This window comes from Acinetobacter sp. ANC_7588 (genome assembly GCF_056783995.1).
This window is the reverse complement of the sequence record NZ_JBWYIU010000002.1, coordinates 228942-286612: the sequence shown is the minus strand read 5'-3', so window position 1 is coordinate 286612 and position 57671 is coordinate 228942. Positions and strand designations below refer to the sequence as shown.

Below are 57671 nucleotides of genomic sequence, written 5' to 3'. Positions count from 1 at the left end.
TCCAGTGCCACCAACCACTAGAATTAAACCTCGCTTTTCCATTACCACATCTTTCAATGTTTCTGGTAATTTCAACTTTTCAAAGTTTGGAATTTCAGAGGTAATGGTACGAATGACCATCCCTACATTAAGTTGCTGTTGAAAAACATTCACGCGAAAGCGCGATACATCTGGGACATTAATGGCAAAATTACATTCTAATTCACTCTCAAATTCTGCTCTTTGTTTTTCATTCATTAAGCTATAAGCGAATAGTTTTGTTTTTTCTGCAGTCAAAGCTTGAGAACTTAAAGGCTTCATTGAACCTTGATGTTTCATACTTGGAGGAAAATCAGCTGAAATAAATAAATCTGATCCCTCATGTTCAAAAACGCTTTTAAGCAATCTGAACATGAATTGCCGAGCTTCGCTAAGTAATTCATTACTGAACATTAATTTCCCCAAGTTATAAATATTAAATACTTAAAATACTAATAGAAATATAAGGTTATTTCAGCTGTTTCATCAAATATTTAATGCTTTAAACAAACATTCAAATCTTAAAGGCAAAAAAAAGAACCCATATTTCATGGGTTCTTTTTTATAAATTATATTAGGAGAGTTGTTGAGCAACATCCAAAATCAATTGCTCTGTACTTAACCAACCCAAGCATCCATCAGTCACTGATTGACCATAAGTCATGTGATCAGAAATTTTCTGATTGCCATCGACTAAAAAGCTTTCTAGCATGACGCCACGGACTTGTGTTTGAGGTCGTTCATTCACAATTTGCTTTAATACAGCAGGTTGATTCAATGGATTTTTAGCACTATTCCCATGGCTACAATCAATAATCAAAGCTGGTAATACATGGTTATTGTTTTCTTGAATCTTTTTAATTTCAGCGAATTGGTAATTTGTACCCTGATTCGATCCACGTAAGATCAAATGTGCGTGCGGATTACCCTTTGAAGATAAAATGCTTGGACCACCATCTTGACTTAAACCAAGAAATTGATGCGGTTGTGAAGCGGACTGAATGGCATCCAATGCAATTTGGATTGATCCATCTGTACCATTTTTGAACCCAATGCTATAAGGCATATGGCTAGATATTTCACGGTGAATTTGCGACTCGCTTGTTCTCGCCCCAATCGCGCCCCATGAAATCAAATCATCAAAATATCCTGTTGCCATTGGGCTTAAGATTTCTGTGGCCAACGGCAAACCCATTTCAGCAATTTGAATGAAGAGTGATCTAGACTGTTCAAGTCCTTTTTGCATATCTGCTGAACCATTTAAATCTGGATCATACAAGAAGCCTTTCCATCCTACAGTGGTGCGAGGTTTTTCAATATAAGTACGCATCACGATGAAAATCTGATCTTTGACTTGTTCTTGCAGTTGTTTTAATTTTTGTGCGTATTCGAGGGTTGCTTTAGGATCATGAATCGAACATGGACCAGTAATGACCAATAAACGTGGATCATGACCCGCTAAAATGTCTTGTATTGTTTGGCGATGTTGACGAATTTGAAGTGAAACTATCGGACTAACTGGTAAAGCTGATTTTAGTTCTAATGGTAAGCTTAATTTTTTTTCTAAAGTATGTTGAGCTGTGGTTATAAGCTGAGAATTAATTGCATTCATCTTGAATTCCTTTGGGCAGCAATTGCCCTATCTTTTATTTGAGCGTGAGGTGTCTATTGGCTGGGTTTTGTTCTTGACTAAAATAGAACCAATAACCGTTGCTAAAATAAAAAGTATTCAATGTTTTCATGAGATGCTCCTATATTTGTTGAGATGAAAAAAAACCTGATTGGTGTTGCCAATCAGGTATAAACTTGATGGGCAACATTTTTGTTGCCCGAACGCGTCTAGGCAACTAGATGTTAAATTGCCAAAAATAATAATAAGCGTTAGTAATCAAGTGTGTCGTTTTCATCAAATTATCTAAAATATAACCCTTAAAAGTAAAATACGCATAAATAGACTGATTGACAAGCAATTTATATAAAAAATATTGTTATATCAATCATAACTCAAATATATCAATGGTTTATTGCTTATCTGTAGGAAGCCAATCTTTTATAGCACATACTTGTTTGAGCATCAGTTGCTCAGCCTCAGACTTACAAATCGCTTGGCTAAATAAAAAGCCTTGACCATATGCACAGCCAACATCCTGAAGACTTAAGAGCTGTTGGCATGTTTCGACACCTTCTGCGATCACATCCAATGACAGAATAGGTCCGAGCTTAGCAATGCCCTCTACAATTGAATTGATTGACTTCTCCTCATTCATTCGATTCACAAAAGCATAATCAATCTTGAGACAGTCGACAGGATAATCTCTTAAATGCGTCATTGAAGAATGACCGGTTCCGAAATCATCCAATGAGATTCGAAGACCATAATTTTTGAGCTTTTGTAGTGCTCGAATCACAAATTCTATTCCACGCTCAGCCAGAATATGTTCTGTAATCTCAACCTCGATTAAATGAGCAGGAATTTGATGTCGTTCTAAACGTTGAATTAACAATTCTGCATAATTGTCACGCATGAATTCAACTGGAGAGGCATTAATTGAGATCGGTACAAGTTGAACGCCCTTAGACATCCAATCTGCCATGTCACTGAAAATCTTTTGATGCATGATTTCACTGATTTTACTGGCCAGCTCATAATCGTTAAACGCTTCTGAGATTGAAGCTGGATAATGAAGTTGCTGCTGTGTATCATGCCAACGCATCAAAGCCTCAAATCCGATTAGCTGACAGTTATCTAAGCGAACCTTAGGTTGATAATACGGTTCGATTAAATTGTCCTGTATGATATAGCGAGCAGTATCAAGTTGTTGCATCTTCTTTTCAGCAAGTGCAAACATTTCGTCATCATACATACGATACCCACCACGACCTTTTTCTTTAAGATCATTTAGAGCGGTATCCGCACATTTCATCAATCCGAATACATCTTGAGCATCTTTAGGATAAATGGCACATCCAATACTCATCCCACTATTAATCACTTTTCCTGCATAAGTAATGGGGGCAATATTTTGTTTAAGCACTTTCTGTGTAGTTTGATGTAATTCTTCTTCTGAGGTCATCCCTGAGACAATAATTGCAAATTCATCTCCACCTAAACGTGAAACAATACACTTGCGATCCAAACTCTTTTGCAGACGTTTAGATAAGACTTTAAGTAGATGATCTCCAGCAGGATGACCTAAAGTATCGTTAATGTTTTTAAAATGATCGAGATCAATAAACATCATACCAATAAGTGTTTTTTCACGATTTGCTTGTGAAATCGCCGCTTTTAATTTATTTTTGAAGGCACGACGATTCATCAGACCCGTCAGATCATCATATTCACTGCTGATTTTTAGTTTAGCTTCGGCAACACGTTGACGGGTAATATCACGTGATACACAGAGAATACTGGTCGTATTTCCTTGTTCATCATGCACAGGTGTTAAAATATTATCCCAATACATCACAGTATCGCCGTGTGTGCTCATCCCCGCAAAACGGGCATTCTTCCCTCGAGCTGCTGTTTTAATCGCTTTTGCCCCCTGTTCACGTACTTCAGGTGGTAACAGCGTTAACCAATCCATTCCAAATTTCTTAACACGCTCTTGACCCAGTAATGCCATGCATCCAGATTTGTTCATGTGTTCAAGCTTGCCATCTGGTGTGATAATTTTTATACAGTCTACGCTGACATCGAGCATATCTGTATTCGCACGCAAGGCCTCAGCAGTTTCACGCATTTTGATTGTACGATCATGGATATTTGTGCAACTTATCATCCAATTTTGCTGGTTGGATTGAATCACCTTAGGTTCAGCAAGCATTAAGAACCAAAGATATTCACCTGATTTATTTTTTATACGACACTCTTTTTCAAATTTCTGACCGTTTTTTTGAGCATCATTCCAAATCTGATAAAGATGTTCAGCATCATCAGGATGAACAAATTTAAGCCAGTCTACGTCACGTAAGATTTGCGTATCCGCACCGATATATTGTTTAAGTGCGAGATTACAATACCCTGAGTTGGTGTGACTGACCCAAATCAAATTGGGCAGTAAATCGAGTGCAAATTTAAAGTCATCTGACAGTGTTAGATGCAAAGGCACAGCTTTGGACTGTAAATGATCAGCTCTATTCAGATCCAGAATGCTCATAGTTCACCTATTCGAAAATAACAACCCATCAAAATGACGAATACAAAAATCAGCGTAAAAATTTAGAATTTAATTAATCAGTATTTAAATTTAGTTAATAATGATTATTAATCATCATTAATTTTAAAATACGTGATAATAATAACACTTAAATGGACTAAATTAATACAAATACCATTTCTGCATGATACATAATTTTTATCACTTGTGAATATTAAATAGACAAAATGCATAAAAAATAATGAAATACGACACAATAATGAATTTATTTGATAATTCGACATCTTAGAATTAAATAATTCCGATTTTAATTAAAAAAATACCTACTTATATTAAGTAGGTGTTGAATAATATAAAAATAATCTAAACTTATTATTAATTTATTATAAAAAATCTTTAATGTTTTTGATCACCTCACTTGGTTTTTCTGCATGTAACCAATGTCCAGTGCCATCAATCGTCACAAATTTAGCTTTAGGATATTGGAACCGAATAAGATCGTTATCACGCTCGAGATTAATATAATCGGATAATTCTCCTTTTAAAAACAAAGTTTCATTCGATTGTGGATTAAGACGTTCCCATGACAAAATCTGAAAATATTGTTGTTTAAGTGCATCTAAGTTGAATAGCCAATGTCCATTGCGGAAAGATTTGAGCAGAAATTGAATAACGCCAATTTCATTAATATATTTCTGCATCAACTCGGTTGCCTCCTTTCTTGAAACAACTTGAGCTTTTTGAACTTCTTCTAAAGCTTTGAAAATTTGATCATGATGAGATTTTTGATAAGCGACGGGTGCCATATCAAGTACAATCAACTTAACTACTCGATGTGGTACAAGGTTTGCTAAGTGCATGGCAACTTTCCCCCCCATCGAATGACCAATGATGTGAAATTGTTGCACATTCATATCATCTAAAGTTTCTACAACATCTTGCGCCATGAGTTGATAACTCATTTGATTAGAATGAGGTGATAAACCGTGATTACGCAAATCAATTTGGATGACATCATGCGTTTCCTGAAATGCTCTCGCGAGCATGCCGAGGTTCGATAAACTACCAAAAAGACCATGAATCAGAACAAGAGCAGGTTGACGTTGATTCGCATTTGATTTGGTGATCTCAGCATTTAGTCGCATATATATACTCAAATAGCTTTAAAAATGTGATTCAAATTCTAACAGTAGAGTTTGTATTTTGGTGTTAGTTTAATTTTTATTTATATAATTCAGTAAATTAAAGACAATCAAAAAAATTCGGTTATAAGTAAAAGTATTGAGTTTTATAAAAATTAGTCCTGTAATTCGATCTTGTGATCGTGCGGAAATTATATATATTATCCGATTAAACTTTTTACTTTGAACATTTTAGGAAATTTAGACCATGTTTCATCATGTAGATGCTTATGCAGGTGACCCTATTCTTTCACTTATGGAAGAATATAGTAAAGATGAGCGTACTCAAAAAGTGAATTTGAGTATTGGTCTATATTATAACGAAGACAGTATTGTACCTCAGTTAAATGCGGTCAAAGCTGCATACAAAAATATTGAACCGAGCAACGATAAAGTTAAACTTTATTTACCAATGGATGGTTTGAAATCTTATAACGAAGCGACTCAAGCATTAGTTTTAGGTCCTGATAGTCAAGCACGTAAAGATGGTCGTGCTGTCACGATTCAGACACTTGGTGGCTCAGGAGCACTTAAAGTCGGTGCTGATTTTTTGAAAAAATATTTCCCTGAGTCAGATATCTGGGTAAGTCAGCCAACTTGGGATAACCATATCGCAATTTTTAATGGCGCTGGTATCCAATCTCATTTCTATCCTTATTTTGATGCTGAAACAAATGGCGTTAACGTTCCAGCAATGCTTGAGGAATTAAAAACACTAAAAGCAAAAAGTATTGTATTACTTCATCCTTGCTGCCATAACCCAACTGGTGCAGATTTAACGCCAGCAGAATGGGATCAAGTGATCGAAGTACTTAAGACGAATGATCTTATTCCATTCCTTGACATCGCTTACCAAGGTTTCGGTAAAGGTCTTGAAGAAGATGCATACCTTATTCGTGCTTTAGATAAATCAGGTATGAATTTCATTGTGAGTAATTCATTCTCAAAAATCTTCTCACTGTATGGTGAGCGTGTCGGCGGCTTAACATTTGTCTGTGATGATAAAGCTACTGCTCAAAAAGTGCTTGGACAATTAAAAGCAACTGTACGCCGTATTTATTCTAGTCCAGCAAGCACAGGTGCATTGTTGGTTGAAAACGTGTTAAACAACGCAGATCTAACTGCTCAATGGCAAGCTGAATTACAAGAAATGCGTGAACGTATTATTAAAATGCGTGAATTGTTAAATGCTAAATTGAGTGCGGCTCTGCCTGAACGTGACTTTAGCTATCTAGTAAAACAACAAGGTATGTTCAGTTATACAGGTTTGACTGGCGAACAAGTGGATATTTTGAAAGATAAATATGGTATTTATTTAGTCCGTAGTGGCCGTATGTGCGCAGCAGGATTAAACTTGAATAATATTGATTATGTGGCTGAATCAATTGCAGAAGTTTTGAAAGCTACCGCTTAAAAACAAAAAACGGGCATATCGCCCGTTTTTTATTGCCCAATTAAAAATGTACAACTGTACGGATTGATTTACCTTCGTGCATTAAGTCAAAGGCTTTATTAATGTCTTCTAGCCCCATAGTATGAGTAACAAAAGGTTCTAATTGAATGTCACCCTTCATCGCATCTTCAACCATTTTTGGTAATTGAGTACGACCTTTTACACCACCAAATGCTGTACCCATCCATTTACGTCCAGTCACTAATTGGAATGGACGAGTTGAGATTTCTTGACCTGCACCAGCCACACCGATAATGACAGATTGCCCCCAACCACGGTGTGCACATTCAAGCGCTGAGCGCATTACGTTTGTATTACCGATACACTCAAATGAATGATCAACACCCCAGCCAGTCATCTCTACAATGACTTGTTGAATAGGTTGATCATAGTCCTTAGGATTGAGGAAATCTGTAGCACCAAACTGCTCAGCCAATTTAAATTTTTCTGGATTAGTATCCACTACAATAATTCGGCCAGCTTTGGCTTGTTTAGCACCTTGAACAACTGCTAAACCAATACCACCTAAACCGAATACAGCAACAGTGTCACCTTCCTGTACTTTAGCAGTATTGTGAACCGCACCAATACCAGTCGTTACGCCACAACCCAATAAACAAACGTGTTCAGGGTTTGCTTCAGGATTAATTTTTGCTAACGATACTTCGGCAACAACTGTGTATTCACTGAATGTTGAACATCCCATATAATGATAAATAGGTTCGCCGTTATAAGAGAATCGAGTCGTTCCATCAGGCATAACACCTTTGCCTTGAGTGGCACGTACAGAGACACATAAGTTTGTTTTATTTGATTTACAGAACAAACATTCGCCACATTCTGCAGTATAAAGCGGAATGACATGATCACCTGGTTTTACACTGGTTACACCCTCACCAACTTCAACCACAATACCTGCACCTTCGTGACCCAGTACCGCAGGGAATACGCCCTCTGGGTCTTCACCAGAAAGTGTAAATGCATCAGTATGACAAACACCTGTATGCGTAATTTTCACCAATACTTCACCAGCTTGTGGTGGAGCAACATCTAATTCAACAATTTGTAATGGCTGACCTGGACCGAATGCCACCGCTGCACGAGATTTCATGATGAAAACTTCCTTTGTAAATTAAGATTTAACAGATAAGTTACAGTAACCGCTTTTGATAAAAACATTCAACTATTTGATTGATGATATTATAGCCATACAACTGAATAATAAGATTTAGGAACGACAGCTTTGATGCTTATGTTGCGATATATATTGTGTTTACTCACATTCTTTATTTTAACTGGATGTAATTTGGCGATGAATACAAGTATAAAACAAGCCCCAATCCAACCTCATACCACACATTGGCTCAGCAATACACCAGAAACAAGACGCAATATTGAACAAGGTTTAACCGCATTTTTACCACTTCATGATCCTTTTATGAGTATGGCCTCACGTGTTCACTTAATACGTGAAGCGCAACATACGATCGATTTACAGTACTATATCTGGGAAAATGATGTGATAGGTCAGCATTTATTGTCTGACCTACTCAAAGCAGCTGATCGTAATGTGAAGGTTCGACTGTTAATTGATGATCAAAATGGCACTCAATTAGACTCGACCTTAAGTGCATTGTCTAAACATCCTAATATTGAAATTAAACTATTCAATCCCTACAAATTTCGCAGCTTTAGAGTTTTGGATTATGTGTTTCGCTTTAATAAAATCAATCATAGAATGCATAACAAATTGATTATTGCTGATGGAGCGATTGCTGTTACTGGGGGGCGTAATATCAGTAATGAATATTTTGATGCCAGTGACAATTTTCAATTCGCGGATATGGATATTTTATTTGCAGGTCAATCAGTTTCAGCTGCAAACACGGTGTTTCACCAATTTTGGAATGATGAGCTGAGTTATAATATTCAGCAAATAATTCCTCAGTCTCAAAAAGAATTAGCGTATTTAAGATCGCATTATTCAACCAAGCAAAATTTTCAAGGTGCTGAAACTAAAAAACGTATTGATCAAGCAGAACGTTTTTTAGAAGAAAATTTAAAAAAACATCCTATTCGTTGGTCTAAAGCTCATTTTGTTGCAGACAGCCCCAATAAAATCAGAGCGAAAGCTCAATCTCATGAACTGCTGTTTAATCAGTTCAAATCCATTATGGGGAAACCTGCTCAAGAAATAAACTTGGTGTCTGCCTATTTTGTTCCTACTGTTCATGGTGAGTCTTTCCTCAAACAATTGAGTGAGCAGAATGTCAAAGTTCGAGTTTTAACAAACTCATATTTGGCAAATGATGTCCCGATTGTTCATGCATTTTATCAAAAATATCGAACCCCACTCTTAAGGTCAGATGTAAAACTTTACGAGTTTAAACCTTATATTGAACGGTCTGATCGGACTTGGTATGAAATTATGACGGGTAATGTTATTCCTGCGAAAGGAAAAAATGCGTCGCGTCTTCATGCTAAATTTTTTACTGTAGATGATAAAGTTTTTATTGGAACATTCAATTTTGATCCACGTTCAGCGTATTTGAATACTGAACTTGGACTGATCATTGAGTCAGCCGATTTTAAAACAGAGATATCTCAATCTTTAGATGAAAATCTTCCCAAAGTTGCCTATCAACTACATTTGGATGCACATCAAAACTTAAGATGGGAAGAACAACGAGGTGAAGAAAAGTTAATACATGATCATGACCCTGAAACGACTCGTTTTCAGAGATTTATGTTCAAGTCTTTGTCCTATCTCCCAATCGAATGGATGATGTAAATTCTTTGTTGTGACTGGTTTGTACAACCAGGATAAATTGCATTATTATTCACGTTTTATTTTTTGAACCCTTGGTTCTACTCTACTCCCATGCAATTTTTTGATCTTAGTCGACAGTATAATCTGAACGACATACTCACCCCTTTTTTATCACTTGAAGATTTATCTCAGCATGAATGGTATTTAGCTAAAATTAGTGTTGATTATGATTGCCTTACTGATGAAGACTTAGTTGAAGGTTCTATCACGTTAAAATCTAACCATAATGTTCAAATTGAATTGGCTTGGTTAATTTTAGACAATGGTCATGAGTTACAAGTTTTTTTCAAAGGCATTGAAACCTCTGTCTCAGAACAAACGCTCGTGATTGTGAAGGGTGCCCGCTTAGTTGATGAAGAAGGACAAGAATTATCTGCTCAAGCATTATCTTTATGGATTGATGGTACTCTACTCAATATGCTTCCACATATTCGTAAAGAAATTAAATCACGTTTAAACTTGTGGGATTATGTAGATTATGATGTGTAATAAGCATCTCGATTGACTTTAACAGGTTGTTAAATTAATCCAATTGACTGGAAAAGTTCACGATAGTATTCGGCTTTCTTTTCAAGAGCTAAAGGATAAGCTCTTGAAGAAGATGGCATACGATGAATTCGGATATCTTTGTTATCAAATTGCAGATCCACGACTGTACCCATTTTAACTTTAGTGTGTACAGACGCATTCATTGACTTTAATAAGGTCTCAGTTGCTTTATCACCTGTGGTCATAATATCTCGACAATATGGAATTTTTTTAAGCAATAGAAACATATCTGTCGGTGTAACGATTTCTAGAAATTGATCTGAGGCATTGTCTTTCAAACGCCGTACTTGATAGGCTGTATCAAATATTGCAATGCCCAACTCATTTAGAAAATCTTTCAGCATTTGCTCTTTGAATTGTTTATTTTCACGGTCTAGAAAATAATGAGAGTCTTGAAAAAAGATCAACCCATATATTTTCCACATATCATTTTGAAAATTCGGATAATAAAAATCCATTTTCCATCTTGCTTTCGGCGGAGGAAAACTGCCAAGCATGAGCAATTTGGCTTGTTGAGGTACAAATGGCTCAAGTGGATGTGTTTCGATATCACTCATATCAAATTTCGGTCTAACTTTTCGATCTACAGTGATTTTGAATAATCGAACTAATTTTTTTTGCCCAAAGCTGATAGATTTCTTTACTTGGATGAAATCCATCCTCAGCCATCTTCAAATTGAGTTGTTTATACTCATCCAAATCATATTTAACCAATTCAAATTTTGGTTGTGGTTCAATCCAATTTTCCAATTCAACATTCATTTGATGGGCATATTTTCCAAACAACCAAGCTAAAGGATTTGGTAATGCAGGAAACTCATTCATCGGTGGAACTCCAGTCGCGATAATGAGCTTGGGTGAAAATTTCTCAGCGATCAGTGAATATAATTGTTCTTGTAGGCAGATCCATTTTTGTGGTGAGATGAGCTGTGTTACATCATTGACCCCTATCGAAGTTACTACAATATCAAACTGATCGTTATTAATAGCCTGTATAGTTCGAATTACATCTGAAGTACGATTTCCAGTTTTTGCAATTAATGACCAGCGAATTTGAAAATGATCTCTTAGTTCTTGTAACAATGTTCCGCTTAGCGCATCTTCTTGAAATTGCACACCCACACCAGCAGCAGCTGAATCACCTAAAATTAAAATTGATATTTGAGGGCCATTACCAACCAAACCATTTCTTTCCCCCAAAGCTTCTGCTAAACGAGGTGTATTTTTCTTGACTTGGTAACCTTGCACAAGTAAAGCTGGAATGAGTGCGATTGTCGCTAATTTAAGAAACATGTATTTGATTTTAGGTTTTGATATTTCCTATTTTAAACGATTTTTTGATATTTTCATTGCTATTTATTATTGAAAATAATTATCATTTACATAATTAATTCAAAGCTAAAATCCATGAATCATCCTATCAAATTTTTTTGTATATTGATGTTAGTGAGTTCCGCAGTAAGTGCTGATCTCTCTGTAAATCATTCATTACAAGTCAGCACTCAATCCTATGCCCCTGTATGTGAGGATATGGATGCTAAGAGTAAGGTGCTTCAACAAATCCAAAAACAGATTCAGATGTATCCTGATCAAAAAAATCATCTCCTCGATCAATTTTGGTCGGAAATTCGTAAAAATCAAACCCCAATAATTGAAGATTTTAATGAAACACACCAACGTGTCATTTATTTATATCGTGGTGCAAAACACAATGTGCGATTAATCGGTGGTCCGAGTAATGATCATGAGTGGTTAACTCGACTTAAAGGTACTGATATTTGGTTTAAAGAAAGTATTGTCGATTCAAGATTTATCGGAAGTTATAGTTTTGCTGTGGATTCACCGAATATCGATGGATATTTATCAAATTACTGTCCACATTTAAACCCAAATTTAAAAGAATCACGAGATCAGCGTCGATCTATTTTAAAGGTACAACAACTCGACCCTTTCAATCCTCATAAGTGGTTTGATTCTAAAAACATTGCCTTAAAAACGAATACCACGCTGAGGAATGAAAATATCGCAAAACTCAGTCGAGCGCCCAATTTTATTGATCCAACTCAAATGGCTGAAAAAAGTGAAAAACAATTAACTTCTTCCGTGTTGAAAAGTAAAGTTTTGGGAAATGATCGTCTTATTCAGATTTATGCAACTCCACCTCAAGTCGGAAAATCATATATCACTCTGATTTTTTTTGATGGTGAACAATATGCGCATTTAGTTAAAGTTCCCCAGATATTAGATCAGTTGGTTGAACAACAGCAACTCCCACCTATACAGGCTGTTTTTGTTGGACACCCAAATGATCAATTACGTGCTAAAGAACTTAGCCCCAATCCAGAATACACACAGTTTTTTCAAGAAGAATTATTGCCTTGGATGAGTCAACATTTGCCCAACCAACGTGATCACAACAAAACAGTCTTATTGGGTTCAAGTTTAGGTGGTCTGAGTTCTGCTTATTTGGCGTTAAAAACATCCAATGATATTAGTCACGTCGTGTCACTTTCTGGTTCATTTTGGTGGAAATCTGATCCAAACGATACAATCAATGGTATGAGTAAACTGATCAGAGCTTCAACATTAGACAATACAAAGAAACTCAATTGGTATATTTCAGCCAATAGCTATGAAAATTCGAGACAAAATAATAGCTTAAGCATTCTAGAAACCTCTCCGATTGTCGCTCAGGATTTAATCGATCAGGGACACAATGTTCACTATCAAGAATATATAGGCGGACATTCATATGCCGTTTGGCAAATCGTCATACAAGATGCTTTGAAATATTTCTTTAAAAATAAATCCCACTAAATGTGGGATTTATAAGACGTTATTTTAACTCAGCTTATTGACGAGCTGAAGCGGTAAAACCTTCATTGCAAAACCCAATGGCAACCATGGCCACTTTGGTACATATGCTTTGACTGGTTGCTTTTCGATTGCTTCAGCTAATAGTCGTGATCCTGTGGCTTGATCGACCTCGAAAGGTAATTTTCCAGCACCTTCATTAATTTCAGTTCGAATGTAACCAGGATAAATCGTTGAAACTTTAATTGGTGTTCCAAGAAGTTCAGCCCGAATCCCTTCGGCTAAATGCGCAATTCCCGCTTTACTGGCAGCATAAGCTGTAAGATGTTTTGGCATACCACGCAAAGCACTCATCGACGAAATTACAACTAAATGTCCTGAATTTTGAGATCTAAAAATTTCGACCGCTGCTTCACATTGTGCCATCGCAGAAATAAAATTAGTTTCAACTGTTGCTTTATTAATCGCAAAATTACCTTTACCGATACGACGTCCTTCGCCCACACCAGCATTGACTATCACTCGATCGATAGTGCCTAGCTCATCTTTAAACTCTTTAAATACACGGAAGACTTGCTCATCATCCGTGACATCCAATACCTTCGCACTTACTTTTACCTGATAGCGTTGTTCTATTTCATCTTTTAAAGCATACAACCTTTCTAAACGACGTGCACAGATCGCTAGGTTATATCCTTTTTTTGCAAACTCTTGTGCCATCCCAGCACCGATACCTGAGCTTGCACCTGTAATTAATATAGTTTTGTTCATTCCATTTTCTCTCTATGGCATATAGCCTTGATCAAATCCATGTGAGCAAATCACGATCTTGTTCTTTTAAATAATGATGTTCATTTAAACTGAGTAATTGTGGTTCTGTACCAACCAATCTTAAGGTGGTAAAACTGGTATTGGTGATTGCCCAGTTCAATGCAAAAGTTTTGTCTGCACTTAAACCAAGTAAATGCCCTGCAACAACAGATATAACACCACCAGACGTATAAACTACGGCATAGCGAGGTTTTTCCTTTTCAAGTTGTACACATAGTTTGTTCAAGCCTTGAAGTACTCTTTGCTGAAATTGAAGCCAGCTTTCGTCATAATCATGATGATGATCACCATTGGTCCAACGTTGAATTGCACCTTCAAAAATTTTTCCTAAATAGGCACGTGGATCTACCGCTTGACTAACATCTTTTTTAAGTAATGCAGGATCTGCAAAACGTGGTTCATATTTTGCAAACACTTGTTGATGATTGAACTCGTTCCAATGTGGATCGATATCAATCTGACTGTCAGGAAAACACTCTTTCAAAGAGATTTCCGCCGTCTGCTGATGACGTTTCATCGAGCCAGCTAATACATAGGGCTGCTCTTGTATTAACTTTTGAAAATATTGTCCCAACACACGTGCTTGAACTTCACCTTTCTGAGAAAGCTGATCATAACTTTCAGCACCAAATGAAGCTTGACCATGTCTGACCAAATATATTGTCGTCATCTTGGCAGAATATCCTGTAATTTTGCGAGATAAGTTTTTGCAATTTCATTCGCTTCAAGCTTTTGTATACCTATGAGTTTTAAAGCACGAATATGTAATGCATGAATCACAATCCAAAAATCCTTAAATGCAGGATTATCCGTTTGTTTATGGTAATAACGATAATAAATTTGTTGTGCTATGACCGCTAATCTAAAGATCCCAAATACTTCATAAAACGTCCAGTTAGATGGCTTTAGTCCTGTTTTTTCAAGGTAATAATCCACAACTTCTTTACGTGTAAACATGCCTTTAAGATGTGTAGGTTGTCGACGTGTCGATTTAAAGATCATATTGTCGTTTTCTTCAACCCAATATGCTAAGGCTGATCCTAAATCCATAAGTGGATCACCAATTGTCGCCATTTCCCAATCCAACACCCCGATGACCTCAGTAGGCTGTTGAGGATTCAAAATGACATTATCAAAACGCCAATCGTTGTGAATAATACAGTTGGTTGAATCCTCAGGAATATTGTCTTTAAGCCAATTTCTTACAAACTTAAAGGTCGGTACATTGATGGTATGGGCTTTGTCGTAGCGACTGTCCCAACCCTCGATCTGACGACGGCAGTAACCCTCACCTTTTCCAATTTTTTCAAGTGCTGTTCCTTGATAAGGAACTTGATGCAATTCAATCAATTTGTCTAAAACATTTATACAAAGCTGATGCACATCAAATTCAGTGAGTTTTAGTTCTGGTGGAAGCTTTGCCCTTGGTATAATTCCCTCGATTCGCTGCATCACATAAAAATCGCATCCGAGTACAGATTCATCCTGACATAATGTCAGCATTTTGGGCACGACTGGATATAGATCTTTTAAAGCTTTCTGAACATTATGTTCTCGAACCATATCATGAGCAGATTTGGCCTTGGTTCCTGTGGGTGGTCTTCTTAATATCAGATCTGCATTGCTATATTTGAGCCGGTATGTCCAGTTTGAAGCTCCACCAGAATATTGTGTAACTTCTACAGGCTCAATCACTTCCACGCCATTTTGATTTAACCAGTTTGTGACTGAAACGATATCGAGCTCTTCACCACGTCTGACTTGCCCTGCTGTATCTATAACTGACATATTTCTTCCTTAAATCGAGTGCTCATCTTATTGAGAATGACGAGTTGAAAAACCACGTTTCGCAAGTTCCAATTTTGCAATCATGCCTTTATGCACCTCATCTGGCCCATCTGCCAAACGTAATGCACGCGCTTGTGCAAAAAAACCTGTCAATGGCGTATCTCTAGATAGACCTGCACCGCCGTGAATTTGCATTGCCATATCGACAACTTTTTCCAAAACACTAGGTGCAACGACTTTAATTGCAGAGATTTCAGTGAGTGCAGCCATATTGCCCAGTTTATCCATTTTATATGCCGCATATAAGGTCAAAAGACGTGCTTGATCGATGGCAACACGCGCTTCCGCGACTCTTTCCAAATTACCACCAAGTTTCAAAATTTCCTTACCGAATGCTTTTCTTTGCATTCCACGATCAATCATTAATTCCAATGATTTCTCAGCAGCACCGATACAACGCATGCAATGATGAATACGTCCTGGACCAAGTCGCCCCTGTGCAATCTCAAACCCTTGACCTGCTCCACCAATAAAATGAGTGACTGGAACACGAACATTATTAAAGGTTACTTCTCCATGACCGTGTGGCGCATCATAATCACCAAATACAGGTAACATTCTTTCAATTTTTACGCCCTCAGTTTCAACTGGAACTAAAACCATTGAATGTTGTTGATGTCGACCTTTATTTGCGTCTGGTGTATGTGCCATAAATATAATGATTTTTGCATTAGGATCGCCTAAACCCGAAGACCACCATTTGCGTCCATTTAAAACAATTTCGTCTCCCTCAATTACAGCAGTGGCTTGCATGTTCGTCGCATCTGAAGAAGCAACTTCTGGTTCAGTCATGCAAAATACGGATCGAATTTTTCCGTCTAAGAGAGGTTTTAACCATTGCTCTTTTTGTTGTTCTGAGCCATAGCGCCAAATTAACTCCATATTACCGCTATCTGGCGCATTACAATTGAAAACCGTAGGAGCCAATAAACTACGGCCAGTTAACTCAGCAATGTGTGCATATTCTTGAACTGTTAAACCTTGACCAAATTCTGGGTCTGGTAAAAAAAGATTCCACAAATTTTGCGATTTAGCTTTTTGTTTGAGTACTTCAAGTTCTGCTGGCCACATCCATGATGTCCAATCATCACTTGAATTTAATTGATGAGCTTTATGCCAAAATTCTTGTTCTATAGGCTCTATTTCGTCTTGAATAAAGCGTTGTGCTAAATCATAAAAGTGTTTAGCTTTTTCCGTTAATTGAAACATTAATCCCTCGAACTATATTCTCATCACGCTTTACATCAACATAGCTTGAAACCTACTATGAATGAAATGATTTATTTAAATATTACTTTATGAATAGAATTCATCAGGAATCTGTGGATCTGAGCGCTTTTTCACACATTGATATCAATCTATATCCATTATTTATTGCGATATACGAACATCAAAGTATCAGTAAAGCCGCAAATTTGATGTGTATTACACAATCTGCAGCCAGTCACGCTTTACAGCGATTAAGATTACAATTGAAAGATGATCTTTTTATCCGAAGTGGTATAAAGATGGTTGCGACACCCTTTTCACATCAAATTTATCCACGAATAAAAGAAACATTAATCGCAATTCAGCATATCTCTACTCATCATATATCTTTTGATCCACTGACGATTCAATCTATTCGTATATCAATTCATGATGAAATTGAGCCTTTAATTTTTCCGCAGTTAATCCGTCATTTTCGTGATTTAGGACTAGCGACACGGTTTCAAAGTATCAAATTAGATCGAACTAATTGGGCAAAAGATTTATTGTCACAGCAACTTGATTTAGTGGTCGATCTTCAACAGAAAGTTGATGAGAAAATTTATTTTAACCCTTTAGTGAATGATCGCTTTGTCATATGTGGTTTGACAACCATCGAAAATTTAGAACAATACAAACATGCCCAACATATTGGTGTTTCATCAAGGCATTCTGGTGTGCTTATTGAAGATTTACATTTTAAAAAGTTGAATATTCAACGTGATATTTTTTTACGCTGTCAACACTATTCAACAGCACTACAAATTTTGAAGGAGTATCCTGACACATTGCTAACCTTACCTTTTAGTATTTTAAAAAATTTGAAATTACCTCAAGATTTAAAAATTTCCGAACTCCCTATTGAACTGCCTCTAATGAAAATGGGAATTTATTGGAATTCACAATTAGCATCACACCAAAAGTTTGAGTATTTAATTTCAGAAATTAATAAAATTTTTGCTTAGGCTATTTAGTAGAAAATCTGTGTGAACACCATCTGTTCATTATTGAATCAAACACTCACTTGGAGTTGATTTATCATATTAAGGCTTGTTTTCTCTTGTGTTTTCTATGTTTGATCAACTCCCTGCATCATGGCTTATTGGGCTAGGTGCGATTTTATGCTTATTACTTCTTATCATTTTTAGACAAGTAAGAATTTATCTTCTTCAAGTATTTAAACCTTTTAAAAAAGGAAAAACTTATTGGTGCCGTGTTACAGCGGTGAGTGATGGTGACACCCTCTCCTGCCATCGTTTGAATTTAAGGCGTTCTAAAACTAAATTACGCTTTGCTTTTGTAGATGCGCCTGAATCTAATCAAAGTTACGGGCTTGAATCCCAATGCTTAGTTAAGAAAATGGTTCAAGGTAAAATTGTTCGTGTAAAAATCACGGATATAGATCGTTATGGACGTTGCGTGGGTGTGGTCTACCGCTATCGCAAGAATATGAATGAAGAATTAGTGAGGCGTGGTGGTGCGTGGGTTTACGAAGAATACATACGTGATCCAAAGCAATTAAAATATATGATCTCGCTACAAGATAGTGCAAAACGCAATAAACGAGGTCTCTGGCGCGGGACCCGTCCTATTCGACCAAGTACTTTTAGAAAACAAAAAAATTAATATTTTCAGTACCCTGATTATCAATAAGTGCATTACGCTTGATTCGTCTAATAATTGAGCGTAAATTCAAGCCAACAAACTAGTTAGCTTGGTTAACTATATGCAAAACTCTCCCAAATTCCGTGTCGTATTGCTGCGAAGTGCGCGACTCTTTAGTGACCGTTTAAATGATATCTTGGCTCAATACCAACTGAACTATTCAATGTGGCAGTTGATTTATCATATCTATGATCATGACTCCATCACTTCAATTGATTTGGCTCATGAACTCAATGTATCTAAACCATCAATTGCAAAACGCATTAATACTTTACATAAATTAGATGTTATTCAGTTTTTAGAATCATCTGATAAACGCCAAAAATTAATTCAATTAACCGAAAAAGGTAGAGATCTTTATCAAATTTGTACAATTCAGATTGATCAATTTGAACAACAGTTTTTGAATCAAGTAAATCCTGAAGACATTGCTCAAAGTGCTGAGACACTTCAACTGTTTTTGTCTATTTTAGAGCGTTATAAAAGCTTAAATATCGTGGAGGAGTTATGAGTACTTCCTCAAATCAAGTTAATCAGCCTCTTTGGACACGTAACTTTATTTTGGTCAGTTTAATTAACTTTCAATTGGTACTGACTTTTTATCTTCTCGTCATTGTCATTGTGGGATTTTCGATAGCAGAACTTGGAGCGACGACGGCGCAGGCTGGTTTAGTATCAGGACTTTTTATTGTGGGTACACTGATTGGTCGTTTATTGGTGGCTAAATTCCTCGTTAAATTCGGTTCTAAAGTCACCATGCTGGTCGGACTCACTGGATTTCTCATATTTTCAGGCTTTTATTTTCTCCATTTAGAGGTTGGAACTTTATTAATCGTTCGATTCTTGCATGGCTTTATGATGGGGGTTGCCTCCACCGTATTTGGCACAATTATCGCTCAAATTATTCCCGCAACCCGTCGTGGTGAAGGTATAGGTTACTACAGTATGAGTAGTACTTTAGGAACTGCAATTGGACCATTTTTGGCAATCTGGCTAATGCTTCATGTCAGTTACAACATTATTTTTGCCCTATCTTCAATCCTTGCAGTTTTATGTTTAATTACAGCTTTATTTATTCAAGTTCCTCAATTGCAACAGGTTTCGTCTATACCTGATCAGGCCCATACTCAAAATAGTTTTCTATCTCAATATATTGAAAAGAGCGCCTTACCCATTGCTCTGATCATGTTGGTAAGCTCCCTCTTTTACTCTGGTGTTCTATCGTTTATTAATTTTTATGCCAAAGAAATTGATCTGGTTGAAGCAGCATCATTTTTCTTTCTCATTTATGCGTTGACGATTCTGCTCTCTCGTCCTATTACGGGACCACTGATGGATAAAAAAGGCGAAAATATAATTATGTATCCTGCCTTTCTCATTATGGCACTTGCATTCTTCTTGTTGAGCCAAGCTAACAGTTCGGGTCTTTTGTTGATTTGCGCAGGATTATTAGGTTTAGGATACGGTAATATCCAATCAATTTGCCAAACAATAGCAGTAAAAAGTACTAGTTTGGAACGGATGGGATTTGCAACCTCAACTTACTTTATCTTTTTAGATGCAGGTTTAGGATTCGGTCCTTATTTCTTAGGTTTAGCTTTAGATTTGATCAGTTACCAACAACTCTATTTATATAGTGCTATTGGTACTATATTTTGCATTGTCTTATATTATGTATTACATGGGAAAAACGTTCGAAATACAAAAATTGCTTAGGCTATTTATAGGTTTAAAAAAAGCACTCCGATGAGTGCTTTTCCATATTTTATTTAAACACTTTAAAACGTGTAGCGTCGTCAATATAGCCTTTATCGAAAGCTTCAGCTTCCTTAGATCCAAATACCAATTGTGCGCGTAGTTTCCACGAAGCTGGTATAGCCCATTCAGTTTGGACTTGATCATCTACAATCGGATTATAATGTTGAAGGTTTGCACCTAAACCTTCTGTATGCAAAGCTGTCCAAACCGCAAACTGTGCCATTGCTGTTGAATGTTCCGCCCAAATTGGAAAGTTTTCCGCATACGAAGGATATTTCTCTTGTAAGTCAGTGATCGTATCCATTTCTTCGAAAAATAATACAGTGCCTATGCCTGCAGCAAAGCTATCCATTTTTGCAGAAGTTTTTGCAGCACTCGCCTCGTCCTTTGCATATGACTTTAGCTTCTCTTTCACAAAGCCCCAAAATTTTTCATGTTCAGCGTTAAATAAAATTACAGCGCGCGAAGATTGAGAGTTAAAAGATGATGGGCTTTGTTTAATCGCATGCTGAATAAGATCTGTTAAGTACTCAGGAGATTGTTCAACTGCTTTTCCTAAAGCATAGATCGTACGGCGTTTTTGAATTAAATCTAAAAATTGATTCGACATTTTTTGAAATCCTTTGGTATTTCCTCGGGGAAATACGATACCCTGACTTTCAATTCATTAGAAATACTTAACCAAAGATTAAATATTCAACAAATCAAATATGTTGTAGTGTTACATTAAGCATTTATCAGACCAACATCTATCCATTTTGAACCCTAATTCGAAGATTTGATTTTATTCGTATTTTTTTTACCCAACAGTAAAAAGCCCTCCATGATAGAGGGCTTTTCTTGGCATATGTAAGCTTAAAATTTAGCTTCAAGAACCTGAGCCGATACTTGGTTTTTCCATAGGGAGCGTAAGGTTGGCAAATAGAATTTTTCACCTAACTCCACTAATTCAGCATCAATCGCCGTATGAACTTCATGCATGAACAAATAGTCTAAATCTACCGTACTGAGCTTAGGTTGTTCTTTAGAAAACTTTGCTCTTTTTTGTTGAGCAGTTTTTACAAGCTGATCTGCAAATTCACGATTTTTGAATTGTGTAATGGCATTTAGACGCAGTTCAATCACACCCCAACCTGTCAGTAGCAGTTTGAAGGTTTCAAAATCTTTTGTTGTTGATTCCCATGTCATGTCTTCTAGATTTTCATCTTTAGGTAGAACAGGAAGTAGTAATTCCATAATACTTGGGAAGATTTTTTTAAAGTTAAGAATAAATTTAACAGGATGTTCACCTGGATAATCTTGAAATTGAACATTTTTTTGAACATCTGTTAAATATATATCGAGCATTGAAAATTTCCGTAGATTGGCTGTCTTAAGTCTAAGATAAGAACTTTGATACAACAGCAATTAAAAGCAATGCGTATTTTAACAATTGTGACGAGTTAATCAATCTCATAATAATTACATGACTATGTGATGAAGTTTTTACTTATTTTTTTAATGTTTTGCAGTTATCGCATAATAAATCTTCCTCTGTTGAATATTTCGTTAATTTCTCTATTAATCTCATGATAGCTATCATTATTAGCCACCCTGAGCCCGTTAAAATTGTTAATGTAATGTTCCGAAGATTATTAAATTTATGTTTCTTTCTATTCTGAACTTCATCATCAATACCTTGCTTACAATTGATACATTCTGGTTTTTTGTTCTCTTCCCACCTTTTATGCAAAATTTCGAGTTGATTGTAAATTTTAGGACTATCAATCTCTCTTAAATATTCAATTACAGGTTGGAAGAGATTGTAATTAGCTTTAAGTATTGATTTGAAACTACTTTTTATTAAGTCTTCATCTAAGTTGTTATGTCTGATTCCAATTGCTACAAATTCCAAAAAATTTAATAAATATGTTACAGCCGATTTTTCCTCATCTTCCAATGAATTAAATTTTTCTCTAGTCAATTGCACTTTATCTTTCGACTCTACGTTTTGATCCTTCCCCAAATTCCTTCTTATTTTGGTTGCAATATCAACCTTAGCAATATACGCAGTAGAATTCCTACTATTCATCAATACTTGTACTGAATGACTTCTTATAGTGTTTATAATTTGCACCCTTGAAGTAAAAATCCAACCAAAAACGGCAGCTATAGCTGCTAAAACCGTAACTAATGCTGTCGTTTTAAACTGCCCATCTGTATTTTCTATATCAAAATTTAGAAATTTATAATCTTCAAAAAAACTTTTCCAAATTAATATTTCTACAAACGTGATACCTAATAAAATTAAGATGAGAAGGAGTTGATTACTACTTCTAATCTTAATAAAGAAATTATCTCTACGATAAATATAAAAATAAGCAATTACAGTGACATATGGAATAATCAAAAGATAAGTATAAAAGTAATTCAATTTTATTTTACTCAAAAATAAAGCACCCTAATGGATGCTTTATTACACAAATTTAAATGAGTCTCAACCTAATCCATAGCCTTCTTCAAGGATTAGACGAGCTTTATAATTATTCATGATTGTCTCCTTTGTAAAAGCCTTAAGTGACGTATGAAAGGTCGTTATATAAATAGTATTCTGAAATGAATAATTGGTCAATATATTAAAGACAGTTGCTTGTCAATATATGTTATCAACATTCAAATCATAAAATTCACCAAATCAAAATCACTTCACATTAGGTGAAACCATATTCTCAGGTACAACGACTTCATCAAACTGCTCAGCTGTGACTAAATTCAGCTCTACAGCAACTTGTTTAAGTGTTTTACCTTCCTTATATGCTGTCTTAGCAACTTTTGCCGCGTTTTCATAACCAATCACAGGATTCAATGCAGTCACTAACATCAACGAGTTATGCAAGAAATAATCAATCTTATCTTGGTTCGGCTCAATCCCCACAGCACAATGCTCATTAAAGCTATTACATGCATCACCTAGCAGCTGAATTGATTGCAGTAAATTATAAGCAATAACCGGCATAAAAACGTTTAATTCAAAATTACCTGAAGCACCAGCGATATTAATCGTCGTGTCATTACCCAAAACCTGCGCAACAACCATCGTCATAGCTTCACTTTGAGTAGGATTCACCTTACCTGGCATAATACTCGAACCTGGTTCATTTTCAGGAATACGAATCTCCCCAAAACCACAACGAGGACCACTCGCTAACCAACGAATATCATTGGCAATCTTATTTAAACTCGCAGCAAGTGTTTTCAGTACGCCAGAAGCAAATACTGCAGCATCACGTCCAGCTAGTGCTTCAAATTTATTTGGTGCAGTCACGAAAGGTAAACCCGTAAGCTCAGCCAATTTCTTTGCTGCATTTATAGCATAATCAGGATGAGCATTTAGACCTGTCCCTACAGCTGTACCTCCTAATGGCAATTCATATAACCCTTCTAAAGCTTGCTCTAGACGCTTTAATCCATGATCGAGTTGGGATACATAACCACTGAATTCCTGGCCTAAAGTTAACGGCGTTGCATCTTGTAAATGTGTACGCCCAATCTTAACGATATTTGAAAATTCTTTAGACTTCTGATGTAAAGTTTCACGTAAAGCTTGAACTGCTGGAATCAGTAACTCATTGATCTGTAAACTAGCAGCGACATGAATCGCTGTTGGAAACGAATCATTTGTAGATTGAGCTCGATTAACATGATCATTTGGATGAACGGGTTTCTGTGCTCCAAGCGGATTACCCAGTTTTTGATTCGCAATATTTGCAATGACTTCATTACAGTTCATATTACTTTGAGTACCAGAACCTGTTTGCCATACCACTAATGGAAATTGACTGTCCCATTGCCCCGTGATTACTTCTTCTGCAGCATCCACAATATAATTCGCCAATTCAGCAGGAATCTGATTTAACTCAGCATTGGTAAGTGCAGCCGCTTTTTTGACCAGCCCCATACCACGGATCATCGCACGAGGAAGTCGCTCACCGCCAATTTTGAAATTTTGCAAACTGCGCTGGGTTTGAGCCCCCCACATCGCATCACTTGGTACTTCTACATCACCCATCGTGTCGTGTTCTATACGTGTTTGCATATCAGCCTCAAATATTTCGCTATTCATTGGAAGAATCATGTTTGATTCAGATTGATCCACCGTTGATTTGATGCTAATCAAAAAAACCATAAATGTAAATGATTATCATTTTAATTATTAAAGGTGCTTTGATAGTATCGCCATTGATCTTCAATCATTTGTTCTAGTGATCGATGTGCTTTCCATTGCAATAATTCAAATGCTTTTAAACTATTCGAACCAATTTGATCTAATTCTTGGAAAACATAATCAGTTTCCTCAGTTCTAATTTTTGTTTCAGTCACTTTTTCTACAGTATTAATCAAGTTTTGAATTGAACTTGGCTGACCTGCGATATCAAATGCTTCGCACGTTGATCTTTGATTAAATAACCACTTTAAAGTTGCAATGACTGCCTCGCACACATCAATGACATGCACAAAACTTCGTTCAACCGTTTGGTCTTTTGTCTTGGCATTCTTTTGTAATTGAATGGAATCGCGCTGCATGGCTGCGACTTGTAACACCAAAGGCAAAATATTTTTAGGTAAAGGGGCAACCACTTCACCCAAAACTCCATGTTCAAAAGCACCAGCTACATTTGCTAGTCTCAGGATCGCAATACTCCATTCTTCGTCCGTTTTAGAGGTATCACGGATGATCTCTTCAATCATTTGCTGGGATTTAATATAAGGGTTTGGATTGGCAAAATTGAGAGGATGCTCTTCATTTAAATTCAAACTCGAAGTGCCATAAACCGCCATACTTGAAAGATGCAATAATGTTCGTACACCTGTTCGTTGCATTGCACGCATCAGACTCATAATGCAACTGACATTATCATTATAATATTCAAGCGGTTTTAAGCGAGACTCCTCTAAAGACTTAAATCCTGCAGTATGTATAACAGCACGGATTGAGTACTGCTCAAAAACTTTATTCAGAGCAGGCGTATTTCTAACATCTAGCTTTACAAAAGGTACATACATTCCAGAAATATATTCAAGACGTTCAAGTGTTTGTAAATTCGCATTGGCAAGATTATCTACAATGACGACTTCTTGACCATGTGCCAATAAGCTTAAAACAACGTGTGAACCTATAAAGCCTAATCCACCTGTCACTAAAATCATTGTATACTACCTTTTTGTTTAAAAGCCTGAACAAGCTATTTTCAGTTTGGTCACCCTATGCGAAGTTTTAAATGAGTACGTTATTACTAATTACCTCGGCACCTAGCTCAATCCATGCTTGGCATGCATTAGGACTCGCACAATCATTGCAAGCGAAAGGCGAAATTTTTCGAGTTTTCTTTTATCAAGACGGCGTTCAAGTTGCAAACAACTTACAGTGGTCGCCAGATGATCAAAGAAGTCTCACACAAGAGTGGCAAAAATTAAATATCAAACTTCCTGTTTGCGTAAGTGCTGCCCTAGCACGTGGAATCACTGATGCTGAAAATGCTCAACGCCATCACATTGAGTCCCATAATCTGGCCGAAGGTTTTCAGCTGGTAGGACTCGGTGAATTGGCAGATGCTGTCTCATCTTCAGCACGTCTAGTTCAATTCTAAATTATTCATTTTTCATTGATTGTTGCAATTGAAAGGTAAATTGTGTGAAATCTGTACTGGTTATATTAACCCAATCAAATCTCAACTCGCTACAAGTTCATGAGAGCCTTTCTGCAACCATGGTTTTAGCAACTTTTGGCGCTGAAGTAAAAGTTTTATTGCAAGGCGCAGCCTTAAGTTTACTCCGTTCCGAATTAAGCTTCGAACCCATTAAACATGCGTTTAAACTGGCTTCCAACCTCGTCGATAGCTTTGAGTTTTACGATCTAAGCCCTATTTTGGTTGAATCCAATCAACAAGATAATCCCTTTGTTCAACATACTACGCATGAAATTAAATTTATTGAATTTAATAAAGAGTTAATTCAAAGCTTTGACCATGTGCTGTATTGGTAACTCATATGACCGATAAAACGCTTTATTTAATACAATCTCAATTTGCAAATACTGAACATTGTATTCAACAGGTTCAAAAAACACTGGATACTAATGATGCTTTAGTGCTTATGGGGGATGCGGTGTTGGCATTGTTTACACCATCTGTACTTACGATTCAAAACAAGGTCTACGTTTTAGATCGAGATGCTGAGTTATTACCTTCGCATCTATTGAACGGCGAGTATTTTCAAATTGAAGTGATTGATTACACCACTTTTGCAGATATCATTCTGGGCTTTACACGCTGTATTAGCCTTAAATAAAACAAATTTATTGACTTAGGTTTTACCATGACCACTGAATTATCCCTTGAACTCGATCAAGATGGTCATTTAGTTGACTATACCATTTGGAATGAAAATGTAGCGCAAGTACTCGCGAATACGCTCGAGCTTGAGCTAACAGCTTGGCATTTCGAAGTATTGCATGCGGTGCGTCAGTTCTACGCTCAATTTGGTCATTCTCCTGCAACTCGTCCCTTAATCAAATTTTTAATGAAACACGTCAGCGCTGACATTGATAATGCAGTATTGCAAGAAAAGTTTAAAACAGGCCTAGTTGCTCGCCATCTAAGTCGATTAGCCGGAATACCAAAGCCTGCCAATTGTCTGTAAACCAAAACTACTTTTTGATTTACATAGCATATCGAGTCAGTTCGTAGCTTTAAAAAATGAATTAATCAGTGAAATAGACATTAAAAAACCCGCTATGCAGCGGGTTTAGACATCACCTAGACTAATGATGGTTAAGATGTCGCGTGTCAATCAGGGAAATTGGAATACGTCAACTCAACGCAAAAAATTATAATAAAGTTCGAGTTATCAATTCAGTCCAAATTCATATCAATATCTGACAAATTTGCTAGTTTGCGCTACACCAATCATCAATTGTCATGCCCGATTGTTGAAAACTCGTAGATTGCTGATTTAAATAAAATTGCGCAATACGTTTCATTACATGTGCTTGTTCAACTTGAATAAACTCGTCTGCTAAACCAACAATGTTTAGATAGGCCTTTAACCTTCCACATAAAGCAAGTTGTTGCTCCATCGGTGTGGCTGTACTGTGTTCATCATCTAAAATCTGCTTGGTTTGTTCGATCAGCTGCATTTCATGATCCAGTTTTTGCTGATACACCATCTGTTGTGCATCAATCAAATCATTCGCTACAACCTGTTGTGATACAAAAAAACTTAAACCTACAAAAATCAACCTCACCCATAACATGCGCATTAGATTCCTAAATCAGGCTCAGCTTTCCAAACATCCTCATAATCATCTCGATCAATCATAAAACGGAAACCTGTTTCCAATGCAAGAAATGGAATGGCATCGGGTAAAATTTCTTCAAGCTCTTTCACCGTCATCGTCTCAAAAAAATCTTCGCCCTCGCCTAATTCACCACCATAAATAAACCATGCCACTTTCTCACCTGGTTCAGGCTTATTACGCAAACCGACGATTGGCTCTTGATCTAAAGTATGCTTAGCCACAGCAACAACATCATCTTCATTCACTTTGATGTAAGCAGAATCAAACTCCTCACAGACTAATTTTTGCTCTTCAATAAAATCTTGCAACATGGATGATTCCATTTTCATCATAAATTCAGACCTAATTTTAAGCATAGTGTCGTATAAGCACAATCAATCCGACGAAACAATCTGTTTTTACAATGTTTTTTTTGCTATCTTGATTTTGTTACATATTCAAGATTAAATGGGGGGAATTTCATATGAGCAGCAATTCAAATATTTCAGCAACAAATACCGCTTCTCTACATGGTGGTAAACGTGCCAATGCAGGTCGAAAATCACAGTTTTCAGAAAAAACAGTAGTAATGCGTGTTCCTGAATCAAAAGTGATTCAAATTAAAGAATGGTTAAAAATACGACCTGAAGATGATTTCAATCAACAAATTGAAATTTCACCAATCCAATTTAGAACACGTTTAAAAATCGCCTATCCTATTGAATCTGTGGCAGCAGGCTTCCCTTCCCCAGCACAAGATTATGTAGAAGGACATATTGATCTAAATGAATACTTGGTTCACAACGTAGCATCTACTTTTATACTACGCGTAAATTCTTTATCAATGAAAAATGCAGGGATTGAAGTTGGTGATCAAATCTTGATTGACCGGAGTTTGAATGCAGAACATGGTGATATCGTCTTGGCACTGATTAATAATGAATTTACAGTAAAAAGATTAATGTTAGAAAAACAAAATGATGGAACGATCCTTTTATGGTTAAAAGCCGAGAATCCAGACTACCCTGACATCTATCCTCGTAGCGAAGAACAAATCATGGTCTGGGGTGTAGTGACTTGTATTTTAAAAAAACTGAAATAAATTGATCTAAGCAGTTCACCCTACTCCTATGCAAAATATTTATCATCAAGAGATTTTTGCGCTCATTGATATTAATAACTGCTATGTCAGTTGTGAGCGTGTATTTAATCCAAGTTTAAATGGTCAACCGGTCGTTGTTTTAAGTAATAACGATGGTTGTGTCGTATCCCGTAGTGAGGAAGCGAAAGCTCTCAATATTGGCATGGCCGTGCCATGGTATGAAATTGAAAAAGATATGCTTAAAGCTGGTGTTAAAGTATTCTCAAGCAACTATGCCCTCTACGGCGATATGTCTAGTCGTTTTTTCACTATTTTAGAGCAACACTTTCATGCAGATTCAGATTTAGAGCCCTATTCAATTGATGAATGTTTTATTCGTCTAACACATTATCAAAATCTTTTTGATTTAGAAAAATTTTGTCGAGAATTAGTCGACCGTATTCAACAATGGATCGGTTTACCTTGTTGTATCGGGATTGGTTACAGTAAAACACAAGCTAAACTCGCCAATCACTTTGCCAAAAAACGTTCTGGTTTTAACCGAGTGTGTTCTTTATTGGATTTGGATCCATGCAGTTTTGATCAATTACTTATAGAAACCTCAGTATCGGAAATTTGGGGCGTAGGTCGAAAAATTAGTAAACAACTTGAAAGTTACGGTATTTATAATTGCTATGACTTAACTTTTGCCAATGAACACTATTTGATGAAGCAGTTTTCAGTGCTCATGGGGCGTACCATTCGTGAGCTAAAAGGTCAATCCTGTATTTCACTAGAAGATCCTGATTTACCGTCTAAACGAATCTTAGCATCACGAAGTTTTGCATCAGCATTAAAGGATAAAGCATTAATCAAGCAAGCCATGATTTTTCATTTAAGTCGGGCTCATGAGCGTTTAACCAAGCAAGAACAATTATGCGCCTGTGTCCATGTGTCTCTTTATGAAAAAATTCCAGTAAAACCATTCAAGAAATCACATTCTCATGTAATTGGTTTGGAATATCCGACGGATGATTTATTAATCCTGACCCATGCAGCACAACAGCAAATTGATGTTTTATTTAAAGAAAATATACGTTATGTAAAAGTTTCCGTCATGTTTTCTGCTTTGAGTGCTAAAAAAACACATACACATGACCTTTGGCAGCCTCATGATTTAATCCAGCAGCGAGATTCACTCATGACAACAATTGGCGCTATGAAAAACCGCTTTGGAAAGCATTGTATTCAAGTGGGCTATCATACCAATCAACAACAATGGAAAATGAAGCAATTGCACCACTCTCCACGCTATACCACCTCATGGTCAGAAATGCTGACTATTGATGACTCACATATGGCGGTTACACAAAACAAATGAATACTTTTGGTCAATTCGGTTTAAAATAGCAGACTCGAAGAATTAAAAGAAAAATGTAATTTTTTAACATTGCCAATTGACTGCAAAGTTCTCAAAATACAGCTCATTGACGACATTGTTTTTTTGCTATTTTTGAAACAAAATATAAATGAAAAGCTTAAAAACATGCCATAATATGCAAACTTTGCAGACATCTTGCAAGGTTATATTGCAACTTTCATATTGGAGCTGTCTTCATGAGTTCGACCATTTTGGTCATACATGGACCAAATTTAAATTTGCTAGGAAAGCGAGAACCTGAAGTTTACGGACATTTAACTTTAGACGATATCAATCATCAACTCATACAGCAAGCTCAAGAAAGTTCAATTCAACTTGAAACCTTCCAAAGCAATTGGGAAGGTGCCATTGTCGACCGAATTCATCAAGCCCAAATTGATGGTATAAAATTTATCATCATCAATCCTGCTGCACTGACCCACACCTCAGTAGCAGTACGTGATGCCCTATTAGGTGTTGCGATCCCATTTATTGAAGTTCACCTTTCAAATGTTCACGCACGTGAAGCATTTAGACACCACTCTTATCTCTCAGATAAAGCTGTCGGTGTCATTTGTGGACTAGGCGCACAGGGTTATTCATTTGCATTAACTCATGCCGTGCAAAAAATTCAAACTTCTACACATCTTTAACCTTAGGAATACGAATTCATGGATATTCGCAAAATTAAAAAGCTCATCGACTTAATGATTGAATCGGATCTTCAATCTATTGAAGTAAAAGAAGGTGATCAATCCATTGCTTTAGCGCGTCGTAATCCTATCGTAGCCGCTGGTGTTGCACCAATACAATCTGCTGCGCCAGAAGCTCCAGTTGTGAAACCAGCTTCTCGTGGTGCTGTTGAAACCTCACCAATGGTTGGCGTGTTCTATGCTGCACCAAGTCCAGGCGAAGCACCATTTGTAAATGTAGGACAAACTGTTTCAGCAGGCGAAACGCTTGGAATTATTGAAGCAATGAAAATCATGAACCCAATTGAGGCAACTCAAAGTGGTGTGATTGAAGAAATTTTAGTTAAAAATGGTGATGTAATCCAATTCGGTCAACCTTTATTCCGCTACCGCGCGTAATCGTTGGGGGTTGGTATGTTGCAAAAAGTTCTCATTGCCAACCGAGGTGAAATTGCACTGCGTATTACACGTGCTTGCAAAACACTCGGTATTAAAACAGTCGGTATCTACTCGGATGCCGATAAAGACCTCATGCATTTACGCTTTGTTGATGAAGCCGTTTGTATTGGTCCTGGTGCAAGTAGCGAAAGTTATCTAAATATTCCTGCAATTATTACAGCAGCGGAAGTGACTGGTGCAGATGCAATTCATCCAGGTTATGGCTTTTTATCAGAAAATGCTGAATTTGCTGAGATTGTAGAAAGTTCTGGTTTTATCTTTATTGGTCCACGTCCTGAACATATTCGCCTTATGGGGAATAAAGTGTCAGCGATTATGGCGATGCGTAAAGCTGGTGTACCAACCGTTCCAGGTTCAGCTCATGCTGTAACACCAAACAATGCCTTGGCCGAAGCAAAAGAGATTGGCTTCCCACTTATCGTTAAAGCTGCTGCTGGTGGTGGCGGTCGCGGTATGCGAATTGTTGAACGTGTTGATACACTGTTGGAGTCTGTACAAGCAGCTCAACGTGATGCTGAAATGTGGTTCGGTGATGATACGGTTTACATGGAACGTTTCCTTCAAAAGCCACGCCATGTTGAAGTACAGGTGATTGGCGATGGTAATGGTCACGCCGTACATTTATATGATCGTGACTGTTCATTACAACGTCGTCATCAAAAAGTTCTTGAGGAAGCTCCTGCTCCGAACCTTCCAGAAGAAGCTCGTGCTGAAATTTTAGCAGCTTGCGTAAAAGCATGCGAATTAATGCAGTATCGTGGCGCAGGCACGTTCGAATTCTTATTTGAAGATGGTGAGTTCTTCTTTATTGAGATGAATACACGTGTTCAAGTAGAACATCCTGTGACTGAAATGGTAACGGGTGTCGATATTATTGAACAACAGCTTCGTGTAGCCGCTGGTCTTGGTTTAAATCTAGAACAAGATCAAATCAAAGTACACGGTCATGCAATTGAATGCCGTATTAATGCAGAAGATCCAACCACCTTCCTTCCATCACCAGGTAAAATCGAGCAATTCTACACACCTGGTGGTGCAGGCATCCGTTTAGATTCTCATATCTATCCAGGTTATAGCATTCCACCTTACTATGATTCGATGATTGCTAAATTAATCGCACATGGTAAAGATCGCGAAACCGCTTTGGCTCGTATGAAACAAGCCTTAGATGAAATGATCTTAACTGGAATCAAAACCAATATTCCGCTACACAAAGATCTCATCCTTGAAGATAAGAACTTTGCAGAACAGGCTATGGATATTCACTACTTAGAGAAACATTTGTTGAAACAGGTACAAGGACATAGCGAAGCTGAGTAATTACAGCTTTACAAGATGAATAAAAAAGCCTCTTTTTCAAGAGGCTTTTTTATTATTGAAGAATAGACTGCAAAGATTTTAGCTTAAGGCAATATACGATTAAGTTTTGCAAAACATTGTCCACCCTTTTCAGATGCACAGAAATTGATTTGATTCGGATTGTCCCATTTTACAAAATATTGAGACAAATCTCCTGCCTGATCTACTTGATTACCAGAGCAGTCTTTTTCGTTGTTCTCATAATTGACTTGCATGACCAAGGTAGGCAACAAGCCCGAAGAGCTGTCTTGAGATGGTTGATACTCAAATAAACCGACAGACCACTCTTTAGCACTATTCACGACCACCTCATTGTTACCACGGAAATTATAATACTCAACACATTTTTTATTATTTGGAATTTCCATTCCCCATAAACCTAAAATTTCTGGGCGCATGTTGATTCGAATATTATTTTCAGGCTGTTGTAAATCAGCACCTTTAGCTTGCGCTTGGACATTTTGATCGGCAGAAGAAAAAGACGTCATTAATAAAAGTAAAGGTGCAAAAAAAACTGTTTTTTTCATACAACATCTATAGGTCAACGTTTAGAGCTAAATTAGCACATTTCAGCAAGAAAACTCATAGAATTAACGTGATAAGAACAATTTTATATAAGAAAATGAATTCCCTATTGATGAACTTTAAATCATCAGCAGTTTAATGCGATCTATTGATTTATTAGTCCAAAAATATATTCTTATCAGAATAATATTCATTCTATACCTCACAGAAAGCTTAAAAATATAAGATTTTATGCAAGGGAATATACGTTAAGTATGACCATATGGATACGAACAGAGCTGATTAAAAACAATGCACAATCTTTTTTGATTGTCATGCTCATCATTACACTTTGTGCTTTGGCTGGAATACTTGGTCGACCTCTCTCATTTCTTGCAATTTTCTGGCCTGCAAATGCCGTACTACTTGGTCTTTTTTTAAGATTTAGTTATCTCAATAATCTTGGTGGCTGGCTTGGGGCCTTTTCTGGGTATATGCTTGCAGACCTAGGTACTGGCAACACTTTACAACTTACTTGGTTGTTAACTCTTGCTAACTTGCTAAACCCATTAGTGACCTTATACCTACTGAACCGGTTAAAAATCAATTATCAAGAATTCAATAAAGGTCTTACATTTGTTTACTTATTTTTAATTAGTGCTTTTGGAGGGTGCCTAGCGAGCCCAACCTTTGCGATTTTAACCATCCCTTATGTTCCTAACAGCTTTATGGAGCTCAGCCGTATTTGGGTTGATTTTGGCATGTGGTGGAGTGGTGAAATTCTTAACTTTGTCGCTTTTTTACCTATTGTTCTCGCATTACCAAACAAAACTACAGTTCAACAATATTTTGTAAATCAAAAAAATCAACGTTTAAGTTTGCCCTTTGTCTTACCTTTCATATTTGTCGTTGTATCTGTAATTCTAACTCACTTTTTTATTGGCCCTGGCGCCATCATGTTCCCGATCGGAGCACTCATCTGGGCAGCATTAACCTACAATTTATTGTTGGTTGCAATCATCAACTGCTTTGTATGTATGTTCTTATACAACAGCTTAAGTGCATATTATCTAACAGAATCTCCAGAAGCATTTATTTCGACAACACTGTCTGTTCGCATCGGTCTTTTCATGCTGGCTTTAGGCCCACTAACATTATCAATTATTAGTTTGAATCGCCAAAAGCTATATCACCAAATATTATATTTAGCGAACCATGACAGTTTAACAACGACTATGAATCGCCGATATTTTTATGAAGAAAGCGAAAAGACGATAGACTCAACTCATAGGGAGGCGAAATCCAATATTCACAGCGTGTCTATTCTACTACTCGATATTGACCACTTTAAAAAAATTAATGATCAATATGGACATGAAATAGGTGATATTGTTCTCAAAGACTTTAGCAATATCGTCAGATCTCAAATTAGATCAAATGATTTATTCGGTAGAGTTGGCGGTGAAGAATTTGCCATCTTAATTAAAGATAGTAACCTACCGGCCTGCATTGAAATCGCACAGCGTATATGCGACCGCGTGGCAGAAACACCGATTATGATCAGGCAAAATCAACATCTCAATATTAGTGTAAGCATAGGTTTAAGTTATCAACAACTTCCGTCTGGCACCCCATTCCAACAATTGATTAATCGTGCAGATGTTGCCCTTTATCAAGCGAAATCTGAAGGACGAAATAGATTATGCGTGGATCCGCAATTACTATTTACTCAAACATCATAAGTCACTATCTTGCTTCAGTGGGCTTGAGATTTGGTAAAGCGGATAAAAATATGAAACCAATCAACGTTGAAGCTCCTGCAATGATAAAAATATAGCTGCCAGAAATCAGCTCCCAATATTGTCCTGCCAATACGCTTCCAGATGCCACACCCAAGCCCCACATCGTACTATACAAAGCTTGAGCTCTACCCTGCTGCCCAGCAGAAAAGTGCTCAAAAATAATGCGCATCGCCAATAAGTGAAATAAACCGAAACTGAATGCATGCATTGTCTGGGAGAGAAATTGGAGAACAAAACTTTCAGGAAATAAACCAACAATCAAAAACCTAAGCCCAGTCATCCATAAACAGATCGCAACCAACTGACGCCATGTAAAACGATTTAAAAAAAATGATGCATAGGCAAACATCATGATTTCAGCAATAACACCTGTTGACCAAAGAAATCCTGTTGCTGTGGTACTAAATCCAGATGACTGTAAGTAATTGCTATAAAAACTATAGAATGGTGCTTGAGCAAACAACATAATGAACTCAATTAAGAAAATTGCTTTCACAACTGGTTGTTTTAAAACTGGAATAATGGATTCAAGTGTTTTTTGGGCTTTTGGTGCGCCCTTCGGTTCTTTTACTGTAAATGACCATAAGAACGCTAGAAATGAAATACTCAGTAATAAAATCGGGAGATATTGAATATCAATAATTTCAAGAATTAGACCAATAAAGAAAACACCAACAATAAACCCAATCGATCCCCATTTTCTCACTTTGCCATAAAATTCATTTCGTTTTTCGCCTAACCAAAATAATGTAACGCCTTCAAATTGAGCAAGTATCGCATTTTGAAAAAAGCTGAAGATCAACATTAACAAGGCAATTGATTGAAAATTATTGGGTATAATAAAAATGAGGAACCATATACTCGCTTCCATCCATGTTGCGATTCGCACCAATAGCATTCTTTTACCCGTTTTATCCGCCACCCAACCCCAAATAAACGGCGCAAAAAAACGTGTCATGATTGCAATTGCACTAAGCCACCCAATCTCTAAAAAGCTAAATCCCTGATCTAACAGATATAGACTCCAATACGGCATGAAGGTACCGACAATCGCATAGTAGAAAAAGTAGAATCCACCTAGTGTTGTTTTAATTGGCAACGCTTGTATCATATTGCAATTACCTGTATTTTCAATGACTTAATACTATTTAATAGTTGCATACATTTGTTACCACTTAGGTGCAATTGCACTTCATCAGTCTACAAATCAGTCTACAAATTTATTTTTTTGTAGACTCTTCATTTTTTGTAGACTGAAGATATTTACGTCTTAGAAAATAATTCTGTGATCATTTTCATCAGAATTAATTGTTAGTAAGTTACTAAAGAAATTTTATACTTTACCTATAAGGTTTCCTACCCAATTTTGCTATTTCTCTTTTTTGAGAATTCAGCGGATAGTATAACTTGCAAAGTATTGAAAAAATTTCAATCTATAGATTGAGTCGCACTAGACTGGGGTAATAGAGTTTGATGAGGAGATTATTGCTAAATTGCTAATGTAAAAATTTATGACAATGCATGAGTAAGAGTTTTTATAAATTACAAATATATTAATTTAAATATTATATTAATAATCGATTAATATCAGGCACTCATAATAAATATTTCTAAAACTATAAATCTTGATACATATTCAGGGTATCTATTAATAAATATAAGGCACATGCTGAGTTTGTCGATAATACTATTGACAATTCAAGGACAATCATTATGTCAAATTTCACAAAGTCAAGTGACTCTAAAACCCAGCAACAGAACCAGCAACAATCAAATCCTGCAGGCGATAATACGCAAAAAGCTCAGCAAGAAAAAAATAAGGAACAGCAATTAAATGCTGAGAACAGACAAACTAAAGATGCTCCGAAAGAGCATACTGAGGTTGAAGTTAAAAAATAACTTATAACTCAGAATTCTTAAATCATTTAAAAGGTTTAACTCCTTTTAGGTGATTAGGATAAATAATGAATATTGTTAAAGTTAAAGTCCATAAAATGTATGAAAACTTTCACAGAAATCCAGCTATTCAATATGTTGGGTTTTTTGATGATAATAATGTATTAATCAGCTTATACGATAACAATAATATTAAACTCATTAATAAAATCGGGACGTTGCAATGGGTAAGCATTGCTACTAATCAAGCTTACTTTGTTGAAATACCAGATTATATTAGTGCCGAGAATTAAACTCATGATGATTAAATACCCTCAAGTAATCCTCGTTTTTCACAAAGAGTCAAACCACAGTGATCGTAGATGTGCTTGGGCAAACTATAATTATCAAGGGAAACTAAATAACATTACGGATTTTTATGGCCAGAATTTATCTCTTTACGATGGCAATAAAGTTGTCATCGATGGTGATATTTGGGTTCTGGAAAGTCATCTACACAAGGTATATAGAGATAGAGGTCGCAAATGAAAAAAATTCTAAGTGCATTCGATTTAAAACGTAATTTATATTTCAGAAAATTAATGCTCGATGGTGATTACAAACAAAATGTATATGATTTAAAGCATAGGAATAATTATGATTTATATGTATATAAATTAATAGATAGTGAATCAGGCAGAAAACTGTACTTTAAAAATTTTATTATATTTAAATAAATTAGTCCTCATTTAGAGGGCTGATGGATTTTAATAAATGCTTTAACTTTAGCTCTACAATCTGCGTATTGCTCAGAAGTATCAACAATCCAAATTAATGCCTCACCCATTTCGCCAGCCTCCAATTGCTTTAAATCTTGGCAATCAGTCAATAGGCTTGCTGGAATTTGCGGTAGCGATGGCGGTTTGGGCGATACGCAAGCCGTCATCAGTAAACTTGCAATCAGTGTAAATGCGGTCAGTAATGATTTTTTGAGTCTCATGTCGAATATCTCTAAATTCAATTTTGATGTTGTTGCGTTCGGCTTCGAGTTCATTTTCAACAATGAATACTTTTGCTTTCCAAGCCTCTAAAGCGCTTTGGTAGGCTTCATTAACTTTGTTTATTCGCTCGACACATTCGGCATCAGCGCCATTAAATTTATTTTGCCAGTGACTTACACGCCATGACTGAATTCCAAGCCCAATAAGTGTGAGTAATAAAAAAGCCGTCAGAGCAATAATGACGGCTTCATAAAATTTGGCGATGAAGGTTTTTATCATTAACCACCCCACTTCTTATAAGCATTTGCAAGTTTTGTGTCGTAACTATTTTTCGCATATGCTGGACCGTTATAGCCACGCGCAAAACCCTTCCAGTCTTTACGTTTAAGCTTATCAATCAATCCATTGACTTTAATATAACGACACATTGCTTCAAGCTGTGATTCTTCATCCTTATACATTGCATTAATGAATGCTTGTAGTGATGCATACCCTAAAGCTTTCCAATGATAGCCCATGACTTGCCCTAAACCCCAAGAACACGATTCTAGTGCTACTTCACGATTCAGTTTTGATGCTCGCTCAAGTTTGCTGTGTTGCTGTGAAAACTTGCCATAATTACCAGAAATAGGATTGCATAGGTCGGGATGTGTTTTAGACCATTCCACAGATTTTGATAGCCAGTTTATTGCGCGTAATCGTTGATAGAAAACATGACGCTCATAAAGGATGACTGGCGTGCCATCACTATTGAACCCAGAGCTTTTGCATTCAATCTCAATTACCGCACGCAAAGCAGCATATTCAACGCCAAGCAATGCAGCATGATTATGAATTTGTTGGGTTGTTATCTTTTTTGACATTTAAATCAACCTTATCAATTTTATCACTAACGTAGTGAGTACCTTTGAAACCAATTGCGGATGAAACACCCACCGCAACAATTTCAGGTATTCCAAACCAAGTCATTACCGACCAAGCGCCGATGGCAAATAAGCCACACATAAAAGCTTCAAGCCAGTCTGCCTTGCCGTGTTTTCTAGCCGTGCGAAAAATCGCCATTAAAAAAGCCATCACGAATGACGCAATGGCTGTATAAAATGGCTCAAGTGACGCAATGACTAATTTTAAGTCATCCATATATTCCCCTAAAATTGAATAGCCTCAACCTCTTCTTTCGATGAGGCTGAGAAAATAGCTTGTCGAGCAACTCGCCCACGTTCATGAGCAAATGCAATATGGGCCTGTAGGGCTTGGTAAAGATGCTTGAGTTGCGTAGCAGTCAATTCAACAACTGTATTGTTTGCCAGTGTCCATGTTTGATCCACCCCTGCAATCGAAGCTCCTAATATTCGGCTCTGTGATAAATGATCCGAGTCAAAATAATTTCCTTCAAACTCAAAACCACCCAGCTCAAAAGCATCCCTAGCCGATTTAATTTCAAACCATTTCTGATCTTTAATTTGCTCCAGTGTTCTAGGATCAACCCATTGCTTAGATTGATAATCAAAAGTGTGAAACGAGGATGGTGATTTGGGTAAATCAACCCACCACCCCTTGTAGTACATATTTGATCTAGGGGGATCAGGCACAGCTAAACACCCCAAAGGTTTATTTAACTCGATTGTTTCTTGATTGCCTTGAATAGAATAAAGAAGCTCCCCATGTTTTGAGATAATTGCTGTCATTTTTTTAGCTCTAAAAAAGATACCGATATACCACTCAAATCTATCCAGTATTGGTTGTAATTGCTGGTTGATGGGCTTACCACCACTCCAGATAATGAGCCTGCGTAAGATGCACCTATTTTCATGGAGTAGGTGTGGTTGCCTGTCAATACATCATCTTCAAGCGCAAGAAATGTCATATTACCGGTATAACCAACCATTGTTCCCGGGAAGGAGGTAGGTGCAAAATATGCTCTATGAACCTCAACCCCATTGCGATAAATAACAACTACTAGACGACAGAATCTCCGTTCAGCCTCTGTCATATTGCCTTGGTTTGGCCCATTGGAGTGAACTACAAAAAACATACCAGCATTAGCAGATGTGGTGCTTAGTTGCATGCTCACATCGATACGCAATCTCCCTCCTTGTCGAGGAATATTTACATTAAATATAAGAGGGCTATCTCTTAATAAATACTGCAGTCCCGCTTCAGCACCTGTTGGGTAGGGCGTGATAGGATTGGCTTCCTGTTTAAGTCTGTACTCGTGTGCGTCTAGTCGAAAGTTATCAATCCTCAACCCTGTTGGCACAGTAACAGCCTCATCCTGAATCTTAAGAGTTGAAACTGCTAAATCGCTGATTTTCCCCGATGTAACCGCCAAATCATCAATTTGAGCAGACTTAACCGCCAACTCTTTTATATGAGCAGTATCGATAGAGGCATAATCCATAAACGCAGATTTCATATAAGCACCAACAGGAAAAACAGTGCCTGTATTTGGATCTGTGTATGGTGTGTTGCGGAAGATGAATGGGTAATACCCAGTGCTATTCCCACTGCCAATTGCTAAGGAATCAACATTAAAAATAAAACTTCCTTCCACGCCATCATTCGCACCACCCCAACCTATTACTTTTCCATTCACATCAATTTTTGTGAACTTTTGAGCATAAATCCCATCTACACTTTCACTCACCTCCTGAATTGATGCAGTGTTATTGCCCACAGTAGTTTGGAGACTGCCAATCTGCTGAGCTTGCGCCCCTTGAGTGTTGGTGATGGTGGTAATTTGGTTTTGCACAGTCGCAATATTTTGTGTCGCTGTATTGGCTTTTCCAAGCGCCTCATTTGCTGTAGCTTGAGCTGCGGAAGCCGCTGCTGCTGCATCTGTTGCTGCCTTGTCTGTAACTGCGATCCATTGAGAGCCATTCCAACGTTTAGGTGTGTTATTACCTCCTGTTGTGTCGATCCAAAGGTTTTGACTTAATCGCTTATCTTGAGCAGGCGCGGAAGAGCCATAAATCACTTCGCCTTTATTTCCAGCCAAGTTCGCAGCCTGTTGAGCTGCTTGTTGAGCCGCATCCGCTGACTGTTGAGCTGCATTTGCAACTTGCTTAGCTGCTAATTCTGCTGCATCGGCTTTATTCTTAGCATCCAAGGCTGCTGCGGCAATTGCGGCTTGTTGTGCAGCATTTGCCTTTGCAGTCGCATCATTAGATGCCGCTGCAATAGCTGCTAATTTTTCAGCTTCGGCTTGTGCTTGCGCATATGCTTTTGCTGCTTGTTCTGCTGCATTCGCTTTGCTTTGCGCATCGGCAATCGCTTGTTCTGCCGTTTGTTGAGCAGTGGCAGTTGACGATTGGACAGTATCCACACGACCAGATAAAGCCGAGTCAGCATCAGCCAACACAAGCATTTCTTGCTGAATTGTTGCTAGATTTTGCTGTAAATCATTACCTACCTGAGCTTGAAGAGTATCGATTCTTTGCCCAAGTGCACTATCCGCATTTGCTCTTGCGGTTGCCTCGGATTGAATGAGAGCTGAATTCTCATTTATCTGAGCGACAGTTGAATCGATTCGTTGGCTGAGCGCCTGATCACCCTCAATTTGGGCTGTTAATTGTGACCATGCGCCTGCATAGCCTTCAGTTGATCCGATAAGCTCATCGTTTGAACCAATCATCGCTGGATTGACTTGAGCATAAACCCCATCAATCTTAGAAGTGTTCGCCGATACGCGCCCTTCAAGCTGCTGTACATTCGCATTAGTTTGTTCTAAAGCTCCAGCACTTGCCTTGTTGCCTAATTCAACTGTTATTGCTTGAATGTTTTGAGCATTAGCGCTTGATTGGTTTGCAGCACCATTTGCTGTAGATAAAGCTGTTGCTGAATTTTGCATAGCAAGATCGGCATTGTCAGATGCTTCATTTGCCACAGCTCTAATTTGATCAACTTGAGAAGCAGCAGAGCTTGCTTCATTAACTGCAATATTTGCTTGAGACAGCGCTGTAGCTGCATTGGTTTTTGCTGTTGAGGCATCATCTTCAGCGATTGTTACACGACCATCTAAAGCTTGGATTGCTTGAGCATTGGAGCTATTTTCAGCCACAGCAACATTAACAGCTTGTTGTACATTGCCAAGAGCCGCATCATTACTAACCTTATAGTTATTCAAAGCTAATAGGTTAGCCGCATCACCCTGCTGTCTGTGCTGAATCTCTTGAGTTAAACCATCTTCCAAATCTTCAGTTGCATCCAAGCGAGCTTGGGTTTCATTGTTAAGAGATTGATTAAGCTGGTTAACTTGGGTTTGAACCGCACTAATGTCGTCAATCAGATTGCCCACATCACCATCAAGTCCAGCAATCGTGTCGATTTGATTGATCTTTTGCTGTAAATTTTGATGGAGTTGGCTTTCAGTAATTTTACCTGACAATATATCCAAAACCGCAGAGGCGTCAGCAGAAGTTGTTGCACTCACCCAATTTGACCATGGACCAATATTTCCAATTCGATCAATCAGCCTCCCTCGGAAGTATCGAGTGAGATTGCCTTGCATTCCTTGAATTTCATGATTTGTGGTCGGATATGCGAACAAACCTAATTGTGCAGCATTAGCTCCGTTTGCAGTTGTTGCGATTTCTATTTCCGTGTATGCCGTATCTAATGCGCCAATTGCAGGGAAATTCCATTTAAGCTTATAGCCAAACAACACACCTGATGCTGTTAGATTTGCCAATGCAGGCGGCAATCCTGTTTTACCTGACAAACTGGTTAATACAGAATAGGTTGGCAATGATGCAACATCGAATGCTGAAATAGCTGTGACTCTTGCTTCGTAATTACCTGAATAAATCCCCTGCACTTCTACTGAATTAGCACCCGTGATTGGCAGCTTTATCCAAGCCCCATCATCTTTACGCCATTCAACCTGATATTTAGTCGCACCCTTTGCCTGATCCCATGAAATCAACATTGTTGCCACGGAAATACCTTGCTGTACCATGTTTTCAGATGTAAGCACCACGCTTGATACAGGCTCTTGTGTGGTTGGGTTAATAATTGAAATCGGTCGCTCATCAATAAAAGCACCATGATCAATTGCATCGTATTTAGATGACTCGTACTGAATTGCATTGATTGAAAACTGATGTTTTTCGTTTTGAGTAATACTCATGACACGAAACTTCATTGTCTTCAAATCTTGCGCATCCACAACCCAGACGTTTTGAGCTGCAGCAGAATCAAAAGCACTAGAAACAGTGATGTTTCGACCATTCACCGATGAAACTGTACGCGCTTGAGCTTTGCCATCTTCGCCATTTACGACGAGCCGATCACCCGCACGACACACCACATTGTCACGATCAACTGTAATTGTTCTAAGATTCGTTGAAACTGCTGAAATACGACCGCCATTAGCACGACCAGCAAACAACTCATCTGCAATTTCAATTACTTTACCGGGTAAAGGAATATGACCATCCAAGCCGACCTTGAAAGATACTGTGCGCGTTTCAAGTTGCTCTGATTTTAAAGCCCACAAACCTGCTCGTTGTGCTTGCCCCTCAGATGTACAACCCCATGCATCGATATCGACCACACGAACGCCAAGCTTGGCGATAGCAGCCTCATCACGCACATACACATATTCTGTCTTGTAGTGATTTTTTGGGTTGTCCCATGCCACTTTTGCAACCGTGTGACGATCACGCGCTCTCGATCCTGAATATTCAAATAACCCATCAATTACGTTGGCGCGAGTATAGGTAAAGAATGTGTCTTGCGGGATATCAGCATCACAGACAATTGAATTGCCATCCCAAAATGTAATGGCTCTAAAGACGCCTGCCAATTTATTTAAAATCGCATATGCATCTTCTGTAGTTTGCAAATAAACATTGCAAGTAAAACGCGGCTCTTGACCACCCTTGCCATCATCAACCATTTGATCGCAATATTGCGCCAAACGATACAGTGACCACTTGTCCACCATTGAAGAAGTTAATCGATCACCTAAAGCGTAACGTTTTGATGTGCAAATATCATAATAAATCCACGCTGGATTGTTGGTGTAAGCTCTCTTGAAAGTACCATCCCACAATCCTGTGTAAGCTCTTGTAATTGGATTGTAATTACTTGGAACTTTGACTTTTATACCTTTTAAGTCAACTGCTACTTTAGCAACATTTGAAAATCTTTCTGCATCATATCGAAGACCAAGTAACGCAGTATTTGGATATGAAAGTTTTAGGTCGATAACTTCCGTAATCGCCTCAACATACATTTTGTCACTTACGTACTCTGACGTTGAATTTGGTGTGATCCTGCGAACTCGCACTTGCCAACCATTGTCCGATTTTGGCAAGTCGATACGGTGTGAGCGCTCATAGTTTGTTGATGTTTTATCAGAAATACGAGCATCAATAACTGTATTCCAAGCCCCTCCACCTGTCTGCAAATCAATTGCGTAATCAATCGTTACGCCTGTAACATCACCATTGTTTTCATTGGTTGTTCTCAATGCACCCCATTTTAAACGAATTCTTAATGCATCGAGATCGGTGTTTGAAATTGCTCGAACCCAAGGCGTTCCTGATTGAAGCTCAACACCTACAGCGCTTTCAGATGAAATATCAGGAAACCCCTCGATATATTCCTGATCGTTCGTGCCGTTTCTAAAATCTGCGACAATATTATGAAAATTCGGAGTGCCATTACTATCGTGAAGTGGAGTTTCTTCAAGATACACACTTTGCAACCCATTCGCTAAACCCTCAACTTCTCCTTCACTCAAACCATATAGAATATTAATAAACGTTTTAGATTGAGCTGAATCTGGAGCAATGACCGCTTTTCTTGCTTGTCCAGATCCTTTTTTTGCGCCTTTAATTACTGCGTTCATACTTTCTCTCAAACAATAAAAAAGGCGCTTGTAGCGCCTGAATAAAATTCTTAGTTACATTAAGTCTTCGGGATATTGGCCTGCACTTGCAATAAATCCACCAACCTCTCTTTGACCATAGAGAATTGGAACCGGATTACCTTGTGCTACGGTTGTAACTGCGCCACCAAACCCTTTATTGGCTTTGTTGCCATCTTGATTTTGATCTTGGTTTTCGGTTTTTGGCATCAGCATCATTGCTATACCACCCATCATCATTCCTGCACCAGCACCAATCAATCCTGCTCCAAGCGCTGTGCCACCACCCAATGTACCAACCGTCACCAAAATACCAACCACAACCATGACCGCACCTAAAATAGTTTGTACTGCGCCACCAGCACCCTTAACTTTAGGCACAATCTTGATGGTTTTGGCATCAGTATTCATTTTAAGTTCTGATTCACCAATGTTTTGCTTATCTTGGAAAACAGCAAACTCTAGACCTTGTTCATGTGCATGCATCATAAATGTTTCAAAACCTGGCACTTGCACAGATAGGGCGCGAATTGCTTCTGCCGTATTATCAACAGCCAAATGAAATTCTTTACCGAACTTTTTAGCCAGAATTCCATAAAGTTTAATTTTTTTGAGCATAGCGAACCACCTTAACAACTCTTTCTTGCCATTGCTGCCCGAATATTTCACGTACAGATTTACGTCCATAGGGATGATGCAAAATAAGAGCTGCCCCGATGCAAGGCTGTGTATTTTCAGACTTAAGCACACCGTTATCACCAAGCCAAATTACAGCGTGATTCACATGCTCGGTACGTCCAACTCGACATAAAAGCACATCACCATATTGCGGCTCATCCACCTCAATAAAACCAGCTTCACCAAACCCATCTAAATATAAAGACTTGCTTTCTGGATTCTCCCACCATGCGTCTTCACGCTTAAAATCCATGAGCTTTATACCGAGTTCGCGTTCGTAAAAGTCACGTACGATTGAGTAGCAATCTTGCCAGCCGTGATGGTAGTTCCGACCAACGAGCGGTGTTTTATACCCACATGGCTCATAGACTTGAAACTCCACATCAGGATAAGCACAAATCACCCAAGGCTTTTCGTGCAGCTCAATTTGATGCAAATCATATTCTGATGCTTGTGCTGATGCATTTGGGTGTGAGTGCACATACGCTTGAATTTCACCCATATCTTCAGCTTTTGCTAAATCCTCATGATGAATCTCAAATTGATCATGATTGGGTGAAATATTGCGACAAGCGATATATTTGCCATTAACCACAACACCGCAACATTCGAGCGGATATTCTTGCTCAGCGTGGGCTAAAATTGCTTTTTTAAGTTTTGCGGATAATTTCATCACATTAAACTCGAAGCTGGAAAGCCACCAAAGCGACTTTCGTTATTGCGTATACGACAAGATGAAAGTCTGCCTGAGCATCGATCCAAGGCTGGATTGTCGGTAGGTTCATCTTTATCTGTAAACATTGCTGTACCAGTGTATTGACACTCTTCACCGCGATATGAATTAACAGCGCACCAATGGCAATAATTTGATATTTGGCGTACAGGAATTTTTAGACCCTCAAAATCCACAGGATTGGATAGCTCAAATGTCACCGCCTGTGCATTCTCGGACGTCTTTTGTTCGATATACCAAATTTGCTCTTTAGACTCATTTGAAGCAGTTGAATTGCCTGAATTAAAATTTTCAGCATCTAAATATTTAGCTAAAGTGGTTATTACTTTAAGCTTTGCACCTGCAAAGTCGCCGAACTGTAAACAATAAGCTGAAACAGCGCCTTGAATTTTGTTGATATTGTTCGCCATCGTGAGGATAGGCATTGACGCCTTTCCATCAGATCGCATTTCCATACCGGTTACATCAATTGCCATTGGCTCAAAAGTTTCACCCTGCCAAATGATGTTTCGATGCCAAACCTTATCTTGACCCTGTTCAAATACCTCACCGATGAGCTGAGTTTCGTCACCAATTAAACCATCAGACCCAATCAGACTGTAAATGCGCTCCCAGTCCTGATAGGCAATATGACCATGAAAACGAAGAATGCCCGCACCTAAAGTGCGAGCATCTAATTCATAAAGTGTCACAATGCCATCAACGTGAAGTTTTTGAAAATCACTGTTTAGTGTCATTAATTACCCCGTCACAATGTGAGTGCTTGATTCCATAGCATATTGACCTGCTCTGCACTAAGCCCCATTAAATCAGCCATAGCCAATAAACTTGGATTCAAGCGTTCAAACGTGGTTGCATCTTGCCATTCAATCAATGCGATTTGGCGTTGCATTGGGTCAGGGATTTGATCAATCAGTGCTTCCACTTGTGATAAGTCATATCCATTCATTGCTAAAGCTAAACGGAATTGGCGGCGTGTAAGGGGCTTTGCTTCTGGACTTTCATAGATTACCGCCCAAACAAATTCCTGATTAAAACTAGACAATGCTGTCAAGATTTCACGCTTATTAGTCAAACCTTGTAGTAATTCTTTAATACCATCAAATTCAGGCTTAATCGTAGCAACGCCGTTTTCAATCTGTAGTGCATGAATCTCGGTGCCATTTTTATTTGAGACAAGTTTTAGCATTTATTTAAATCCTCTATTCTGGGTAATAGTACATAGCTGGTGGTGTTGTGGTTTAATCTTCTATAAAAAATGGCCTTTCTTAAAATTGACTTACTTAAGCCGTAGCCTTGCGCGTGTGATGCGTGAGCCAACCACGATTGAATAGATGCTTGGACTCGCTTTGCAGGTATTTTTCCTTGCATATATTGTTTTTTCATAAATCTGATCTTTCGATGTATTCGAGAGACTGAGCTTTTTCGAACACGCCGATGAGTTGGCCACATTTGATACCCAAGAAAATCAAGAGATCTACTATTTTTTAACGAGATTGGAAATATTTGTGTTTTTGCGTTGGTTTTTAATTTGAGTTTTTCATAAAGAAATCGCTCAACATCAATACGCAAATGATGCAGGTGATCTTTATCGTGATGAAATATACAAAAGTCATCCATATATCGGATGTAGTTCTTCTGACGTAATCGGCACTTAATATACTCATCTAATTCATGTAGATATATGTTTGCGAAAAGCTGTGATGTTAAATTTCCAATCGGTAACCCAACACCCCCACCAGATGAGTCAATAATTTCATCCAATAGTCTCAGTGTTGATTTACATGAGATTTTCTTTCTAATTAGATTTTTCATTACATTGTGGTCAATGTTGTAGAAAAACTTAGATATGTCTGCTTTAAACGCGTAGTGCTTACCGTTTTTTCTTTGCACAACTCTCATCATTTTTTGAGCCTGATCTGCGCCCACATGAACACCTTTTCCTGCTCGACATGCATAACTGTCATGTATGAAACGACACTCCCATATTGGCTCGATTACTAGCAGGATTGCGTGTTGAATCACCCTGTCCCTAAAAGGCAATGCAGCAACATCACGCTCCTTAGGCTCATACACTTTGAATGTTCGGTATTGTCCTGTTTTATAAACCTCCCAAATTAGCTCGTTCTGCAATTGAATTAAGTTTTCCTCTAAATTTAATTCAAAATTTAATACCTCTCGGCGATCACGCTTTCCGCGCCTAGCTTTTATATACGCAGCATGTATATTTTCAAAATCGTAAATTAGAGGGTATAGATGGTTATAGGTAATCATTGGTCTCTCAAAAAATAAAACGGCATGAGTTTTCGCTTTCACTACTCAGCCATGCCGTCGGTTTAGTTTTTTAGATTTTCATCTAAGGAGTGCACATCCTTTTAAAGTGTTCTGCCTTAACCCCCTTGAGAATTAAGTTTCTGACACGCTCTAAGAGCTGGACGCGCCCCGATGTTCGTGTTCGCGTTCGAACGAGCGTTATTCAAGTTCAAAGCAAACACGCCAGCATTGGCAGCGTTGTTCCAATTGCCACCACGGATCGGCACGTCGTTGTAACGCACACCCCTATTTGCTATTACTAGCAAATGCCTTAACCCAGCCGCCCACCATGCGACCAATCTCATTATTTAGCTTTGCCCAATGTTCGTATTTTTTAAAATCAATGTATCCTAGTTCTCTTGATATTCTGACTTGAGAGCGCAATAGATCTAGCTCTGCATCTAATTCTTGTAATGTTGTTTTTTTATGATAGCGTTTATTGCAAATAATAATTAATCTTAAAATACCCCACATGACTTGGCGAATCTCCGCAGCAAGTACATGCTTTTCAAATTTTGGAAACTGGCGTAAAGCAATATAGCCATAGTTGATCATCTCTTCGCATTTTTGTCTGATTAATAAATCGCTAGACACAATATTACTCGCAAATAAAAACAAGAAAGTGCGCTATCGCGCACTAAAACAGATAACACACTTCAGATTACAGATTTACGAAAGCTGGACGCGCCCCGATGATCGCGCGCGCGTTCGAACGAGCGTTATTCAAGTTCAAAGCAAACACGCCAGCAGAGGCAGCGCTGTCCCAACTGCCACCACGGATCGGCACGCGCTCACCTGTAATATCTTTTGCAAAATAATCACCATTGAAACTAGCTGTATCTTCGGTATGTGGGTATAAACACAATGCTTTTAATCGACCCAAAGCCGCGCTAGAGACAGGCTTTGTTGTTGATAAGTTTCGAATTCCACCGAAATTTGAACCATTGATTGTGTAGTCTGCTGTACCGCCGTTCGCATATTTCACTGTACCTACTGTCGTTCCACTGCCATTCGGTGTAACTAGGTTTCCTGTTTCACCGTCAATCGCCTTCCATTGTGTTGAATTTTCTCCAAGATCTATTACGTGCAATGCTGCGTCATTGTCGGCGATAACCTGTATTTCACCATTAAATATTCGCATTCCCACATTCCACTCCCATACATTGCCTGCTAAATCTGCAATGCCGCTAGGTTTTCTATTGTGTCGCCATTCCACCGGTCCTGATCCAGTTAAGGTTCGTGCTGATCCCGAAGTATCACCAGGATTCAAGCCATCTGCACGACGACCGATAAGCAATGGGTTTTCAGAGCTCCTCCCGTAATAACTATTCCCCATAGGTTGCTGGTTGTTTTTGTAGCACTGAAGTGCCAAAGCAGACCACTCGGCATTAGTGATGAGATGGTGTCCAGCTCCACATAGTCGCGCTGCTGTTAAAAAGTTATAAAAATTGGTTGAAGTTGTTGGGTCTACATTCGGCAGACTAAGTAACTCACCCGATACTATTCGGCCTTGGTATGTGCCGATGAAAATCTCATTCTTCTCTACACCATTCACAATGAACGCTGGATGAGTTCCGCTAAGTGATGCATCAATTGTTGACAAGTCAAATTTATGAATAATATTCATGTGGGTTGGCTGACCTTTTGCGGTGTAAAGCACGGTTTGCTCACCACCCGATGCAACCTCAACGGATTGGCGCAATGAGTCCTTGATCAGAATTGTTAATTCCGATTTTATTTGGTCTACACCTAGATTTTCTCTAGCTGATTGTGCAGTCGTTGCACCAGTACCACCCTTAGTAATTGGTAATGCTACAGGTAATACCCCTTGAGCATTTGCACCCAATTGATTGTAAATCTCATCATCATTCGCTTGTAACTTTGCTGATCCAGTGCGGAATGTATCTCCACCTGCGCCAGTTGGTGCTGTACCTTGATTAATTGTTTGCTTAGCCATAATTTTTCCATTAAAAAACCCCGACTAAGCGGGGTATAAAATTAAATTTTTTAAGGTTGAAAATCTTGAGTAAAGGTAGTTGAAATTCGCCACACCAATCCGCCGACATGAACTGGTGTGTATTCGCTTGCTATAACCCTCACCTCACCATCTAAAGGTGAATCCCATAAAAAAGATTCAGAACCTTTATGGTCATCAAAGAAGGCTTTAATCTGCAAAATCTCATCTTTATAAGCTGTGCGCGTGTAATTCCACACACCTCGCCTATTGTTGATGCCTACCGACGTGCTTTGGCGATACCCATCACCAAATTGACTTGATAAAACATTGAATGAATTGGTTTGCGAGTTGCCTTCTCGATCAGCAGGAAAGTTGAATTTTCGGTTGCTCATTTAGATAACAACCTCCCTCGTTGTTGCTCCCGAAGAATCACAGACTTGATTGAGTCACTGATTGCTTGACCAAGATCTTTTTTAAATTTCACTTCGGGATTAATCACAGAGTGAACATCTCCGTATAAAGCAGAGCGTGCACTGTTCTCGCAAACAAGAAAGTTTCCCTCAACCTTGATAAGCCAGTTACCCTTTTTTAGAACCAGATTCAGTTTAGGAATTTCAATTTGATCTGGCTTATTACCATCATATTCACAAACAAGATTGTAAGACTTAGAAATATGAATCATTGAATTTGAATCGGTATACTGTATTGCACTAGCGTTCATTATTAGCTCCAAATAAAAGACCCCGCATTAAGCGAGGTCTCTGTGGTAAAGTTAAGTTACTTCTGTTTTGAGTAATACAACTCATAGACAATTCGCTCGATCACCTCCACCAAGGGATCGAGCCTTCTCTCATCGTCTTGCACAAGCACCTCACTACCATTTAGGCGAAATAAGAGTGCGCCATCAGGGATGGTCGCATAGCTTGGTATTTCATTAATGCACTTACAGAAAAACTCATAAGCACGGATTGGCTCTATGATTTCTGGATTGCCATTAATAGCATGCGCCATAGCCTTTGCGTTTTGCTCAGCATAGTAGCCATTTCTTTCAGTCAAAATAAAACTCCTTAAAAATAGGAGTTCTTTTTGTACTTGAAATTGGTGGAATAATCTACTTCGCCAACAATCCACCCTGCCGTTGTTCGCGTCGTATCACCGCAATTACCGCCTGATTAATCATTTCACCAAGCTGCTTACTGTCGCTATGTGTTGTCGCATTACCATCACTTGCAATCGTAATGTGGTTTTGAATGGATATTGACTCAGCTTTAGATGTTGAAATTGGTTGTTGGATTGAATTAACAACTCGTGAGCCAACCCTTTGGTTGTCTTTTACCAATCCACCTGTAGAGTACCCACTCTTGATCGCTTGTCTGAGTTGGTTAAACCCAGCTTCACCACCAATCGCACGTATTTCCTCTTGGTTTAAAACACCCTCACCTTTGTGGACAATACCAGCAGGCTCGTACTTGCCACCGTAGCCCGTAAAGCCGCCACCTGAGAAGCCAGCAAGGGTTTGAGCAGCAATTAAGCCAACCGATGCATAACCAATGCCTCGTATAACCTGAGCAGCAGGTAAGCCAAAAATACCTGTTTGTGCAGTGGTTGCGCCAGCTGCCAACTCTGTATTGATGATCTGTTGTGCAATTGCCATTGTTCTTTGCGCAATAAACATTGCTTTGAATGTTTTAGAGTTTTCACCCTTTGCATCCTTGATCATCTGGGTCATGTCACCCCAAACCGCTCCAGCACTAGAGAGCATTTGCCCATAGAATTGCATTTGGTTATTGTGGTCAGCTTCACGGGCATCCACTAGTGCAACATCATGCTGTTTATGAAGTTGCTCTTTTGCCTCGATGTAAGTGCGCTCAATTTCAAGTAGCTCATTTGCATTATCCCTATGGGCTTGCTGTGCTGCTTGAAAACGCTGCTCAAGTAGTGCTAACTCGCGACCTGTTTCAGCTTCTAGTAATTCAACATTACTTTTACCTTTTCTATTGATCTCATAAGATTGGTCAACTACCTGAATACCACCTTGTACAAATTGAGCAGATTTAGCACTTCTAAGGGCTTGGCGTTCTTTTTCATCACCAATTTGTGCTAATTCCTCCATCTCAAGGCGGTACTGCTCCCTAATCGCTTCACTCTCAGTCATCAACGCTTGCTTCATATAGAAGATGCGTGTTTCTTGAGCTAGTTTGATTAGGGCGAGTTCGTGTGCTTGCTGATCGTCCAACGAGTCAATTTTGAGTTTTTTTAACTCATCATTATATTTGCCTGATTCTTCAGCAATTAACCGCTGACTATCATAATAATGATTAAGTTTTTCCTCTTCAGACCACTTGTGAGCATTGATTTCTTCAGTAATCTGGCGAAGAAACATGTCCTCTTCGAATAAATAACGCTGTTCAGCTTTTTTTAAAAGTTCAGCTTCACCATCTCCAAATTTTACATTTTTGATGCGCTCAACTTCCTGAAGATAATTGATTCTAAATTTTTTAAAGTCATCCGAGTATGATGAGATGATTTGCTGCTGCTCTCTAAGGCGATGATCTTCACTGTTTTTACTTTCTTTTTGAGACTTATTAGAGGTTTTAACCTTTTGATTATATTTATCCTCCAGTTGATTCCTTCTCTCTGCAATTTGAACAGATTTTAAGGCATTGTTAATTTGATCTTGACTTAAGATCCCACTATCAATACCTATAGCTTTTTGAGCCTCAACTAGCGCTTTAGCTTGTTCGGGAGAGTAGCCTTGATCCAAGTAAGCAGCCTCATAAAGATTTGATAAATCCTTATCTCTAAGTTGCTTGCGATAATCTTGAAGCTCCTTGGATGCTCCTGCGGCTGCTATAGCCACTTTATCTATAGCATTAGCTTGTGCTGTGTGTTGACTAACGGTATTTTGAGCGGCATTACCTGCAAGCCTGACCTCTACACCTAGTGTCTTTTGCGCGTCTGCATTTTGCTGAACTTTAGCCCGCTGTTCTTCGTACTTAGCAATCTCATCGGTTAGTTTTTTGATGATGTCAGGAGTAGCGCCTTTAGTATTGTTTAATACCTTTAAAGCTTCATCATAAGATATCGTTCCAGCTCTCACCCCAACCAATATTTTAGACAACTCTGCATTGTGGGATTGCAGTCTTGTAATCTCAGAAACTGTATTGCCTATCTGTGTATGTAATCTGCCCAATTCATCATTTTGCAACTTAAATGATGCTGCAAGATCGTCTTTCGCAGCTGATCTTTGATGACCTTCAAGTTTTTGCAACTCTTCAGATGCTTTATTAGCTACAGCAGCTTGCTCTTCAAGCTTTGCATTCGCCTTCGCTGTACGATCAGCAAATAATAAATATCCCGCCGATAAGGCTGTAACTCCTAGTGTTATAGCACCAATTGGACCTCCTACCATTCCAAGCAGCATAGTGGCACGAGAGCGAGCCTTATTATTGATTTCCTGTGCCAAGGTGTCTGCATTGGTTGCTGCTGTGTGTGCTGCCGTAGCTTGTGTGGCCTTTGCTTCAAGTGGGATAACAGTTGCCTGGACATAAGCAAGACGCTTTATACCGGTCATACGTGCAGCTGTGGCTTTAGCATCTGCCAATTGCATCTGTGTATATTGAGCAATAGATGCGGTTCTTCTTGCTTCAGTGGCAGTTAATGTAGCTTGTGCCTCCAATTCAGAAAGTAAGCTATTTCTCTTTGCTACAGAGGCAGCGATAGACCCATAGGTAGCTATCGTTTGGGTAACAATTGTTTTAGTTAACATTGCTACACCGCCCACTACGGCGACATCTGCAACCAGATCGAGATTTTTAGCAAGTACACCGATTGAGTCAGCAAGAATAGTCGCAGCACCGGATCCAGATGCAGCCTCTCCTGTAAACTTAGTGATAGCATCACTGAGCATTGTTAGAGATTGCCCTATGGTTACATCCGTCTTGTTAAACAACTCATCTACACTGTCGCCTGCCTTTAATAATGCCTCCGTCATAACTTCGCCAGTAAGTTTTCCGTCAAGCATCATTTGGCGAAGTTCACCGCGCGTAACGCCCAGCCCCATAGCCATAGCATTAAGTAGTCCGCCAGCACCATCAACTAAACTATTAAACTCTTCTGCACGTAAAATATTTCCATCTAAGGCTTGTCCATACTGAAATAAAGCTCCCGCAGCTGCTTCAGCAGTTGAGCCACTGAGGGCTACAGCTTTAGCAGTTACCTCTGTAAGTTTTGCAGATTTTTCCTGACTTAAATTCAGTGTTTGGGCGTTAGACATATATTTAGCATAAACACTGTTAACAGCTTCCCAAGATGCTGCTGAACGCTGTGCGATTGCGAACGTGTCTGATAGTGCTGTGTTTAATTCTTCTTGTGAGTTAGTAACGAGTTTTAGCTGGTTGTTTAGATTGGTGTATGTATCAATTTTATTTATTGCAGCACTTACCGTCACCAAACCCGCCATTGTTCCCGCAAGTTGGCGAATAGCTACAGACGCACTATCCATTGATTTACTGGCATAAGTGCCATTACGCTCAATGCTTTCCAGCTCTTTTGAAATCAAACGCGCGTTTCGTGCTGCATTTGTTGTATCGATTTCGATGACTAATGTATTACGTTGTACACTCATTTCACTTTCCTGCGGGCAATAAAAAACCCCGCATTGCGGGGTTGTTTTAGGGTTTATCTAGGTATTTGTTTTTGTGTTTTCTAGATGATTTAAGATAGAGCCTATTTTTTGGAACAAATACCCTAAAATCAGGCCGTTTAAGATTGCACCCACACCTGTAATAATTATTGGCGTGGACCATATTTTTTCGACCCTATATGTGGACACAACTTCAATACGCCCAAACACAAGTATTAAAATCAACCCTGTAACAAGCCCTATGGCCATTATCGCCAATCCAACAAAATTACAAGTCTCGCTTTCTTTTATGGCTTCCGTTGTGCTCATATTAGTGCTCACAGTATTAAAATTCACACAATACTAACAATCCGATCAAAAGAAAACCACCCGAGGGTGGCTCTTGTCTTATTTAGAATTTCGCTCTCTCAGGAAATGCCTTCCTACGCGCAACGTATCTGTTCCGTACAGTAAGTCCAGCAAACTATCAAAACGCTTAGTAAATTCAGCAATATCCATTGTTGGGTAGAAGCCTGGTGGTAGTGGCATTGCGGTCAGCACACCGTTACGAGCAGATACATGCCAAGAATCATACCGTGAGTTGTTAAATTCCTGATTAATCTGTTCAGCAACTTGAATAACCTCTTGTGGATAAGGCAAGGCTTTAACTTCTTGCTTCTCAATTCTTTGCTTCACTTCCATTTCAAGCAAGTATTTGACAGCATCATCAAAATGGATAGCCAGTAATTCATGATAGGAATTGATTTTGAAATGGCGGTTGTGTCGTGTCCAAACCTGCGCACGCAAGCCCTGATTTCCATTTACTTTGTGGTCAACAATTTTTTGCAGGGTATCTTTTTGTTCAGGTGTAATCACTTGGCGTGAATTGACTTGCTGCGTCACAACTTCATGATCAAGAATATCTAAAACCCATTTACGGAACTGCTTAGCGATTGCTGTTTTAGAAAACATTGCAATCAAGTGCGCACCACGAAGGGAAAAGATACGAACTGTTTTGACTAAATTTTGCTCTTTCTTCGGGAGCCTCAAATTGAGGTTCTCGAAAGACCCGTTTGAGTTCATATTAATTACAGTAGTCATTGATGAATTAAACTCATCCTGATTACGCTCATAAACCTGAGTTACAGCATTTGACTTTGAGTAACCAAGAGCTTTCGCCAATTCACTCGCTGTAAGCCAAATCTGATTATCTTGTTGAACAGGTGTAAAATTTACTTCGTTAAAACTTAATGCTAAACTAGACATCGTTAATATTCCTTTGTTAACAACATTGAAGCCCGCCGCCTGCAAGTGTTGGGCTTTTTTGTTGTCTGTTGATTTCATGCTTTCGCACTCTCTTTTTCTCGCTTATCTAACCATTCTTCAATGATCATATTTAGCTGAGCGGTAATAGTTCTGCGGTCCTTAATTGTTTCAATTTTAAATCGCTCTAAAGTTTTTTCAGGTATACGCACGTTTACCTGTGGGTCTTGTCTTGCCATTAGATTCTCCTTATAGCATGTGATGTAATTCAACATCACAATCACATTAAAGCAGGTGCTTTATTTGGTGTCAATAAATTTTTGACTATTTATTTATAGCACACTATAGTTTATGTACATTGGAACATTAGTTGTTATAAACCTATGGCACGAACAGACCCACAAGTTAACTTTAGAATACCTGCTGAACTCAAAGATAAGCTGGACGAAGCTGCCAAGAACAATGGCAGAACACTTACTGCTGAATTAATTTTGCGACTTGAGACCACATTTGAACTCGACAATCTTCCCGAGCCAACCAATCCAAAAAATATTACTGACCCTGATAAACTTGAGGCTTGGGCTAAGTCAGTATTAAATGAATTATTAAGGCTTAAAGAATTGGATACGAGAGTTAAAGAACTTGAAAAAATGTCGAGTATTTAGAGTCCTTCCAGAGTGAAGCTACAGATAGGTTGAATTACTTGGATGGACGAGATTATTAATTCAACGCCCCTCAATCCGAGTACCGTTACCATTGACCCTCAATCTGGGTGCCATGCACCAGATCTGGTCTTTGCTTCCACGACCTCAATTTGAGGTTGTGCTGTTTCTTAAATCAAACTACTTAATAAAAATATGAAATTTTCTTTTAACTTTGACTTGGCTGTTATCCTTTCATTCTTTACTGGTTATCTATACTGGTGTGGTTACTGGTATCAATATGGCTACACCAGCTTCTTCAATTATCCAATTACCCCTTATGAATTACCTTTAATAGCCACCATAATACAAGGCCTGTTAATTTCTATTGAGGGGACATTATACTTAACCCTCTCATTTATTTTGATAGCATTTTTAAGTGGGTTTTCTTCAAAGCAATGGGATTTTGGCATTACAAAATTAAGTGCTTGGTGTGCAAACTTCATTATTCTTGTTTATTTTATAGTCTCTAAGCGCTTTAGCCCATTTCTAGAAACCATAATCGCAAAAATAATTTCTAGGTTCTACATGCAATTCCAGAACCCTAATCCTCAGGATATGGAAGCTAATAATCATGTACCAGCCCATCATTTAAATATACAAAACTCAAAGTGGGCGAGATTTAAAAGATGGATTATTACACTCAATCAGGATTCAAAAACTTATAC

The 57671-nt window shown here is 38.2% G+C and carries 62 protein-coding genes (2 of these 62 cut by a window edge); 22 read left to right on the top strand and 40 right to left on the bottom strand.

Annotated elements, in window-relative coordinates:
- The 4 genes from AC1M9J_RS03695 to AC1M9J_RS03680 form a co-directional block, all read right to left on the bottom strand.
- On the bottom strand, nucleotides 1-432 hold the 5' end (the start) of the coding sequence (locus AC1M9J_RS03695; RefSeq protein WP_035267499.1) for a PilT/PilU family type 4a pilus ATPase. The gene continues 732 nt to the left of window position 1, outside the view; the window shows 432 of its 1164 coding nt (coding positions 1-432); the start codon lies at nucleotides 430-432; the stop codon falls past the left edge of the window.
- A 160-nt stretch (nucleotides 433-592) separates the two neighbouring features.
- Nucleotides 593-1630 carry a 3-deoxy-7-phosphoheptulonate synthase gene (locus tag AC1M9J_RS03690; RefSeq protein WP_481608616.1) on the bottom strand — a complete coding sequence of 346 codons (1038 nt, stop codon included), beginning with the start codon at nucleotides 1628-1630 and terminating at the stop codon, nucleotides 593-595.
- A gap of 409 nt (nucleotides 1631-2039) precedes the next feature.
- Nucleotides 2040-4175 (bottom strand): sensor domain-containing protein, encoded by a 2136-nt coding sequence (locus tag AC1M9J_RS03685; protein WP_180027846.1) that lies wholly within the window; start codon nucleotides 4173-4175, stop codon nucleotides 2040-2042.
- Nucleotides 4176-4558: 383 nt separating this feature from the next.
- The gene (locus tag AC1M9J_RS03680) at nucleotides 4559-5320 is read right to left on the bottom strand and encodes an alpha/beta fold hydrolase (RefSeq protein WP_481587912.1); all 762 of its coding nucleotides are present in this window, start codon (nucleotides 5318-5320) and stop codon (nucleotides 4559-4561) included.
- A 244-nt stretch (nucleotides 5321-5564) separates the two neighbouring features.
- On the opposite strand from AC1M9J_RS03680, the gene AC1M9J_RS03675 reads away from it, so the two are divergent.
- Nucleotides 5565-6770 carry an amino acid aminotransferase gene (locus tag AC1M9J_RS03675; RefSeq protein WP_481608615.1) on the top strand — a complete coding sequence of 402 codons (1206 nt, stop codon included), beginning with the start codon at nucleotides 5565-5567 and terminating at the stop codon, nucleotides 6768-6770.
- Nucleotides 6771-6810: 40 nt separating this feature from the next.
- Here the strand turns inward: AC1M9J_RS03675 and AC1M9J_RS03670 are convergent, their stop codons facing one another.
- A complete protein-coding gene (locus AC1M9J_RS03670; protein WP_092766302.1) occupies nucleotides 6811-7920 on the bottom strand; it encodes an S-(hydroxymethyl)glutathione dehydrogenase/class III alcohol dehydrogenase in 1110 nt (369 codons plus the stop codon).
- 135 nt (nucleotides 7921-8055) lie between these two features.
- Between AC1M9J_RS03670 and AC1M9J_RS03665 the strand changes: the two genes are divergently transcribed.
- Nucleotides 8056-9600: a phospholipase D family protein gene (locus AC1M9J_RS03665; RefSeq protein WP_481608614.1), complete on the top strand. Its 1545-nt coding sequence runs from the start codon at nucleotides 8056-8058 to the stop codon at nucleotides 9598-9600.
- 90 nt (nucleotides 9601-9690) lie between these two features.
- Nucleotides 9691-10128: a hypothetical protein gene (locus tag AC1M9J_RS03660; protein WP_481595276.1), complete on the top strand. Its 438-nt coding sequence runs from the start codon at nucleotides 9691-9693 to the stop codon at nucleotides 10126-10128.
- A gap of 29 nt (nucleotides 10129-10157) precedes the next feature.
- Here AC1M9J_RS03660 and AC1M9J_RS03655 read toward each other — a convergent pair whose 3' ends face one another.
- Both AC1M9J_RS03655 and AC1M9J_RS03650 read right to left on the bottom strand, forming a co-directional pair.
- On the bottom strand, nucleotides 10158-10745 hold the full coding sequence (locus AC1M9J_RS03655; RefSeq protein WP_481587908.1) for a uracil-DNA glycosylase family protein: 588 nt from the start codon (nucleotides 10743-10745) through the stop codon (nucleotides 10158-10160).
- 13 nt (nucleotides 10746-10758) lie between these two features.
- Nucleotides 10759-11481, bottom strand: a complete 723-nt coding sequence (locus tag AC1M9J_RS03650) for an SGNH/GDSL hydrolase family protein (protein WP_481587907.1) — start codon at nucleotides 11479-11481, stop codon at nucleotides 10759-10761.
- 147 nt (nucleotides 11482-11628) lie between these two features.
- Between AC1M9J_RS03650 and AC1M9J_RS03645 the strand changes: the two genes are divergently transcribed.
- Nucleotides 11629-13005 carry an alpha/beta hydrolase-fold protein gene (locus tag AC1M9J_RS03645; protein ID WP_481597090.1) on the top strand — a complete coding sequence of 459 codons (1377 nt, stop codon included), beginning with the start codon at nucleotides 11629-11631 and terminating at the stop codon, nucleotides 13003-13005.
- A 24-nt stretch (nucleotides 13006-13029) separates the two neighbouring features.
- Here AC1M9J_RS03645 and AC1M9J_RS03640 read toward each other — a convergent pair whose 3' ends face one another.
- Genes AC1M9J_RS03640 through AC1M9J_RS03625 form a run of 4 tightly spaced genes read right to left on the bottom strand, consistent with a single transcriptional unit; the run spans nucleotide 13030 to nucleotide 16890 of the window.
- On the bottom strand, nucleotides 13030-13773 hold the full coding sequence (locus tag AC1M9J_RS03640; RefSeq protein ID WP_179997992.1) for an SDR family oxidoreductase: 744 nt from the start codon (nucleotides 13771-13773) through the stop codon (nucleotides 13030-13032).
- Nucleotides 13774-13804: 31 nt separating this feature from the next.
- Nucleotides 13805-14503, bottom strand: a complete 699-nt coding sequence (locus AC1M9J_RS03635; RefSeq protein ID WP_481951905.1) for a histidine phosphatase family protein — start codon at nucleotides 14501-14503, stop codon at nucleotides 13805-13807.
- Complete coding sequence (locus AC1M9J_RS03630; RefSeq protein WP_481608610.1) at nucleotides 14500-15621, bottom strand: phosphotransferase family protein; 1122 nt, start codon at nucleotides 15619-15621, stop codon at nucleotides 14500-14502. Before AC1M9J_RS03630 ends, AC1M9J_RS03635 begins: the two co-directional genes overlap by 4 nt.
- 27 nt (nucleotides 15622-15648) lie before the next feature.
- Complete coding sequence (locus tag AC1M9J_RS03625; RefSeq protein ID WP_481590971.1) at nucleotides 15649-16890, bottom strand: acyl-CoA dehydrogenase family protein; 1242 nt, start codon at nucleotides 16888-16890, stop codon at nucleotides 15649-15651.
- An 89-nt stretch (nucleotides 16891-16979) separates the two neighbouring features.
- Here AC1M9J_RS03625 and AC1M9J_RS03620 point away from each other — a divergent pair, with 89 nt between their 5' ends.
- The 4 genes from AC1M9J_RS03620 (at nucleotide 16980) to AC1M9J_RS03605 (ending at nucleotide 20310) form a co-directional block, all read left to right on the top strand.
- Nucleotides 16980-17894: a LysR family transcriptional regulator gene (locus AC1M9J_RS03620; RefSeq protein ID WP_481951904.1), complete on the top strand. Its 915-nt coding sequence runs from the start codon at nucleotides 16980-16982 to the stop codon at nucleotides 17892-17894.
- A 106-nt stretch (nucleotides 17895-18000) separates the two neighbouring features.
- Complete coding sequence (locus AC1M9J_RS03615; protein ID WP_481951903.1) at nucleotides 18001-18555, top strand: thermonuclease family protein; 555 nt, start codon at nucleotides 18001-18003, stop codon at nucleotides 18553-18555.
- Nucleotides 18556-18655: 100 nt separating this feature from the next.
- Nucleotides 18656-19105 carry a MarR family winged helix-turn-helix transcriptional regulator gene (locus AC1M9J_RS03610; protein WP_179997997.1) on the top strand — a complete coding sequence of 150 codons (450 nt, stop codon included), beginning with the start codon at nucleotides 18656-18658 and terminating at the stop codon, nucleotides 19103-19105.
- Nucleotides 19102-20310: an MFS transporter gene (locus AC1M9J_RS03605; RefSeq protein ID WP_481951902.1), complete on the top strand. Its 1209-nt coding sequence runs from the start codon at nucleotides 19102-19104 to the stop codon at nucleotides 20308-20310. Before AC1M9J_RS03610 ends, AC1M9J_RS03605 begins: the two co-directional genes overlap by 4 nt.
- Before the next feature lie 49 nt (nucleotides 20311-20359).
- On the opposite strand, the gene AC1M9J_RS03600 is transcribed toward AC1M9J_RS03605, so the two are convergent.
- From AC1M9J_RS03600 to AC1M9J_RS03580, 5 genes are all read right to left on the bottom strand, one after another.
- On the bottom strand, nucleotides 20360-20962 hold the full coding sequence (locus AC1M9J_RS03600) for a nitroreductase family protein (protein WP_481951901.1): 603 nt from the start codon (nucleotides 20960-20962) through the stop codon (nucleotides 20360-20362).
- Nucleotides 20963-21207: 245 nt separating this feature from the next.
- A complete protein-coding gene (locus tag AC1M9J_RS03595; protein WP_035267803.1) occupies nucleotides 21208-21699 on the bottom strand; it encodes a hypothetical protein in 492 nt (163 codons plus the stop codon).
- A 142-nt stretch (nucleotides 21700-21841) separates the two neighbouring features.
- Nucleotides 21842-22780, bottom strand: a complete 939-nt coding sequence (locus AC1M9J_RS03590; RefSeq protein WP_155756974.1) for a DUF4760 domain-containing protein — start codon at nucleotides 22778-22780, stop codon at nucleotides 21842-21844.
- 252 nt (nucleotides 22781-23032) lie between these two features.
- A complete protein-coding gene (fumC, locus tag AC1M9J_RS03585) occupies nucleotides 23033-24427 on the bottom strand; it encodes a class II fumarate hydratase (RefSeq protein ID WP_481951925.1) in 1395 nt (464 codons plus the stop codon).
- Between the two features lie 110 nt (nucleotides 24428-24537).
- On the bottom strand, nucleotides 24538-25539 hold the full coding sequence (locus AC1M9J_RS03580; RefSeq protein WP_481609641.1) for an NAD-dependent epimerase/dehydratase family protein: 1002 nt from the start codon (nucleotides 25537-25539) through the stop codon (nucleotides 24538-24540).
- A 71-nt stretch (nucleotides 25540-25610) separates the two neighbouring features.
- On the opposite strand from AC1M9J_RS03580, the gene tusD reads away from it, so the two are divergent.
- The 4 genes from tusD to AC1M9J_RS03560 are packed head-to-tail and all read left to right on the top strand — an operon-like array spanning nucleotide 25611 to nucleotide 27030.
- A complete protein-coding gene (gene tusD / locus AC1M9J_RS03575; protein ID WP_035267807.1) occupies nucleotides 25611-25979 on the top strand; it encodes a sulfurtransferase complex subunit TusD in 369 nt (122 codons plus the stop codon).
- Nucleotides 25980-26023: 44 nt separating this feature from the next.
- Nucleotides 26024-26374, top strand: a complete 351-nt coding sequence (locus tag AC1M9J_RS03570; RefSeq protein ID WP_035267809.1) for a hypothetical protein — start codon at nucleotides 26024-26026, stop codon at nucleotides 26372-26374.
- A gap of 5 nt (nucleotides 26375-26379) precedes the next feature.
- On the top strand, nucleotides 26380-26679 hold the full coding sequence (locus tag AC1M9J_RS03565) for a DsrH/TusB family sulfur metabolism protein (protein WP_035267811.1): 300 nt from the start codon (nucleotides 26380-26382) through the stop codon (nucleotides 26677-26679).
- 27 nt (nucleotides 26680-26706) lie between these two features.
- Entirely contained in the window at nucleotides 26707-27030 is a 324-nt protein-coding gene (locus AC1M9J_RS03560) for a TusE/DsrC/DsvC family sulfur relay protein (protein WP_035267814.1), read from the top strand.
- 247 nt (nucleotides 27031-27277) lie between these two features.
- Here the strand turns inward: AC1M9J_RS03560 and AC1M9J_RS03555 are convergent, their stop codons facing one another.
- Both AC1M9J_RS03555 and AC1M9J_RS03550 read right to left on the bottom strand, forming a co-directional pair.
- Entirely contained in the window at nucleotides 27278-27649 is a 372-nt protein-coding gene (locus AC1M9J_RS03555; RefSeq protein WP_481595286.1) for a hypothetical protein, read from the bottom strand.
- Nucleotides 27649-27999: an immunity protein Imm33 domain-containing protein gene (locus AC1M9J_RS03550; protein WP_035267817.1), complete on the bottom strand. Its 351-nt coding sequence runs from the start codon at nucleotides 27997-27999 to the stop codon at nucleotides 27649-27651. The genes AC1M9J_RS03555 and AC1M9J_RS03550 overlap by 1 nt, the downstream gene beginning before the upstream one ends.
- Nucleotides 28000-28151: 152 nt before the next feature.
- Here AC1M9J_RS03550 and AC1M9J_RS03545 point away from each other — a divergent pair, with 152 nt between their 5' ends.
- The 5 genes from AC1M9J_RS03545 to accC all read left to right on the top strand — a co-directional run bounded on the left by AC1M9J_RS03545 (nucleotide 28152) and on the right by accC (nucleotide 32639).
- A complete protein-coding gene (locus AC1M9J_RS03545; RefSeq protein WP_257219868.1) occupies nucleotides 28152-28769 on the top strand; it encodes a LexA family protein in 618 nt (205 codons plus the stop codon).
- 28 nt (nucleotides 28770-28797) lie between these two features.
- The gene (locus AC1M9J_RS03540; RefSeq protein WP_481597080.1) at nucleotides 28798-30129 is read left to right on the top strand and encodes a Y-family DNA polymerase; all 1332 of its coding nucleotides are present in this window, start codon (nucleotides 28798-28800) and stop codon (nucleotides 30127-30129) included.
- A gap of 236 nt (nucleotides 30130-30365) precedes the next feature.
- Nucleotides 30366-30821: a type II 3-dehydroquinate dehydratase gene (aroQ, locus tag AC1M9J_RS03535; RefSeq protein WP_035267826.1), complete on the top strand. Its 456-nt coding sequence runs from the start codon at nucleotides 30366-30368 to the stop codon at nucleotides 30819-30821.
- A gap of 18 nt (nucleotides 30822-30839) precedes the next feature.
- Nucleotides 30840-31259, top strand: a complete 420-nt coding sequence (gene accB, locus AC1M9J_RS03530; protein ID WP_035267829.1) for an acetyl-CoA carboxylase biotin carboxyl carrier protein — start codon at nucleotides 30840-30842, stop codon at nucleotides 31257-31259.
- Nucleotides 31260-31274: 15 nt separating this feature from the next.
- Entirely contained in the window at nucleotides 31275-32639 is a 1365-nt protein-coding gene (accC, locus tag AC1M9J_RS03525; RefSeq protein WP_035267832.1) for an acetyl-CoA carboxylase biotin carboxylase subunit, read from the top strand.
- 83 nt (nucleotides 32640-32722) lie between these two features.
- Here accC and AC1M9J_RS03520 read toward each other — a convergent pair whose 3' ends face one another.
- A complete protein-coding gene (locus tag AC1M9J_RS03520; RefSeq protein ID WP_035270703.1) occupies nucleotides 32723-33205 on the bottom strand; it encodes a hypothetical protein in 483 nt (160 codons plus the stop codon).
- A 252-nt stretch (nucleotides 33206-33457) separates the two neighbouring features.
- Between AC1M9J_RS03520 and AC1M9J_RS03515 the strand changes: the two genes are divergently transcribed.
- Nucleotides 33458-34924: a GGDEF domain-containing protein gene (locus AC1M9J_RS03515; protein ID WP_481607350.1), complete on the top strand. Its 1467-nt coding sequence runs from the start codon at nucleotides 33458-33460 to the stop codon at nucleotides 34922-34924.
- 4 nt (nucleotides 34925-34928) lie between these two features.
- On the opposite strand, the gene AC1M9J_RS03510 is transcribed toward AC1M9J_RS03515, so the two are convergent.
- On the bottom strand, nucleotides 34929-36092 hold the full coding sequence (locus tag AC1M9J_RS03510) for an MFS transporter (protein WP_481951924.1): 1164 nt from the start codon (nucleotides 36090-36092) through the stop codon (nucleotides 34929-34931).
- A gap of 605 nt (nucleotides 36093-36697) precedes the next feature.
- On the opposite strand from AC1M9J_RS03510, the gene AC1M9J_RS03505 reads away from it, so the two are divergent.
- Together AC1M9J_RS03505 and AC1M9J_RS03500 are read left to right on the top strand one after the other, a co-directional pair.
- Nucleotides 36698-36883 (top strand): hypothetical protein, encoded by a 186-nt coding sequence (locus AC1M9J_RS03505; protein WP_481597078.1) that lies wholly within the window; start codon nucleotides 36698-36700, stop codon nucleotides 36881-36883.
- A 65-nt stretch (nucleotides 36884-36948) separates the two neighbouring features.
- Nucleotides 36949-37173, top strand: coding sequence for a hypothetical protein (locus AC1M9J_RS03500; RefSeq protein ID WP_481590017.1), 225 nt, complete (start codon nucleotides 36949-36951; stop codon nucleotides 37171-37173).
- 431 nt (nucleotides 37174-37604) lie between these two features.
- On the opposite strand, the gene lysC is transcribed toward AC1M9J_RS03500, so the two are convergent.
- The 20 genes from lysC to AC1M9J_RS03400 all read right to left on the bottom strand — a co-directional run bounded on the left by lysC (nucleotide 37605) and on the right by AC1M9J_RS03400 (nucleotide 56541).
- Entirely contained in the window at nucleotides 37605-37805 is a 201-nt protein-coding gene (lysC, locus tag AC1M9J_RS03495) for an Rz1-like lysis system protein LysC (protein ID WP_481951923.1), read from the bottom strand.
- Nucleotides 37741-38139 carry a hypothetical protein gene (locus AC1M9J_RS03490; RefSeq protein ID WP_481951926.1) on the bottom strand — a complete coding sequence of 133 codons (399 nt, stop codon included), beginning with the start codon at nucleotides 38137-38139 and terminating at the stop codon, nucleotides 37741-37743. The genes lysC and AC1M9J_RS03490 overlap by 65 nt, the downstream gene beginning before the upstream one ends.
- Nucleotides 38139-38723 carry an N-acetylmuramidase family protein gene (locus tag AC1M9J_RS03485; protein WP_481951900.1) on the bottom strand — a complete coding sequence of 195 codons (585 nt, stop codon included), beginning with the start codon at nucleotides 38721-38723 and terminating at the stop codon, nucleotides 38139-38141. The genes AC1M9J_RS03490 and AC1M9J_RS03485 overlap by 1 nt, the downstream gene beginning before the upstream one ends.
- Nucleotides 38689-39000 (bottom strand): phage holin family protein, encoded by a 312-nt coding sequence (locus AC1M9J_RS03480; RefSeq protein WP_481951899.1) that lies wholly within the window; start codon nucleotides 38998-39000, stop codon nucleotides 38689-38691. Before AC1M9J_RS03480 ends, AC1M9J_RS03485 begins: the two co-directional genes overlap by 35 nt.
- A gap of 8 nt (nucleotides 39001-39008) precedes the next feature.
- Nucleotides 39009-39548, bottom strand: coding sequence for a DUF4376 domain-containing protein (locus tag AC1M9J_RS03475; RefSeq protein ID WP_481951898.1), 540 nt, complete (start codon nucleotides 39546-39548; stop codon nucleotides 39009-39011).
- The gene (locus tag AC1M9J_RS03470) at nucleotides 39545-44716 is read right to left on the bottom strand and encodes a TipJ family phage tail tip protein (protein ID WP_481951897.1); all 5172 of its coding nucleotides are present in this window, start codon (nucleotides 44714-44716) and stop codon (nucleotides 39545-39547) included. Before AC1M9J_RS03470 ends, AC1M9J_RS03475 begins: the two co-directional genes overlap by 4 nt.
- Nucleotides 44717-44770: 54 nt before the next feature.
- A complete protein-coding gene (locus AC1M9J_RS03465) occupies nucleotides 44771-45352 on the bottom strand; it encodes a tail assembly protein (protein WP_481951896.1) in 582 nt (193 codons plus the stop codon).
- A complete protein-coding gene (locus AC1M9J_RS03460; protein WP_481951895.1) occupies nucleotides 45336-46085 on the bottom strand; it encodes a C40 family peptidase in 750 nt (249 codons plus the stop codon). Before AC1M9J_RS03460 ends, AC1M9J_RS03465 begins: the two co-directional genes overlap by 17 nt.
- Nucleotides 46085-46882 (bottom strand): phage minor tail protein L, encoded by a 798-nt coding sequence (locus tag AC1M9J_RS03455; RefSeq protein ID WP_481951894.1) that lies wholly within the window; start codon nucleotides 46880-46882, stop codon nucleotides 46085-46087. The genes AC1M9J_RS03460 and AC1M9J_RS03455 overlap by 1 nt, the downstream gene beginning before the upstream one ends.
- A gap of 11 nt (nucleotides 46883-46893) precedes the next feature.
- Nucleotides 46894-47334, bottom strand: a complete 441-nt coding sequence (locus AC1M9J_RS03450) for a hypothetical protein (RefSeq protein WP_481951893.1) — start codon at nucleotides 47332-47334, stop codon at nucleotides 46894-46896.
- Entirely contained in the window at nucleotides 47328-48461 is a 1134-nt protein-coding gene (locus AC1M9J_RS03445; RefSeq protein ID WP_481951892.1) for a reverse transcriptase domain-containing protein, read from the bottom strand. The genes AC1M9J_RS03450 and AC1M9J_RS03445 overlap by 7 nt, the downstream gene beginning before the upstream one ends.
- Before the next feature lie 243 nt (nucleotides 48462-48704).
- Nucleotides 48705-49052, bottom strand: a complete 348-nt coding sequence (avd, locus tag AC1M9J_RS03440; protein ID WP_481951891.1) for a diversity-generating retroelement protein Avd — start codon at nucleotides 49050-49052, stop codon at nucleotides 48705-48707.
- 67 nt (nucleotides 49053-49119) lie between these two features.
- Nucleotides 49120-50415, bottom strand: a complete 1296-nt coding sequence (locus tag AC1M9J_RS03435) for an SUMF1/EgtB/PvdO family nonheme iron enzyme (RefSeq protein ID WP_481951890.1) — start codon at nucleotides 50413-50415, stop codon at nucleotides 49120-49122.
- 50 nt (nucleotides 50416-50465) lie between these two features.
- Complete coding sequence (locus AC1M9J_RS03430) at nucleotides 50466-50807, bottom strand: phage tail protein (RefSeq protein ID WP_481951889.1); 342 nt, start codon at nucleotides 50805-50807, stop codon at nucleotides 50466-50468.
- Nucleotides 50804-51136 (bottom strand): hypothetical protein, encoded by a 333-nt coding sequence (locus tag AC1M9J_RS03425; RefSeq protein WP_481951888.1) that lies wholly within the window; start codon nucleotides 51134-51136, stop codon nucleotides 50804-50806. The genes AC1M9J_RS03430 and AC1M9J_RS03425 overlap by 4 nt, the downstream gene beginning before the upstream one ends.
- Before the next feature lie 56 nt (nucleotides 51137-51192).
- Complete coding sequence (locus AC1M9J_RS03420) at nucleotides 51193-51471, bottom strand: hypothetical protein (protein WP_481951887.1); 279 nt, start codon at nucleotides 51469-51471, stop codon at nucleotides 51193-51195.
- 55 nt (nucleotides 51472-51526) lie between these two features.
- Complete coding sequence (locus tag AC1M9J_RS03415; RefSeq protein WP_481951886.1) at nucleotides 51527-55042, bottom strand: tape measure protein; 3516 nt, start codon at nucleotides 55040-55042, stop codon at nucleotides 51527-51529.
- 57 nt (nucleotides 55043-55099) lie between these two features.
- A complete protein-coding gene (locus tag AC1M9J_RS03410; protein ID WP_481951885.1) occupies nucleotides 55100-55369 on the bottom strand; it encodes a hypothetical protein in 270 nt (89 codons plus the stop codon).
- A gap of 78 nt (nucleotides 55370-55447) precedes the next feature.
- Entirely contained in the window at nucleotides 55448-56305 is an 858-nt protein-coding gene (locus AC1M9J_RS03405) for a BRO family protein (protein ID WP_481951922.1), read from the bottom strand.
- Between the two features lie 74 nt (nucleotides 56306-56379).
- Nucleotides 56380-56541, bottom strand: a complete 162-nt coding sequence (locus AC1M9J_RS03400; RefSeq protein WP_481951884.1) for an Arc family DNA-binding protein — start codon at nucleotides 56539-56541, stop codon at nucleotides 56380-56382.
- A gap of 144 nt (nucleotides 56542-56685) precedes the next feature.
- On the opposite strand from AC1M9J_RS03400, the gene AC1M9J_RS03395 reads away from it, so the two are divergent.
- Nucleotides 56686-56967 carry an Arc family DNA-binding protein gene (locus AC1M9J_RS03395; protein WP_481951883.1) on the top strand — a complete coding sequence of 94 codons (282 nt, stop codon included), beginning with the start codon at nucleotides 56686-56688 and terminating at the stop codon, nucleotides 56965-56967.
- 192 nt (nucleotides 56968-57159) lie between these two features.
- On the top strand, nucleotides 57160-57671 hold the 5' portion of the coding sequence (locus tag AC1M9J_RS03390) for a hypothetical protein (RefSeq protein ID WP_481587439.1). The gene runs 412 nt beyond the window's last position; 512 of the gene's 924 nt are visible here — the first part of the coding sequence; the start codon lies at nucleotides 57160-57162; its stop codon lies beyond the right edge, outside the window.

Coding starts and splice junctions, on each gene's coding strand:
- AC1M9J_RS03435 (WP_481951890.1), bottom strand. CDS start 50,415: ATGGCTAAGCAAACAATTAATCAAGGTACAGCACCAACTGGCGCAGGT.
- AC1M9J_RS03605 (WP_481951902.1), top strand. CDS start 19,102: ATGAGTACTTCCTCAAATCAAGTTAATCAGCCTCTTTGGACACGTAAC.
- AC1M9J_RS03565 (WP_035267811.1), top strand. CDS start 26,380: ATGACCGATAAAACGCTTTATTTAATACAATCTCAATTTGCAAATACT.
- AC1M9J_RS03475 (WP_481951898.1), bottom strand. CDS start 39,548: ATGACAGCAATTATCTCAAAACATGGGGAGCTTCTTTATTCTATTCAA.
- AC1M9J_RS03545 (WP_257219868.1), top strand. CDS start 28,152: ATGAGCAGCAATTCAAATATTTCAGCAACAAATACCGCTTCTCTACAT.
- AC1M9J_RS03665 (WP_481608614.1), top strand. CDS start 8,056: ATGCTTATGTTGCGATATATATTGTGTTTACTCACATTCTTTATTTTA.
- AC1M9J_RS03395 (WP_481951883.1), top strand. CDS start 56,686: ATGGCACGAACAGACCCACAAGTTAACTTTAGAATACCTGCTGAACTC.
- AC1M9J_RS03450 (WP_481951893.1), bottom strand. CDS start 47,334: ATGCTAAAACTTGTCTCAAATAAAAATGGCACCGAGATTCATGCACTA.
- AC1M9J_RS03490 (WP_481951926.1), bottom strand. CDS start 38,139: ATGATAAAAACCTTCATCGCCAAATTTTATGAAGCCGTCATTATTGCT.
- aroQ (WP_035267826.1), top strand. CDS start 30,366: ATGAGTTCGACCATTTTGGTCATACATGGACCAAATTTAAATTTGCTA.
- AC1M9J_RS03400 (WP_481951884.1), bottom strand. CDS start 56,541: ATGGCAAGACAAGACCCACAGGTAAACGTGCGTATACCTGAAAAAACT.
- AC1M9J_RS03410 (WP_481951885.1), bottom strand. CDS start 55,369: ATGAGCACAACGGAAGCCATAAAAGAAAGCGAGACTTGTAATTTTGTT.
- fumC (WP_481951925.1), bottom strand. CDS start 24,427: ATGCAAACACGTATAGAACACGACACGATGGGTGATGTAGAAGTACCA.
- AC1M9J_RS03635 (WP_481951905.1), bottom strand. CDS start 14,503: ATGACGACAATATATTTGGTCAGACATGGTCAAGCTTCATTTGGTGCT.
- AC1M9J_RS03655 (WP_481587908.1), bottom strand. CDS start 10,745: ATGAGTGATATCGAAACACATCCACTTGAGCCATTTGTACCTCAACAA.
- AC1M9J_RS03555 (WP_481595286.1), bottom strand. CDS start 27,649: ATGCGCATGTTATGGGTGAGGTTGATTTTTGTAGGTTTAAGTTTTTTT.
- AC1M9J_RS03690 (WP_481608616.1), bottom strand. CDS start 1,630: ATGAATGCAATTAATTCTCAGCTTATAACCACAGCTCAACATACTTTA.
- tusD (WP_035267807.1), top strand. CDS start 25,611: ATGAGTACGTTATTACTAATTACCTCGGCACCTAGCTCAATCCATGCT.
- AC1M9J_RS03680 (WP_481587912.1), bottom strand. CDS start 5,320: ATGCGACTAAATGCTGAGATCACCAAATCAAATGCGAATCAACGTCAA.
- AC1M9J_RS03625 (WP_481590971.1), bottom strand. CDS start 16,890: ATGTTTCAATTAACGGAAAAAGCTAAACACTTTTATGATTTAGCACAA.
- AC1M9J_RS03480 (WP_481951899.1), bottom strand. CDS start 39,000: ATGGATGACTTAAAATTAGTCATTGCGTCACTTGAGCCATTTTATACA.
- accC (WP_035267832.1), top strand. CDS start 31,275: ATGTTGCAAAAAGTTCTCATTGCCAACCGAGGTGAAATTGCACTGCGT.
- AC1M9J_RS03425 (WP_481951888.1), bottom strand. CDS start 51,136: ATGAACGCTAGTGCAATACAGTATACCGATTCAAATTCAATGATTCAT.
- lysC (WP_481951923.1), bottom strand. CDS start 37,805: ATGACGGCTTGCGTATCGCCCAAACCGCCATCGCTACCGCAAATTCCA.
- AC1M9J_RS03685 (WP_180027846.1), bottom strand. CDS start 4,175: ATGAGCATTCTGGATCTGAATAGAGCTGATCATTTACAGTCCAAAGCT.
- AC1M9J_RS03540 (WP_481597080.1), top strand. CDS start 28,798: ATGCAAAATATTTATCATCAAGAGATTTTTGCGCTCATTGATATTAAT.
- AC1M9J_RS03600 (WP_481951901.1), bottom strand. CDS start 20,962: ATGTCGAATCAATTTTTAGATTTAATTCAAAAACGCCGTACGATCTAT.
- AC1M9J_RS03620 (WP_481951904.1), top strand. CDS start 16,980: ATGAATAGAATTCATCAGGAATCTGTGGATCTGAGCGCTTTTTCACAC.
- AC1M9J_RS03455 (WP_481951894.1), bottom strand. CDS start 46,882: ATGACACTAAACAGTGATTTTCAAAAACTTCACGTTGATGGCATTGTG.
- AC1M9J_RS03580 (WP_481609641.1), bottom strand. CDS start 25,539: ATGATTTTAGTGACAGGTGGATTAGGCTTTATAGGTTCACACGTTGTT.
- AC1M9J_RS03645 (WP_481597090.1), top strand. CDS start 11,629: ATGTTAGTGAGTTCCGCAGTAAGTGCTGATCTCTCTGTAAATCATTCA.
- AC1M9J_RS03615 (WP_481951903.1), top strand. CDS start 18,001: ATGTTTGATCAACTCCCTGCATCATGGCTTATTGGGCTAGGTGCGATT.
- AC1M9J_RS03485 (WP_481951900.1), bottom strand. CDS start 38,723: ATGTCAAAAAAGATAACAACCCAACAAATTCATAATCATGCTGCATTG.
- AC1M9J_RS03610 (WP_179997997.1), top strand. CDS start 18,656: ATGCAAAACTCTCCCAAATTCCGTGTCGTATTGCTGCGAAGTGCGCGA.
- AC1M9J_RS03595 (WP_035267803.1), bottom strand. CDS start 21,699: ATGCTCGATATATATTTAACAGATGTTCAAAAAAATGTTCAATTTCAA.
- AC1M9J_RS03465 (WP_481951896.1), bottom strand. CDS start 45,352: ATGCTCAAAAAAATTAAACTTTATGGAATTCTGGCTAAAAAGTTCGGT.
- AC1M9J_RS03500 (WP_481590017.1), top strand. CDS start 36,949: ATGAATATTGTTAAAGTTAAAGTCCATAAAATGTATGAAAACTTTCAC.
- AC1M9J_RS03505 (WP_481597078.1), top strand. CDS start 36,698: ATGTCAAATTTCACAAAGTCAAGTGACTCTAAAACCCAGCAACAGAAC.
- AC1M9J_RS03430 (WP_481951889.1), bottom strand. CDS start 50,807: ATGAGCAACCGAAAATTCAACTTTCCTGCTGATCGAGAAGGCAACTCG.
- AC1M9J_RS03550 (WP_035267817.1), bottom strand. CDS start 27,999: ATGTTGCAAGATTTTATTGAAGAGCAAAAATTAGTCTGTGAGGAGTTT.
- accB (WP_035267829.1), top strand. CDS start 30,840: ATGGATATTCGCAAAATTAAAAAGCTCATCGACTTAATGATTGAATCG.
- AC1M9J_RS03630 (WP_481608610.1), bottom strand. CDS start 15,621: ATGTCAGTTATAGATACAGCAGGGCAAGTCAGACGTGGTGAAGAGCTC.
- AC1M9J_RS03460 (WP_481951895.1), bottom strand. CDS start 46,085: ATGAAATTATCCGCAAAACTTAAAAAAGCAATTTTAGCCCACGCTGAG.
- AC1M9J_RS03520 (WP_035270703.1), bottom strand. CDS start 33,205: ATGAAAAAAACAGTTTTTTTTGCACCTTTACTTTTATTAATGACGTCT.
- AC1M9J_RS03660 (WP_481595276.1), top strand. CDS start 9,691: ATGCAATTTTTTGATCTTAGTCGACAGTATAATCTGAACGACATACTC.
- AC1M9J_RS03515 (WP_481607350.1), top strand. CDS start 33,458: ATGACCATATGGATACGAACAGAGCTGATTAAAAACAATGCACAATCT.
- AC1M9J_RS03670 (WP_092766302.1), bottom strand. CDS start 7,920: ATGAAATCTCGTGCAGCGGTGGCATTCGGTCCAGGTCAGCCATTACAA.
- AC1M9J_RS03405 (WP_481951922.1), bottom strand. CDS start 56,305: ATGTCTAGTTTAGCATTAAGTTTTAACGAAGTAAATTTTACACCTGTT.
- AC1M9J_RS03470 (WP_481951897.1), bottom strand. CDS start 44,716: ATGAACGCAGTAATTAAAGGCGCAAAAAAAGGATCTGGACAAGCAAGA.
- AC1M9J_RS03415 (WP_481951886.1), bottom strand. CDS start 55,042: ATGAGTGTACAACGTAATACATTAGTCATCGAAATCGATACAACAAAT.
- AC1M9J_RS03650 (WP_481587907.1), bottom strand. CDS start 11,481: ATGTTTCTTAAATTAGCGACAATCGCACTCATTCCAGCTTTACTTGTG.
- AC1M9J_RS03675 (WP_481608615.1), top strand. CDS start 5,565: ATGTTTCATCATGTAGATGCTTATGCAGGTGACCCTATTCTTTCACTT.
- AC1M9J_RS03640 (WP_179997992.1), bottom strand. CDS start 13,773: ATGAACAAAACTATATTAATTACAGGTGCAAGCTCAGGTATCGGTGCT.
- AC1M9J_RS03560 (WP_035267814.1), top strand. CDS start 26,707: ATGACCACTGAATTATCCCTTGAACTCGATCAAGATGGTCATTTAGTT.